General features: G+C 74.8%; 41 protein-coding genes and 1 pseudogene (1 of these 42 running past the window's edge). 30 read left to right on the forward strand and 12 right to left on the reverse strand.

Going from position 1 to position 57,671, the window contains the following annotated elements:
• Positions 1-258 precede the first annotated feature (258 nt).
• Positions 259-1,023, forward strand: coding sequence for a TetR family transcriptional regulator (locus tag ABTY15_RS24040; protein ID WP_350598516.1), 765 nt, complete (start codon positions 259-261; stop codon positions 1,021-1,023).
• A 75-nt stretch (positions 1,024-1,098) separates the two neighbouring features.
• Here the strand turns inward: ABTY15_RS24040 and ABTY15_RS24045 are convergent, their stop codons facing one another.
• The gene (locus ABTY15_RS24045; RefSeq protein ID WP_350598520.1) at positions 1,099-3,540 is read right to left on the reverse strand and encodes an ATP-binding cassette domain-containing protein; all 2,442 of its coding nucleotides are present in this window, start codon (positions 3,538-3,540) and stop codon (positions 1,099-1,101) included.
• Between the two features lie 201 nt (positions 3,541-3,741).
• On the opposite strand from ABTY15_RS24045, the gene ligA reads away from it, so the two are divergent.
• A complete protein-coding gene (ligA, locus tag ABTY15_RS24050; RefSeq protein WP_350598527.1) occupies positions 3,742-5,823 on the forward strand; it encodes an NAD-dependent DNA ligase LigA in 2,082 nt (693 codons plus the stop codon).
• Positions 5,824-6,082: 259 nt separating this feature from the next.
• Positions 6,083-6,868, forward strand: coding sequence for a putative protein N(5)-glutamine methyltransferase (locus ABTY15_RS24055; protein ID WP_350598535.1), 786 nt, complete (start codon positions 6,083-6,085; stop codon positions 6,866-6,868).
• A 38-nt stretch (positions 6,869-6,906) separates the two neighbouring features.
• Here the strand turns inward: ABTY15_RS24055 and ABTY15_RS24060 are convergent, their stop codons facing one another.
• Complete coding sequence (locus ABTY15_RS24060) at positions 6,907-7,734, reverse strand: class I SAM-dependent methyltransferase (RefSeq protein ID WP_350598542.1); 828 nt, start codon at positions 7,732-7,734, stop codon at positions 6,907-6,909.
• 111 nt (positions 7,735-7,845) lie between these two features.
• Between ABTY15_RS24060 and ABTY15_RS24065 the strand changes: the two genes are divergently transcribed.
• Positions 7,846-8,442 carry a TetR/AcrR family transcriptional regulator gene (locus tag ABTY15_RS24065; RefSeq protein ID WP_350598548.1) on the forward strand — a complete coding sequence of 199 codons (597 nt, stop codon included), beginning with the start codon at positions 7,846-7,848 and terminating at the stop codon, positions 8,440-8,442.
• A 55-nt stretch (positions 8,443-8,497) separates the two neighbouring features.
• Here ABTY15_RS24065 and ABTY15_RS24070 read toward each other — a convergent pair whose 3' ends face one another.
• The 3 genes from ABTY15_RS24070 to ABTY15_RS24080 all read right to left on the reverse strand — a co-directional run bounded on the left by ABTY15_RS24070 (position 8,498) and on the right by ABTY15_RS24080 (position 14,524).
• Entirely contained in the window at positions 8,498-11,389 is a 2,892-nt protein-coding gene (locus tag ABTY15_RS24070) for a poly(A) polymerase (RefSeq protein WP_350598553.1), read from the reverse strand.
• The gene (locus tag ABTY15_RS24075; RefSeq protein ID WP_350598557.1) at positions 11,389-13,116 is read right to left on the reverse strand and encodes an RNA ligase family protein; all 1,728 of its coding nucleotides are present in this window, start codon (positions 13,114-13,116) and stop codon (positions 11,389-11,391) included. Before ABTY15_RS24075 ends, ABTY15_RS24070 begins: the two co-directional genes overlap by 1 nt.
• 103 nt (positions 13,117-13,219) lie before the next feature.
• Entirely contained in the window at positions 13,220-14,524 is a 1,305-nt protein-coding gene (locus ABTY15_RS24080) for a COG1470 family protein (protein ID WP_350598560.1), read from the reverse strand.
• A 175-nt stretch (positions 14,525-14,699) separates the two neighbouring features.
• On the opposite strand from ABTY15_RS24080, the gene ABTY15_RS24085 reads away from it, so the two are divergent.
• The 4 genes from ABTY15_RS24085 (at position 14,700) to ABTY15_RS24100 (ending at position 22,263) form a co-directional block, all read left to right on the forward strand.
• Positions 14,700-15,434, forward strand: a complete 735-nt coding sequence (locus ABTY15_RS24085; protein ID WP_350598565.1) for a response regulator transcription factor — start codon at positions 14,700-14,702, stop codon at positions 15,432-15,434.
• Between the two features lie 268 nt (positions 15,435-15,702).
• Positions 15,703-19,356 carry a hypothetical protein gene (locus ABTY15_RS24090; RefSeq protein ID WP_350598573.1) on the forward strand — a complete coding sequence of 1,218 codons (3,654 nt, stop codon included), beginning with the start codon at positions 15,703-15,705 and terminating at the stop codon, positions 19,354-19,356.
• A 4-nt stretch (positions 19,357-19,360) separates the two neighbouring features.
• Positions 19,361-19,993 (forward strand): Pvc16 family protein, encoded by a 633-nt coding sequence (locus tag ABTY15_RS24095; RefSeq protein ID WP_350598579.1) that lies wholly within the window; start codon positions 19,361-19,363, stop codon positions 19,991-19,993.
• Positions 19,990-22,263 carry an AAA family ATPase gene (locus ABTY15_RS24100; RefSeq protein WP_350598588.1) on the forward strand — a complete coding sequence of 758 codons (2,274 nt, stop codon included), beginning with the start codon at positions 19,990-19,992 and terminating at the stop codon, positions 22,261-22,263. Before ABTY15_RS24095 ends, ABTY15_RS24100 begins: the two co-directional genes overlap by 4 nt.
• A 50-nt stretch (positions 22,264-22,313) precedes the next feature.
• Here the strand turns inward: ABTY15_RS24100 and ABTY15_RS24105 are convergent, their stop codons facing one another.
• From ABTY15_RS24105 to ABTY15_RS24115, 3 genes and pseudogenes are all read right to left on the reverse strand, one after another.
• Positions 22,314-22,451 carry a hypothetical protein gene (locus ABTY15_RS24105; protein WP_350598592.1) on the reverse strand — a complete coding sequence of 46 codons (138 nt, stop codon included), beginning with the start codon at positions 22,449-22,451 and terminating at the stop codon, positions 22,314-22,316.
• 28 nt (positions 22,452-22,479) lie between these two features.
• Positions 22,480-23,706, reverse strand: a complete 1,227-nt coding sequence (locus ABTY15_RS24110; protein ID WP_350598596.1) for an RNA-guided endonuclease InsQ/TnpB family protein — start codon at positions 23,704-23,706, stop codon at positions 22,480-22,482.
• Between the two features lie 118 nt (positions 23,707-23,824).
• A pseudogene (locus tag ABTY15_RS24115) lies at positions 23,825-24,007 on the reverse strand (hypothetical protein); the annotation flags it as partial.
• Positions 24,008-24,245: 238 nt separating this feature from the next.
• Here ABTY15_RS24115 and ABTY15_RS24120 point away from each other — a divergent pair.
• From ABTY15_RS24120 to ABTY15_RS24190, 15 genes are all read left to right on the forward strand, one after another.
• Positions 24,246-24,947 carry an eCIS core domain-containing protein gene (locus ABTY15_RS24120; RefSeq protein WP_350598604.1) on the forward strand — a complete coding sequence of 234 codons (702 nt, stop codon included), beginning with the start codon at positions 24,246-24,248 and terminating at the stop codon, positions 24,945-24,947.
• A complete protein-coding gene (locus ABTY15_RS24125; protein ID WP_350598607.1) occupies positions 24,944-29,149 on the forward strand; it encodes a hypothetical protein in 4,206 nt (1,401 codons plus the stop codon). Before ABTY15_RS24120 ends, ABTY15_RS24125 begins: the two co-directional genes overlap by 4 nt.
• Before the next feature lie 104 nt (positions 29,150-29,253).
• Positions 29,254-30,846, forward strand: a complete 1,593-nt coding sequence (locus tag ABTY15_RS24130) for a phage tail sheath family protein (protein ID WP_350598612.1) — start codon at positions 29,254-29,256, stop codon at positions 30,844-30,846.
• Between the two features lie 48 nt (positions 30,847-30,894).
• Positions 30,895-31,338, forward strand: coding sequence for a phage tail protein (locus tag ABTY15_RS24135; RefSeq protein ID WP_350598618.1), 444 nt, complete (start codon positions 30,895-30,897; stop codon positions 31,336-31,338).
• The gene (locus tag ABTY15_RS24140; protein ID WP_502893576.1) at positions 31,335-31,808 is read left to right on the forward strand and encodes a hypothetical protein; all 474 of its coding nucleotides are present in this window, start codon (positions 31,335-31,337) and stop codon (positions 31,806-31,808) included. The genes ABTY15_RS24135 and ABTY15_RS24140 overlap by 4 nt, the downstream gene beginning before the upstream one ends.
• Positions 31,805-31,960, forward strand: coding sequence for a DUF6760 family protein (locus ABTY15_RS24145; RefSeq protein ID WP_350598628.1), 156 nt, complete (start codon positions 31,805-31,807; stop codon positions 31,958-31,960). The genes ABTY15_RS24140 and ABTY15_RS24145 overlap by 4 nt, the downstream gene beginning before the upstream one ends.
• Before the next feature lie 1,306 nt (positions 31,961-33,266).
• Positions 33,267-34,511: a hypothetical protein gene (locus ABTY15_RS24150; RefSeq protein WP_350598633.1), complete on the forward strand. Its 1,245-nt coding sequence runs from the start codon at positions 33,267-33,269 to the stop codon at positions 34,509-34,511.
• A gap of 33 nt (positions 34,512-34,544) precedes the next feature.
• Positions 34,545-34,979, forward strand: coding sequence for a phage tail protein (locus tag ABTY15_RS24155; RefSeq protein WP_350598637.1), 435 nt, complete (start codon positions 34,545-34,547; stop codon positions 34,977-34,979).
• Positions 34,980-34,994: 15 nt separating this feature from the next.
• Positions 34,995-35,747 carry a CIS tube protein gene (locus tag ABTY15_RS24160; protein WP_350598643.1) on the forward strand — a complete coding sequence of 251 codons (753 nt, stop codon included), beginning with the start codon at positions 34,995-34,997 and terminating at the stop codon, positions 35,745-35,747.
• An 87-nt stretch (positions 35,748-35,834) separates the two neighbouring features.
• Positions 35,835-37,685 carry a VgrG-related protein gene (locus ABTY15_RS24165; RefSeq protein WP_350598647.1) on the forward strand — a complete coding sequence of 617 codons (1,851 nt, stop codon included), beginning with the start codon at positions 35,835-35,837 and terminating at the stop codon, positions 37,683-37,685.
• A gap of 58 nt (positions 37,686-37,743) precedes the next feature.
• On the forward strand, positions 37,744-38,025 hold the full coding sequence (locus ABTY15_RS24170) for a PAAR domain-containing protein (RefSeq protein WP_350598654.1): 282 nt from the start codon (positions 37,744-37,746) through the stop codon (positions 38,023-38,025).
• Positions 38,026-38,027: 2 nt separating this feature from the next.
• The gene (locus tag ABTY15_RS24175) at positions 38,028-38,465 is read left to right on the forward strand and encodes a GPW/gp25 family protein (RefSeq protein WP_350598782.1); all 438 of its coding nucleotides are present in this window, start codon (positions 38,028-38,030) and stop codon (positions 38,463-38,465) included.
• Positions 38,462-40,474, forward strand: a complete 2,013-nt coding sequence (locus ABTY15_RS24180) for a putative baseplate assembly protein (RefSeq protein WP_350598659.1) — start codon at positions 38,462-38,464, stop codon at positions 40,472-40,474. The genes ABTY15_RS24175 and ABTY15_RS24180 overlap by 4 nt, the downstream gene beginning before the upstream one ends.
• Positions 40,471-41,043 carry a phage tail protein gene (locus tag ABTY15_RS24185; protein ID WP_350598663.1) on the forward strand — a complete coding sequence of 191 codons (573 nt, stop codon included), beginning with the start codon at positions 40,471-40,473 and terminating at the stop codon, positions 41,041-41,043. The genes ABTY15_RS24180 and ABTY15_RS24185 overlap by 4 nt, the downstream gene beginning before the upstream one ends.
• A 335-nt stretch (positions 41,044-41,378) precedes the next feature.
• Positions 41,379-42,221, forward strand: coding sequence for an NADase-type glycan-binding domain-containing protein (locus tag ABTY15_RS24190; RefSeq protein WP_350598665.1), 843 nt, complete (start codon positions 41,379-41,381; stop codon positions 42,219-42,221).
• A gap of 11 nt (positions 42,222-42,232) precedes the next feature.
• Here the strand turns inward: ABTY15_RS24190 and ABTY15_RS24195 are convergent, their stop codons facing one another.
• Both ABTY15_RS24195 and ABTY15_RS24200 read right to left on the reverse strand, forming a co-directional pair.
• Complete coding sequence (locus ABTY15_RS24195; RefSeq protein ID WP_350598671.1) at positions 42,233-43,978, reverse strand: AfsR/SARP family transcriptional regulator; 1,746 nt, start codon at positions 43,976-43,978, stop codon at positions 42,233-42,235.
• Positions 43,979-44,261: 283 nt separating this feature from the next.
• Positions 44,262-45,011: a FadR/GntR family transcriptional regulator gene (locus ABTY15_RS24200; RefSeq protein ID WP_350598679.1), complete on the reverse strand. Its 750-nt coding sequence runs from the start codon at positions 45,009-45,011 to the stop codon at positions 44,262-44,264.
• A gap of 214 nt (positions 45,012-45,225) precedes the next feature.
• Between ABTY15_RS24200 and ABTY15_RS24205 the strand changes: the two genes are divergently transcribed.
• From ABTY15_RS24205 to ABTY15_RS24235, 7 genes are all read left to right on the forward strand, one after another.
• Positions 45,226-46,833 carry an amino acid permease gene (locus ABTY15_RS24205; protein WP_350598683.1) on the forward strand — a complete coding sequence of 536 codons (1,608 nt, stop codon included), beginning with the start codon at positions 45,226-45,228 and terminating at the stop codon, positions 46,831-46,833.
• Positions 46,830-48,188, forward strand: a complete 1,359-nt coding sequence (locus ABTY15_RS24210; RefSeq protein WP_350598687.1) for a glutamine synthetase family protein — start codon at positions 46,830-46,832, stop codon at positions 48,186-48,188. Before ABTY15_RS24205 ends, ABTY15_RS24210 begins: the two co-directional genes overlap by 4 nt.
• A gap of 10 nt (positions 48,189-48,198) precedes the next feature.
• Positions 48,199-48,927 carry a gamma-glutamyl-gamma-aminobutyrate hydrolase family protein gene (locus ABTY15_RS24215; protein WP_350598691.1) on the forward strand — a complete coding sequence of 243 codons (729 nt, stop codon included), beginning with the start codon at positions 48,199-48,201 and terminating at the stop codon, positions 48,925-48,927.
• On the forward strand, positions 48,924-50,297 hold the full coding sequence (locus tag ABTY15_RS24220; RefSeq protein WP_350598697.1) for an aldehyde dehydrogenase family protein: 1,374 nt from the start codon (positions 48,924-48,926) through the stop codon (positions 50,295-50,297). Before ABTY15_RS24215 ends, ABTY15_RS24220 begins: the two co-directional genes overlap by 4 nt.
• Positions 50,298-50,302: 5 nt before the next feature.
• A complete protein-coding gene (locus ABTY15_RS24225) occupies positions 50,303-51,070 on the forward strand; it encodes a 3-oxoacyl-ACP reductase (RefSeq protein ID WP_350598703.1) in 768 nt (255 codons plus the stop codon).
• Between the two features lie 31 nt (positions 51,071-51,101).
• Positions 51,102-51,728, forward strand: coding sequence for a hypothetical protein (locus ABTY15_RS24230; protein WP_350598709.1), 627 nt, complete (start codon positions 51,102-51,104; stop codon positions 51,726-51,728).
• Positions 51,729-52,118: 390 nt separating this feature from the next.
• The gene (locus ABTY15_RS24235) at positions 52,119-52,835 is read left to right on the forward strand and encodes a flavodoxin family protein (protein ID WP_350598714.1); all 717 of its coding nucleotides are present in this window, start codon (positions 52,119-52,121) and stop codon (positions 52,833-52,835) included.
• Positions 52,836-53,213: 378 nt separating this feature from the next.
• On the opposite strand, the gene ABTY15_RS24240 is transcribed toward ABTY15_RS24235, so the two are convergent.
• Together ABTY15_RS24240 and ABTY15_RS24245 are read right to left on the reverse strand one after the other, a co-directional pair.
• Positions 53,214-57,263 carry an AAA family ATPase gene (locus ABTY15_RS24240; RefSeq protein WP_350598721.1) on the reverse strand — a complete coding sequence of 1,350 codons (4,050 nt, stop codon included), beginning with the start codon at positions 57,261-57,263 and terminating at the stop codon, positions 53,214-53,216.
• Between the two features lie 153 nt (positions 57,264-57,416).
• Positions 57,417-57,671 carry the 3' end of a hypothetical protein gene (locus ABTY15_RS24245; RefSeq protein ID WP_350598724.1) on the reverse strand. It continues 477 nt past the right edge of the window, so only the last 255 of its 732 coding nucleotides appear in the window; its start codon lies beyond the right edge, outside the window — the gene reads right to left on this strand; the stop codon is at positions 57,417-57,419.

Genomic DNA, 57,671 nt, shown 5'->3' on the forward strand with positions numbered 1-57,671 from the left:
GGTTGCGGTCCACGCTGGTACGGGAGTTGGGCATGGAGCCGTCCGCCGGGCTGCGGCGGCTGCAACGCTCCATCCTGCTCGCCGGCCCCGAACGCCCGGAGCGGGAACCCGCCGGGGCCGGCGCGCCCGAGGGCGGCGCCGCCCGGTTCTCCCGGGTCGGCTGACGACACGAGCGACACGGGCACAACCCGGCGCCCGCCCGGGCGCCGGTCAGGTGTGGTGGGAACGTGCTTGCCGTCATGAGGGGTTGTGGGACAGGTGGCGCAGGAGAGGTCGGAACGGACGCGCGGGCGGCTGGTGGAGGCGGGGGCGGTGTTGTTCGACCGCTGCGGCTACGCCGGTGCCACCCTGGGCGAGATCGCGGGCGCCGCAGGCGTCACCAAGGGGGCGCTCTACTTCCACTTCACGTCGAAGGAGGAGCTGGCCGGAGCGGTGCTCCAGCAGGCCGAGCAAGCGCTGGGCACCGCGTGCAGCACACTGCGCACCGCGTCGTCCCCGCTCCAGGCGCTGATCGACGCGGGCTACTGGCTGGTCGAGGCTTTGGGCTCGGACGCGGTGATCCGGGCGGCGTTCCGGCTCGGCCGGGAGGGCGGCGGCCTGCCCGTCGGCGACTCCGCCGCCGGTCCGTCCGCCGGTCTGCCCGCCAATCCGTCCGCCGGTTCGTCCGCTGGTCAGTCCGTGGGCCGGTCCACAGGGCCGTCCGTAGCCCCGGCCGCGGTCCCGTCCGCCGGTGTGTTTCCGGGCCTGCCAGGCTTCCACGGTGTCTGGGCCGCCGTCGTCCGGGACCTGCTCGCGGGCGCCCGGCGGGCCGGTGAACTGCGCGACCGTGCGGGCGCCCTCGGGCCGGAGACCCTGGTCGTGACCGCCGCCTGCGGGTTGGAGGTGGTCTTCGGTGACGGCCGCCCCGACGAGGAGCGCGCCCGCCGGGTCGGCGCACTCTGGGAGTGGCTGCTGCCCTGTCTCGTCCCGCCGGGCCACGCGGGCGCGTACCGGACCAGGCCGCTGGCCCCGGTGCCGGCCTGACCGGGGCGGTGGGCGGCCCGTCGGTGACGAGCCGCCCACCCCGGTGCCGTCCCACCTGGTGCCGCCGCCCGTGGGTCAGGCGCCGACGTAGGCCGCGAGGTGTTCGCCGGTGAGCGTCGAGCGCGCGGCGACCAGGTCGGCGGGGGTGCCCTCGAAGACGATCCGGCCGCCGTCGTGGCCCGCGCCGGGCCCGAGGTCGATGATCCAGTCGGCGTGCGCCATCACCGCCTGGTGGTGCTCGATGACGATGACCGACTTGCCGGAGTCGACCAGCCGGTCGAGCAGCCCCAGCAGGTGCTCGACATCGGCGAGGTGCAGGCCGGTGGTCGGCTCGTCGAGGACGTAGACGCCGCCCTTCTCGCCCAGGTGGGTGGCCAGCTTGAGCCGCTGCCGCTCGCCGCCGGACAGCGTGGTGAGCGGCTGCCCGAGGGTGAGGTAGCCGAGCCCGACGTCCGCCAGCCGTACCAGGATGCGGTGCGCGGCCGGGTTGCGGGCCTCGCCGGAGCCGAAGAACGCCTCCGCCTCCGTCACCGACATCGCCAGCACCTCGGTGATGTCGTGCCCGCCGAGGTGGTACTCCAGCACCGAGGCGTCGAAGCGTCGCCCCTCGCACGCCTCGCAGGTGGTGGCGACCCCGGCCATCATCGCCAGGTCGGTGTAGATCACCCCGGCGCCGTTGCACTCCGGGCAGGCGCCCTCCGAGTTGGCGCTGAACAGCGCCGGCTTCACGCCGTTGGCCTTCGCGAAGGCCTTGCGGATCGGTTCGAGCAGTCCGCTGTACGTCGCCGGGTTGCTGCGCCGCGAGCCGCGGATCGGGCTCTGGTCGACCGCCACCACCCCCGCGTCGCCGCCGCCCGCGTCGCCGTCCGCCCCGCTCCCGTCCGCCCCGCCGCCGCCCGCGCCGTTGACCAGCGAGCCGTGCACGAGCGAGCTCTTGCCGGAGCCGGCCACGCCGGTCACGACGCACAGCACGCCGAGCGGGACGTCGACGTCCACGTCGCGCAGGTTGTGGGTGGACGCGCCGCGGATCGCCAGCGCGCCGGTCGGCTTGCGCACCGACTCCTTGAGCGCGGCCCGGTCGTCGAAGTGGCGGCCGGTGACGGTGCCGCTCGCCCGCAGCCCCTCGACGGTGCCCTCGAAGCAGACCGAGCCGCCCGCCGCGCCGGCGCCGGGGCCGAGGTCGACGACGTGGTCGGCGATCGCGATGGTCTCCGGCTTGTGCTCCACCACCAGCACCGTGTTGCCCTTGTCCCGCAGCTGCCGCAGCAGGTCGTTCATCCGCTGGATGTCGTGCGGGTGCAGGCCGCTGGTCGGCTCGTCGAACACGTAGGTGGTGTCGGTGAGGGCGGAGCCGAGGTGGCGGATCATCTTGACGCGCTGCGCCTCGCCGCCCGACAGGGTGCCCGCCGGCCGGTCGAGCGAGAGGTAGCCCAGCCCGATCTCCACGAAGGAGTCGAGGGTCTGCCCCAGGCTGGTCAGCAGCGGCGCCACCGAGGGCTCGTCGAGGCCCCGGACCCAGGCGGCGAGGTCGCTGATCTGCATCGCGCAGGCGTCCGCGATGTTGACCCCGCCGATCCGCGCGGACCGGGCGCCCTCGCTGAGCCGGGTGCCCCCGCAGTCGGGGCAGGTGGTGAAGGTGACCGCCCGGTCCACGAACGCCCGGATGTGCGGCTGCAACGCCTCCTTGTCCTTGGCCAGGTAGGACTTCTGGATCCGCGGGACCAGCCCCTCGTAGGTCATGTTGATGCCCGCGATCTTCATCCGGACCGGCTCGTGGTGGAGGAAGTCGTGCAGCTCCTTCTTGGTGTACTGACGGATCGGCTTGTCCGGGTCGACGAAGCCCGAGGCGCTGTAGAGCCGGTAGTTCCAGCCACCGGGCGTGTAGCCCGGGATGGTCAGCGCGCCCTCGGAGAGCGACTTGGAGTCGTCGAAGAGCTGGCCGAGGTCGATGTCGGTGACCGAGCCCCGGCCCTCGCAGCGCGCGCACATGCCGCCGTGGTAGATCGCCTTGCGGACCACGACCCGCTCGCCCTTGCCCTTGTCGACGTTCATCGCCCCACTGGCCGTGCGGCGCGGCACGTTGAAGGCGAACGCCGCGGGCGGGCCGACGTACGGCCGCCCCAGCCGGCTGAACAGGATGCGCAGCATCGCGTTGGCGTCGGTGGCGGTGCCGACCGTGGACCGGGGGTCGGCGCCCATCCGCTGCTGGTCGACGATGATCGCGGTGGTCAGCCCCTCCAGGACGTCCACCTCGGGCCGCGCCAGGGTGGGCATGAACCCCTGGACGAAGGCGCTGTAGGTCTCGTTGATCAGCCGCTGCGACTCGGCCGCGATGGTGTCGAAGACCAGCGAGCTCTTGCCCGAGCCGGAGACCCCGGTGAACACCGTCAGCCGGCGCTTGGGGATCTCGATGCTCACGTCCTTCAGGTTGTTCTCGCGCGCGCCGTGCACCCGGATCAGGTCGTGGCTGTCGGCGGCGTGCGGCGCCGGCGCGTGTGCGTCCCTGTTCGTGGTCATGCCCATCCTGTCTCCGTACCGTCCGGGGGCCGTCGACCCGACCCCCGGTGGCGGCGCCGTCGTCGGTCCGATTCGATCTAAGCAGCTCCCACTGACATCCCGATGGCGTTCCGGGACCGGAACCCGGGGGGCGGACGGGGCGGGAGGGGCGGCGGCGTCCGGCCGGGGTCGAATGTCAGTGCGGCTCGCCATGATGGCGGTATGAAGGACGCAGCCACCCAGGCCTCTCCCGCAGCCCTCGCCTCCCCGGAGGCCTACGCCGACGCCGTCGCCACCGCCGTCCGGGCGGCCGCGGCGTACTACGCCGACGGCTCCACCCCGCTCGGCGACGACGAGTACGACGCCCTGGTCCGGGCGATCGGGGCCTACGAGCACGCGCACCCGGCGGCGGTGCTCCCCGAGTCACCGACCGGCAAGGTGGCCGGCGGGGCGGCCGTCGGCGACGTGCCGCACAGCGCGCCGATGCTCTCGCTCGACAACGTCTTCTCCGCCGAGGAGCTGGAGTCGTGGGCCGCCGGCCTGGAGCGACGGCTCGGCCGCCCGGTCGCAGCCTGGTGCGTCGAGCCGAAGCTGGACGGCCTCGCGGTCGCCGCCCGCTACCGGGCCGGGCACCTCACCCAGGTGCTGACCAGGGGCGACGGCCTGGCGGGCGAGGACATCACGGCGGGCGCCGACGCCGTGCTCGGCCTGCCCGGGCGGCTCGCCGAGCCGGTCGACGTCGAGCTGCGCGGCGAGGTGCTGCTCACCCACGAGCAGTTCGAGCAGGCCAACGCCGTCCGCACCGCCCACGGCGCCACCCCCTTCGCCCACCCGCGCAGCGGCGCCGCCGGCACCCTGCGCGCCAAGGACCGCCCCTACCGCGTCGAGCTCACCTTCTTCGCCTACGACGCCCTCGGCCTGCCCGGCCTCGACCACGCCGAGCTGCTGGCCCGGCTCGCCGCGCTCGGCGCCAACACCGCCGCCAGCACCGATGCCGCGCCCCGCCGCTGCGCCACGCTGGCCGAGGCCCAGCAGCGGATCGACGAGATCGCCGGGCTGCGCGCCGCGCTGCCCTTCGGGATCGACGGCGTGGTGGTGAAGGCGGACGCGGTCGCCGACCAGGAGGAGGCCGGGGAGGGCTCGCGCGCCCCGCGCTGGGCGGTCGCCCGCAAGCTCCAGGCCCAGCACAAGGTCACCCGGCTGCTAGGGGTGGAGTGGAACGTCGGCCGGACGGGCATCATCGCGCCCCGTGCCGTCCTCGAACCGGTGGTGATCGACGGCGTCACCGTCACCTACGCGACGCTGCACAACCCGGCGGACATCGAACGCCGCGGCCTGATGATCGGCGACCAGGTGTTCGTCTACCGCGCGGGCGACGTGATCCCGCGCGTCGAGGCGCCGCTGGTCGACGAACGGACCGGGGCCGAGCAGCCGATCGCCTTCCCCGAGGTCTGCCCGCGCTGCGGCGACGCGATCGACACCTCCGAGCAGCGCTGGCGCTGCGTGCGCGGCCGGGCCTGCCAGGCCGTCGCCTCGGTGATCTACGCGGCCGGGCGCGACCAGCTCGACATCGAGGGCCTGGGCGGCACCCGGGCCGTCCAGCTGGTCGAGGCCGGGCTGGTCGCCGACCTCGCCGACCTGTTCACCCTCACCCGCGAGCAGCTGCTCACCCTGGAGCGGATGGGCGGGACGAGTGCCGACAACCTGCTCGCCGCCATCGAGACCGCCCGCACCCGCCCGCTGAACCGGGTGTTCTGCGCCCTCGGCATCCGCGGCACCGGGCGCACCATGTCCCGCCGGATCGCCGCCCACTTCGGCAGCATGGCCGCGATCCGGGCCGCCGACGCCGAGGCGCTGGCGGGTGTGGACGGCATCGGGGCCGAGAAGGCCGCCGTGATCGTCGCCGAACTCGTCGATGTGGCCGCGCTGTTGGACCGGCTCGCGGAGCAGGGCGTGGGGACGGCGGTGACGGAGCCCGCGGCCGCTGCGGTGGCCGGTACGGCCGGTGCGGCCGGTGCGACGGAGGCAGACGGAGCCCCGGCCGGGGCGGGCGGTCCGCTGGCCGGTCAGAGCGTGGTCGTCACCGGCAGCATGACCGGGGCGCTCGCGGAGCTGTCCCGGAACGCGATGAACGAGCTGATCGAACGAGCCGGGGGCAAGGCGTCCTCCTCCGTCTCCAAGCGCACCTCGCTGCTGGTGGCCGGGGAGAAGGCGGGCTCCAAGCGGGCCAAGGCCGAGGAGCTCGGGGTGCCGGTGATGGGCCCGGAGGAGTTCGCGGTGCTGGTCGCCGACCACCTGGGGTGAGCCCCGGCAGGGGGCGGGATCTCGGCGGCGATCACCCGGCGATCACCCGGGGGTGGCGTGCGGTAGGGTGGCCGACGCCGAGTATGACCGCGAATCAGGGAGGTGAGACCCATTACCGGTATGTCCGAGCGGGTGCTCCCGGAGCGCGGCCGTGCGGGCGCCTCGCGCGCGTAGCGCGGACGCGCCGGCACGCCACCGGCCCTGGCGGGAGCCCTGACGGAGTCCTTTCGTTCTCCTCCCGTCCCCCCAAGGGGTTCTCTTGTCGGTTTTCACCTCCGCCACCCTCCGTACCTCGGTGGTCTCCCGCCTGCGCGCCGCCGGGTGCGTGTTCGCCGAGGACGAGGCGCGGATCCTGCTCGCCGCGGCCGCGTCGACGGCCGATCTGGCGGTGATGGTCCGCGCCCGCGCCGAAGGCCGTCCGCTGGAACACGTCGTCGGCTGGGCCGAGTTCGCCGGACTGCGGATCGCCGTCGATCCCGGCGTCTTCGTCCCGCGCCGGCGCAGCGAGTTCCTGGTCACCACCGCGACCGCGCTGACCGGCCCGGACGCCGTGCTCGTCGACCTGTGCTGCGGCAGCGGGGCGCTCGGCGCCGCCGTGGCGGCCGCCGTCGGGCACCCGGTCGAGCTGTACGCGGCCGACGTCGACCCGGCGGCCGTCCGCTGCGCCCGCCGCAACCTGTCCGGGGCGCAGGTGTTCCGCGGCGACCTGTTCGCCGCACTGCCCGCCGCGCTGCGCGGCCGGGTGGACGTCCTGCTCGCCAACGTCCCGTACGTGCCGACCGCCGACATCGCGCTGCTGCCGCCCGAGGCCCGGCTGCACGAGGCCCGGCCGGCGCTCGACGGCGGCGCCGACGGACTGGACGTGCTGCGCCGGGTGGCGGCCGAGGCGCCGCAGTGGCTGGCCCCGGGCGGGGCGCTGCTGTTCGAGACCAGCGAGCGGCAGAGCGCCACCGCCCTGACCGTCGCCCGCGCGGCCGGCCTGTCCGCGGCCGCCACCTGGTGCGAGGACCTGGACGCCACGGTGGTCACCGCGACCCTGCGCTGACCGCTGGGGGCGGGCCTGGCGGGGTCGCTGAGGCGGGTTCAGGTGGTGTCGATTCGCTTCGCGGCGACCGCGAGGGTGGCGTAGTGCATGGTGAAGCCGCCTCCGGCCGCGTCGATCGCGGAGCCGATGCCCGCCAGCACCTGCGCCAGGTCGGCCGGCGGGAGCAGGGTGAAGGCGCCTTGAGTGGGGAGCTGGTCCAGCCACTCGTCCCGGGTGTAGGGCTGTTCCCAGTCGAAGCGCCACTGCTCGGGGTCGGTGAAGGCGCCCGCGGTCCGGATCCCGTCGGCTGCCCTGGTGCACAGCGCCGTGTAGCCGTCCACGGCGGACGCCGTCGTCGGACGGGCGGCGAGCGAGTCGGGCACCACCCGGCGGTAGACCTCGGCGAAGGCCTCCGCGAGCTCGGGCGAGGGCCGGCCCGCGTTCCAGAACACGGCCAGCAGGCCACCGGGGCGCAGGGCCCGTGCCGCCTTGGCGGCGCCGGCGACCGGGTCCACCCAGTGCCAGGCCTGTCCGGAGACGACGGTGTCGAACGTCCGGCCGGCCCGGTCCCAGTCCTCGAACGATGCCACCTCGACGTCGAGTCCGCGCAGCCGGGCCGGCTCGGCCATCCGGGCGTCGACGTCGACGCCCAGGACCCGGGCGCCGGCTGCGGCGAACTGCCGGGCCACGATGCCGGTGCCGCAGCCGACGTCGAGGACGTTCGGGCCGGGACTGGCGGCGACGATGCGGTCCACCAGGGCCTGCGGGTAGTGGGGCCGGGCACGGTCGTAGCGTGCGGCGTCCGAGCCGAACGACTCGGCCATCCGGCGGTGTTGATGGGTCGACTGTTCGGAGCGGCGGGCGCGCTCCGGCGGTAAAGTGGGCATGTGCCCACTATGAGTGGGCGCATGCCCACTCGTCAATCGAGCCGGGCCGGGCAGGAGACGAAGGGCCGGTCAGCAGATGAAGGACCGGTCAGCAGACGAAGGAGAAGCGCGGTGCCCACCGGAGTAGCCATCCGCGACGTGCGCGACCAACTGTTCGACGCCGCCGAGCGCGTCCTGCTCCGGGACGGAGCGAGCGCGCTGACCAGCCGGGCGGTCACCGCGGAGGCGGGCTGCGCCAAAGGCGTCCTGCACCGGCACTTCGCCGACTTCGACGCGTTCCTCGCCGAGCTCGTGCTGGACCGCGTCGCCCGGATCGAGGAGCAGGCCGACGCACTGCGCCGAGCCGCCGGCACCGGCACCGTCACCGACCACCTCACCCGGGCCCTGATCGACCTGTTCGGGCCGGTCGCGGTGTCGGTCGTCAGCCTCGTCACCTCCCGGGACGGCCTGCGCTCACGCCTGCGCGCGGCCAGGCCCACGGGCGTCCCGATCCTGACCGATGCGGCGACCGCGATCGCCTCCTACCTGACCGCCGAGCAGGCCCTCGGGCGCATCGCCGCGGACGCGGACGTCGACACCCTCGCCCCCACCCTGATCGGGGCCGCGCACCTGCTGTTCGCGGACCGGCAGGCCGCCCCGCCGGGGGCCGGAGCCGTCCGCAAGGTCGTCGGCGCCGTCATCGCGGGCGTCGAGCGGCCGGCGGCCTGACGACCGGAGGCCTGACACCTGGCCGGACGGGCCCTGAGTGTGACCGGCATCGGCCTCAGGCGAGCGTCGGCACCTCGCCGCCGTCGGTGCGGTCCAGCCGGACGCCCGGCAGACCGCGGCACCAGGTGGTCGCGATCCGGTCGAGCTCCTCGTGCTCCGGCGGGTTGGGGCCGAGGCCGATGGTGAAGCGGGCCAGGCCGGGGGCGGTGTCGAAGGGGCGCGGCCAGGCGTGCACGCCGGTGACCCCGGCCTCCTCCAGGGCGGTGAGCAGCGACCGGATCCGGCCCCGGGCAGCGCCCAGCAGGTCCTCGAACTCCCTTGCCCCCGGGGTGGCTTGGACGGTCACGACGGCCCAGGCCGCGTGCCGCCGGTGCAGTGGGGGCGGGGAGAGCAGCTCGGGCCATGGGTCCGTGCCGGCGCCCTCGGCCTCGGTGCTGAGCTCCCAGGCCCGGAACAGCTCCTCGGCGAGCTGGTCGCGGGCGTCGGGGCCGACCTGCGTCGTGCAGCTGCGGACCGGCGCGGACGGGGTGAAGACGGTGACCGGGTCGGCCGAGTGACGGTTGGTCGGGTGACGGTCGGTCGGATCGTCGAGCAGGGCGACCGGCTGCCGCCAGTCCCAGCCCGCCCAGGTCTCCAGGAACCGCCGGAACAGGGCCTCCTCGGCGACGCCGTCGGCCTCCCGGACGGTTCGCGCCGCCAGCACCGACCAGGCGAGCGAGGGCGGCTGACCGAAGGGCGCGGAGTCCAGACCGCGCGCCCGGGCCCAGGCCTTGACCTCCCGGGCCAGCCGGACGAACCGTTCGTGCCGGTCCGGGCCGACCGCCGCCAGGATCGCCTCGGCGTCCCCGACCGCGCTCAGGGCCAGCGCCGCCGCCTCGCCCAACTCCGTCCGGCGCCGGACGGCCTCGGCCGGGTCGACGGCCCCGGAGGAGACCACGACGAGGTCCACGTCCAGGCCTTCGGCCGCCAGCCGCAGCCCCGGCACCCGGGCGCCGCGCACCGCGCGCACCCGCTGGGCCGCCGGCAGGGCCGCCGTCACCCGGGCCCGGACCTCGGCGAGCTCGGCCGTGCCGGGCAGCACCACCACCAGGTCCAGGTCGGCGCCGTCCAGCTGGCAACCCAGGCGGCGCGATCCGACCTCGTGCAGCACGCCCTCGGGCAGCGCCTGCGCGATCCGCTCGGCGATCCGCCGGGCCGCCGCCGCCCGCCGCGGGTGTTCGGGTGCCGGGGCGGCCGTGACCGGCTCCTCCGGCAGCAGCCGCACCTCACCCGTCCCGAGGGCGATCACCGCGCGCGGCCGCATCGGCTCCTCGCCCCGCCGGGAGAGCACCACCAGCTCGCCGACCCGGGCCGACACCGGGTCGAGCCGGTCGGCGCAGTCGGCGGCGGCGCGCTGCGGGTCGGCGCTGCGCCCGAGCGTCAGGTGCGGGGTGTAGCCCTCGGCCCGGCCGTGGCAGCGCGGGAAGCGCCGCTCCAGCGCGTGCCGCAGCGCGGCCCAGGGCGCCGAGGAGTCGGCGGCCGGGTCCAGCCAGAGCGTGGCCTCCTCGCGGTGCCCGAAGGTGTGCACCCCCGCCAGCCGCGCGGTGAACGGCGCCACCTCGGCGGCGGCCGCGCCCAGCAGCGGGAGGGCCCGGTCGAGGTCGGCCTCGGGGACGAAGCCGAACAGCAGGTTGACGTGCGGCGGCCAGCGGTCCAGCTGCGGGTCGTGGGCGGCCCGCAGGCGCTGGATCGGTGGCCACAGCTCCGCCGGTGGGAGCCAGGCCACGGCGGTGCGGGCGGTCGGCCGGGCGTCGAGCACGTCGGGGGCGTCGGGCGCGCCGGAGCCGCCCAGGGTGAGGTCCACGGCCACGCCGTAGTGGTCGGAGGGGAAGAGCCCGTCGGCCGTCGGCCGGTCGCCGAGCAGGGCGGCGGCGGTGACCCGGGCGTGCTCACTGCGGTGCAGCACCCGGTCGAGCCGGGCGGCCCGGCCGCTGAGCGAGGAGACCGCGGCGAGCGGGTTGGCGACCGGGTCGAAGGTGGCCGTGTCGTCGGCCGGGCCGTACAACTGCGTCCAGGCGTCCCGCAGGCCGAGCGCGGCGGCCGGGCCCTGTGCGCCGGAGCGGCCGTCGTTGAAGTCCCCGAGCAGCAGCACGTCTCCCTCGACGCCCGCCAACCCCTCGGCCAGCCGGGCGAGTTCGGACTGCCGGCGGTCGGCGCCGTCCGCCGAGTGGTCGCTGCTGAGGTGCACCGCGGCGACCGTCAGCGGTGCGCCGGCGGTCTGCACAGCCAGGGCGGTGACGGCCTTGTGCGGGCCCAGCGTGTGGCGGGCCGCCTCCAGCACCGGCAGCCGGCTGAGCAGCAGCAGCCCGTACGCGTCGACGTCCGGCCCGAGCGGGTCGGTGGAGAGGGTGTAGCCGGCGCGGACCCAGGGCTCGGCCAGCAGCAGGGCGACCAGGGCCGGTTCGACCTCCTGGAGCGCGATGACGTCCGCGTCGGCGGTGGCCAGCTCGGCGAGCAGCAGCGGACGGCGGCGGTCGGTGGCGATCCGGTCGGCGTCGTAGCGGTCCCACAGGGTGTTCCAGGTGACCACCCGCAGCTCGGTGCCCGCGGCGGGACCGGAACGGCGGACGGGTGCACCGGCCGGCACAGGCCGCCAGCCGGCGTCCGGCTGCCAGGCGTACGGCGTCACGGCGGTGAAGAACGGCGCGCGCAGCCGGCGCGGGTCGGTGCGCCGGCCGGCCTCGGTGCTGTCCAGCAGGTCCGTGCCCGAGGCGCGGTCCCACACCACCACCCCGTCGGCCTCGACGAAGCGGACCCGGTGCCACGGGATGTCGCCCGAGGCCGCGAAGGCCTCCAGCGGCACCAGCTTGGTGCGGTCGTCGCGCTGCCGGACCCCGACCGTGAACCGGGCCGGATCGAAGCGGGCGTCCCAGCGGATGCGCTGGCAGACCTGTTCGATGGGGCGCATCAGTCCTCCTCTCCGTCGAGCGTGCCCGCCGTGGACTCCACCCTGCCACCCGGGCCGAGGTACCAGGTGCGGTGCGCCTGGCCGGGGTAGGGCGGGCTGAACCGGTGCAGCTGGGCGGCGAGCACCGCGGGCGGTACGGGGTGCGGCCTTATGGCGTTGCGGCGCAGCAGCTCGGCCTCGTCGACCAGCAGCACCGCCTGGGTGATCAGGGCGTCGTGGCGCTGCGCGACGCCGTGCACCAGCGCGCGCTGGTGCCGGTTGAGCGAGGTGGCGTCCCAGACCACCGTGCCGCCCCCGGCGAGGGCGGCGTCCAGCCGGTCCAGGCCCTCCCGCAGCACCTCGGCGTTGTCCCGCTGGTCCGCCCGGGAGCCGCGGGCCGCGCGCAGGTCGTCCAGCGAGATCCGGGTGTCGACCCCGTCGAGGGTGGCGGCGAAGGTGCTCTTGCCGCTGCCGGACGGCCCGGTCAGGTGGACCAGCCGGGGGAACCGGCCGTCCCGCCAGCGCCAGGCCGCCGCCACCGCCTCCTCGACGGTGGTGATCCGGCCGCGCGCGTACGCCTCGCGGGCCTGCGCCCAGCAGCGGTCGGCGGCCTCGGGTTCGAGCCCGGCCAGCGCCTCGCGCAGGCCCGTGCGCAGCCACCCCAGCGGGGCCTCGACCAGCAGCCCGGCGTCCTCGGCGTGCAGCGCCGACCACGCCACCTGCTCCCGCTCCTGCGGCCCGGCCGCGGTGGCCGCGGCGACCGCGTGCAGCACCCCGAGGTCGGCGGCCTCGGCGAGCCTGACCAGCCCGGTGCGGCGTTCCTCGTCCGGGTACGGGCGGTGCAGACCGGGGTGCAGGCCCACCAGGTCGGCGACCCGGCGGGCCGACGGCAGGCCGAGCGGCCCGAGCAGCCGGGGCGCCAGCCACGGCCGCGGATTGCCGCGCAGCGCGACCGCGAGCACCCCGGCCAGCCGCGCGTCCCCGCCCCGCCCCGACTCGTCGAGCCGCGCCGAAACCTCGGCCAACTCCTCGTCGGTGGCGGTGAACTGGTCCTCGGTCAGATCCAGGGCGGCCGCCAGCGCGGCGCGTTCGGGCTGCGCGCCGGAGCGCACCGCCCAGAGCGCGGCGCCCGGCCCGAGGCCGTTCTCCACGACGGCGGCGTGCATCCAGTGCGTGTCGGTGCGGACGTGGTGCGGGCGCACCCACTTGGCGACCCGCCGCCCGAACTCGCCCCGGGCGAAGCCCTCGACCGTCCGGACGACGTACCCCTCCTGCCGCTCGGTGTCCAACCGCAGCGCCCGCAGCGCCCGTTCGTCGTACCGGCCGCGCCAGAGCACCCGGGGTGCGGGCACGCCGAGCCGGCGCAGGAAGCGGACGGTGTCGTCCCAGTCGAGGCATCGGTCCTGGTCGGTCCAGACCGAGAAGCCCTGGAACCAGCCGTCCAGATCGGTGTACGGGATCGAGTGCCGGGCGAACAGGTTCTCCCCGCAGATCCGCCAGCCGGCCGGGATCCGGGTGCCGATCCGGCTCTGCAGGCCCTTCACCCAGGCCCGCGAGGGGTGGTGCGCCGAGTCCAGCGAGCGGGCGTGCAGGCCGTCCTGGTAGAGCGTGGTGTTCTCGCCGTCCAGCTTCTCCGTGACGACGACCTCCTCGCCCGCCAGCGCGGACAGGTCACCGGCCCGTACGTCGTCCGCCGTCGCCCCCGGTGACCAGGGCAGGTGCGGCGTCCGGGGGTAGTGCACTCGCATGTCCGGCTCCCGAGAACGTCCTTGATCGGCGTTCACTGTAGGAGCGGTCCCGGTGGCCCGGCCACCGATTAATGCCCGCTGGTCAGTGACCCTTTGCTGCTGGTCACTCCAGGGAGCCGCTGATCAGCGCGGCCGACGCGCAGGTGGTCGGCGTGGGTCCGGAGGCGGGGTGGCCGACCTGGCGGCAGTCCACGGTGACCGTCACCTTCTGGTTGGCGGTGATGACGATCGGCGAGGCCCAGTGGAAGTCCTGCTCGCGGAAGTTTTCCAGGGCGGGGGCCAGCAGCGCGTTGCCGTCCACCGCGATGGTGACGGTGCCGGAGTCGCCCTGCGGGTTCTCCAGCACGAGGTCGGTGAGCCGCAGCGTCCGGCCCTCGGGCACGGCGTAGGTGGCGCTGCCCTGGGCCCCCGCCGCCGCGGTCGCCCGCAGCCGGGAGGAGAACAGCGTGGCACCCGGGCCCGGGGCCGGGCCGGCGCCCGGCGTCGCGGGCGTGGCGGTGGGGGAGGAGGACGGGGCGGGGGTGGGCGACTGCCCGGCGGCCTTCTGCGCCGCGGCCGCCGCGCTCTCCGCGCCGGCCGCCTTCTGCTTCGCCTCCGCGGCCTGCGACTGGGCGGTCTCCACCGGCCCGGCCACCGCGCCCTTGGCGGCGTCCTTGGCCACCCCGCGGACGGCCGGCCGCAACAGCCCGAACCAGATCCCGGCCAGCACCGCCGCCAGCGCGACCGCCGCGATCACCGCCTTCAACAGCCCCTTGGGCAGCACGGGTTGCTGCACGAAGGTGCCGTCGAGGGCGATCGGCGCACCCCGGTCCGGGGTGACCACCAGCTGGAAGGCGTGCGGCACCGGCTGCCCGCGCCAGATCCGCTTGCGCGGCCTGATCCGGCCGGGGACGAACGAGGCCAGCCCCGGCCCGGTCACCGTCGGCCCGGCGGGCAGGGTGAAGGTCAGCTGCTCGCCCCGGTCGCTGCCGGAGAACGTGCTCGACACCGGCAGGTTGCCCCGGTTGTCCACGGCGATCCGGATCCGGCCCGACCCCCGGCCCTGCGACAGCTGCGGGGCCAGCTCGGCCGACAGGGCGTCGACCGGCAGGAGTTCGACCACGCCCTCCGGCACCGTGGCGTGCTGCGGCTGCTCCTGCGGCTGCACCCGGACCGCGAACGGCACCGGCCCGGCCGGCAGGGCCACGTCCCGCGGCGGGCGCAGCAGCAAGGTCACCTGGCCGGCCGTCCCCGGGTACAGCGAGAGCGCGGCCGGTTCCACACTGCTCCAGGCCGCGGCCGCGCCGAGCACCTCGAAGTGGTACGCCTCCACGATGTCGCCGGAGTTGCGCAGTTCCAGGACGACCCGGGCTTCTTCACCCGGCAGCACGGACGTCGCGGTCGGCTCCAGGTGCGCGGATGTGGTCATGGGCCCGAGGGTACGGACGGCGCGCGACGCGGACAGGTGCCCCGGGGCCACACTTACGGGCATTCGTGCTGCCCGTTGAGTCCTTGTTAAGTGCCTGATGACTCCGGTGCGGTTCACTTTCGGTCGGTTTCCGTTGGAATCGAGGCGCGCGGTGGCGCGGGAGCTCGGTGGGCGTATGCGGTATCACGGAGGCAACGGCAGGGAACGGGTCCGGGTCGTGCTGCGGGCCCAGGACCCCATCTCGTACGCGGGGCTGGCCGCACAGCTGCGGCCCTGCCCCGAACTGCGCCTGCTCGGCGAGGACGAGCAGGCGACGGCGGAGCAGGTGGAAGCGGGGCGGACGACCCCGGGGCAGGCGGCCGCGCGGCAGGCGGCGGCGTGGACGACCGCGGATCCGGTGGAGCCGCCGGTGGTGGTGACCGCCATCGACCGGGTGGGCGAGGACGAGCTTCAGATGCTCCGCCAGCTGCAACGGACGGCGGGCGGCCGGATCGTCCTGGTCGGCACCGAACTCGACGACGCCGGGCTGGTGGCCGCCGTCGAGTGCGGGGTGGTCGGGGTGGTGCGACGCACCGAGGCGACGGCGGCGCGGCTGGTCCAGGCGATCACGGCCGCCGCGCGGGGCGAGGGGACGGTGCCGGCCGACCTGCTCGGGCGGCTGCTGGAACAGGTCGGCCGGCTCCAACGGCAGGTGCTGGACCCGCGCGGGCTGGCGTTCACCGGGCTGTCCGCGCGGGAGATCGAGGTGCTGCGGCTGGTGGCGGCGGGGGACGACACGGCCGAGATCGCCGAGAAGCTGTCCTTCTCGGAGCGGACGGTCAAGAACGTCCTGCACGAGGTCACCACGCGGCTGCAACTGCGCAACCGCTCCCACGCGGTGGCGTACGCGCTGCGGGAGGGGTTCATCTAGGGCGGCACCGAACGACGGGTGCTGGTCCGGTGGCACGACGGGCCGGTTCGGGCGGGGCCGGGCGCCCGATGGGGCAGCCCGGGCTTCCCGGGGTGTTGCCCCGGGCTCGGCTGCCCGGCGGGGCCGGGTGGGCCAGGGTAGCGGTGAGGAGGGACAACCGGATGCCGTCGGCCCGCCCGGGGGTGCGCGGGGACACCGTCCGGGAGACGCGGTGCGACGAGGTGTGCTGAGGGCCGGACCCCGCCGGGGTCGGCCCGGGCGGCTGCTGATGGTGGTGCTCTCGACGGCGCTGGTCGCGGCCGTCCTGGTCGCGGTGGCCGCCGTCCGTCGCGCGCCCGCACCCGGCCTCGAACCGGCCGCCGCCGAGCCTGCCCCCGGCCGGCTGGCGTACGTCAACTCCCTGACCCACCGCGCCCTGGTGCTCGCCACCGGCCCGCGGCCGGCCGTCACGCCGCTGTTCGGCGTCGGCGTCGCGGGCAACGACTGCCAGCCCTCGGTGCGCGGCGACACGGTGGTGTGGGTCAGCGACCGCAGCGGCACCGGCGAGCAGCTGATGAAGCGTCAGGGTGCTGGTCCAGCCGTGCCGTTCTATGCGAGGAACGGCTGGCGGCTGATGAACCCGGCGCTCTCCCCGGACGGCCGGACGGTCGCCTTCACCTCCTGGCAGCAGGCGAGCGACGGGGACGACTGGTGCCGCCAGGGGCAGCGCTCGGCGGACCCGACCGTCGCCGCCGCTTCCTCGTCCGATGCCTCGGCCACGCCCTCCAGCGCCTCGCCCACCCCCTCCGGGGCGACGCCCACCGTCTGGGTCGTCGGCGTCGACGGCGGCGAGCCGCGCCCGGTCAGCGACGGGAGGACCGCGGCCGACTGGGCCACCTGGTCGCCGGACGGCACCGCGCTGGCGTACGAGCAGGACGGCCGGCTCTACCGCGCCCCCGCCCAGGGCGGCACGCCGCAACTCGTGGCCACCGGCGGGAAGGAGGCGCACCGGCCCTCCTGGGAACCGACCGCCGGGACCGGCCACGACCGGCTCGCCTTCCTCACCCCGGGCAACGAGACCCTGACCGTCAACGCCGTACCCGCCCGGCACGATGGCCCGGTCGAGGTCCTCGCGTCCTCCAGCACCGGATCCACCGACGGCGCGGTGGCGTGGTCCCCGGACGGGTCCGCGCTGGCCCTCGTCGTCGGGTCGCGCGCCTACCGGGTCGCGCCGGTCCGCCCCTGCGACGCCTGCACCGGCGAGGAGATCGCCACCAACTCGGAGGGCTTCGACTCGGTCGCCTGGTACACCCCGCCGGGTGGCAGCCCGACCGTGCTGCTGACCCGGCCCGACCCGTACTACGGCCACCTGGAGAGCATGCTGCCGCGGCCGCCCCTGGACCGGCTCGACCTGCTGCCCGGCGACCTCGCCTCGGCGACCGACTACCGCGATCCGGCGTACTCGCCGGACGGGCGGCGGCTCGCCTTCGTCAGCGTCGAGTACTACGGCGACGGCGCGGCCCGCAGCCGGATCATGGTCGGCGACCCGGACGACCTGGCCCACGCGGTCGCGCTGCCCACCGCGCTCGTCGACCCCGGGATGGACTACACACGGCCCGCCTGGTCGCCGGACGGCACCGAACTGGCCTTCGGTCAGGCGGACCGGAACACGGCCGGGGTGACGGCGGACGCGGCCGCACCCAACCCGGGGCGGGTCGTCGTCGTCTCGCTCGGCGCCGACCCGGCGACGGCGTCCCTGCGGTACGCCGTCCCCCGGCTGTCCCGCAACGGGTACCGCTGCCAGTCGCTGGAACGGGACCCGACCTGGTCCGCCGACGGCAGCCGGATCGCGTTCTCGCGGCAGGGCTCCTGTGTGCCGATCGTCAACGTGCGGGCGGCGACGGGTGGTTCGAGCTCGGGACCGGCGCCGACCTCGGCCGGCACCGCCGGACCGCCGCCCGCCGCGCTGGCCGCGCCCGTCAACGGCACCCGTCACGTCTGGAGCGTCGACGCCCGCGACGGCGGCGACCAGCGCGACCTCACCGCCGCCCAGTGCGGCGAGGACTGCCCGGTCTCCGACGAACGGCCCGCGTACGCGCCGGCCGGCGACCGCCTCGCCGTCAGCCGGGTTCTGCTCACGGCCGAGAACACCGGCACCCCCACCCCGGGCGCACCCCCACCCGCTGCCGGCTACCGGGTGCTGGTGACCATGGCCGGCAACGGCCAGGGCTGCCGCACCGTGGTGCCGTGGACCGGCGCCTGCCCGACCGTCAGCCCGCGCGTGCCGCCGGACACCGCCTCGCCGTTCCGGACCCCGATCGAACCCGCCTGGTCACCCGACGGCACCCGGCTGGCCTTCCGCTCGCACGGCAAGCGGATCGGCATCGCCGACGCGACCACCGGACAGGGCCAGGAACTCCCCGACCGGTACAGCTCCCAGCAGTCCGCCCCGACCTGGCAGGCCACCGCCGACCTCGACGTCGCCCTCACCGCCGACCAGCCCCAGCTCACCGAGGGCGCCACCGGCGACCTCACGCTGACCGTCACCAACCTCGGCCCGGCCCCCGCCACCGCCCCGACCGGCGGCGAACTCACCCTGCCGCCCGGCCTCCAGGGCGTCGGCGCACCCCGGCCCTCCCAGGGCAGCTGCTCCGCGACCGCCCCGTACAGCTGCGCCTTCGGGACGCTCGCCGGCGGTGCCTCCGCGACCGTCCACCTGACCGTCCGGGCGACCGCCCTCGGCAGCCAGCAGGTCACCGGCCAGGCCACCACCCGGCTGACCGACCCCCGGCCGGAGAACAACCGCGCCCAGGTCACCGTCACCGTGGTCGCGCCGAAACTGCCCGACCCCGCCGTCACCGCCACCGTCACGCCCGCCACCGTGCGGACCGGCGAGCCCGCCACCATCGAGTTCACCGTGCGTAACCGGGGCGACGCCACGGCCTACGCCGTCACCCTCACCCCGACCGTCCCACCCGGACTGACGGTCACCGGCTCGACCCCGGCCTGCCCGGCCACCGGGTGCGTGCTCGGCACCCTGGCGGCCGGCGAGGAGAAGCGGGTCAGCCTGGTCGTCACCGCGGCGACGCCGCTCACCGCCACCGTGCTGGGCACCGTCAGCAGCGAGGGCCGGGACTCCGACCCGGGCAACAACACCGTCACCGTCACACTCACCGTCACCGACCGCGCGACGCCGCCGCCGACCTCCCCGCCCCCGTCGTCGCCCACGGTGACACCGACGGCCACGCCCACGACCACGCCCGCCCCGCCGCCCCCGGCACCGCGCGCCGACCCGGCCGTCGGCCTCACCGTCGACCCGGCCACCGCCTACGTCGGCGGCACCGTCACCGCCCGGGTGACCGTCCGCGACCTCGGCGCCGCCCCGGCGACCGGCGCCACCCTCGTCACCGCACTGCCCCCGGGCGCCACCCTGCTCTCCGCGCCGCCCGGCTGCACCCCCGCCGCCTGCCCGATCGGCGACCTCGCGCCCGGCGCCGAAACCGTCGTCACCTTCACCCTCACCCCGACCGCCCCCTCCACCGGCACCGTCACCGCCACCCTGACCACCACCGGCGACGACCTGACGGCCGCCAACGACACCGCCACCGCCGCCCTGACCGTCCGCCGGCCCACCGTCACGCTCAGCCCGCCGGTCGGGCCGCCCGGCGTCGTCACCCTCGCGTACGGCGCGGACTTCCCGCCCGGCACCGAGGTCACCCTGCGGTGGAGCGCGGGCGTCACCGCCGCCGCCGCGCCCGTCCGGGTCGGCGCGGACGGCACCTTCACCGCGCCGGTACTGGTGCTCGTCCAGGACACCCTCGGCCCGCGCGAACTGGTGACGACCCCCGCCGCCGCCGGACCGCCCGCGTTCGGCGAGGTCCGCACCGGCTTCACCGTGGTCCCCGGCGTGCTCCAGCCCCGGCCCTACGAGTGGCGGCGGTGACCCGGTGATCCACGAGGTCGACGAGGCGCTGCGCGCCCTCATCCGGGCCGAGGTGCTCGACGGCACCGAGGTCGAACTGGTCCTCGACGCGCCCACCCGGGAGTGGGCCGCCCGCCGCAACGCCCCGACCGTCAACCTCTACCTCTACGACATCCGCGAGGACCTGCAACGCCGCTCCCGCGGCCGGCAGAACGTCTACGACGAGCAGGGGACCGTCGTCGCGCGCACCCTCCCGCCCCGGTACTTCAAGCTGTCCTACCTGGTCAGCGCCTGGACCCAACGCCCCGAGGACGAACACCGGCTGCTCTCCGGGCTGCTCGGCTGCTTCCTCCGGCACACCGCCCTGCCCGCCGCCGGCCTCGGCCCCGCCCTCGCCGCCACCGGCCTGCCCGTCCCGCTCGGCATCGCCCTGCCCCCGCCCGAGGACCGGGCCTTCGCCGACGTCTGGTCCGCGCTCGGCGGCGAACTCAAACCCTCCCTGGACCTCGTCGTCAGCGCCCCGACCGCGCTCGCGCCGGTCTACCCGGCGGGGCCGCCGGTCGAGGACGGCCTGGACCTGCGCAGCAGCGAACTCCCACCCCCTCCCGCGGAGCCGTCGCCGCCGCCGCCCGCCGCCCGCCGCCGGAACCGCGGATGACCCACCTCCTCGACCGGCTCGCACTCGTCGAACAGCGGGTCCGGCGCGCCGTCACCGCCCGGCGCAGCACCGACCCGGAGCCGGACGACCCGTTCCGGGGCCTCTACCTCTCCGACGAGGCGGTCCGGCGCATCCTCGACGAGCCGTGGACCGTCCCCGCGCCCGACGCGGTCGACGCGCAGCGGCTCGCCGCCGTGGAGGTCGCCGCCGGTGACTCCCGACTGCGCACCCTGGCACGGGACTTCGGCCTGCAAGCGCTCGACGTCGAACTGCTGCTGATCGCCCTCGCCCCCGACCTCGACAGCCGCTTCGAACCGCTCTACGGCTACCTCAACGACGACGTCACCCGCCGCCGCCCCACCGTCGGGCTGGCCCTGGCGCTGTGCGGTGCACCCGCCGCCTCGCCCGGCGCCCGCGGCCGACTCGCGGCGAGCGCACCGCTGCCCGGCCGCGGCCTGCTGCTGGTCGAGGAACCCGACCGCCCCTTCCTCAGCCGCTCGCTCCGCGTCCCCGACCGGGTCACCGCCCACCTCCTCGGCGACGACACCCCGGACCCGCGGCTCGCCGACCTCCTCACCCCGCTGCCCACGCCGCTCGGGGCGCAGCCGGACCCGATGCCCGGGCCCGTGGTCCGCACCGCGCCGTGCACGGGCGGACTCCACCCACCCGTGCGCGATGAGCCGCCCGGCGCGGGTGTCGGCAGCGGACCGGACCTCCCCGGCGGCAGCACCGCGCAGCGTCCGCGGGAGGCCTCGGCGACCGGCGCCCCGGGCGCGGTCGCGCGGGCCGGTGGGTCGGCCCCGGCTGCCGCTCGGCCGACTGCGAGCGCGGACCGTTCGCCAGCCCGCCGGCTCGGTGCGGCGGTGGCCGCCGGGATCACCCTGGCCCATCTGCGGGAGCCGCCCGGCGCCTCGGCCCGGGGGACCGCCGCGGCGGCCCTGCGCTGCGCGGGCCGGACGGCGTGGTGGCTGGACCTCGCGCAGCTGGCCGGCGATCCCGCACCGGCCGAGGCGGTGCGGGCGGCCGGGCGGGAGGCCGGGCTGCGGGGCGCGGGCCTGGTGGCCGGCCCGGTGGAGGCCGTCAGCGGGCGGCCGGAGCTGATCCGGGCGCTCACCGGGCTCCCGGTGCCGGTGCTGCTCTACGGCCGGGCCACCTGGGACCCGGCCTGGTCAGCCGCCGTACCCCTGCTGGTGGACGTCGACCGCACCGGCGCGGCCGACCGCACCGCCCTCTGGCAGGCTGCACTGGCGGCCGGGGGAGTGGGCGGCGACGCACCGGCCACCACCACCGCCGACCCGACCGCCGCCGCGTCCTTCCTGTTGACGCCGGACCAGGTCGCCCGGGCGGCCCGCACCGCCCGGCAGCAGGCCGTCCTCTCCGGCGGCCCGCTCACCGACGCCCACCTGCTGCACGGCGCCCGCGCCCAGAACAGCTCCGGCCTGGAACGGCTCGCCCGCCGCATCGAACCCACCGTCGGCTGGGACGACCTGGTCCTGCCGCCCGCCGTCCTCGGTCAGTTGCGCGAGCTGGCCGCCCGGGCCCGCCACCGTGACCAGGTGCTCGGCGACTGGGCGATGCGGCCCGGCGGCGGCCGCGGACGCGGCGTCATGGCGCTGTTCGCCGGCGACTCCGGAACCGGGAAGACCCTCTCCGCCGAGGTCATCGCCGACGCCCTCGGCCTCGACCTCTACACCGTCGACCTCGCCACCGTCGTCGACAAGTACGTCGGCGAGACCGAGAAGAACCTGGAGCGGATCTTCACCGAGGCCGCCGGGGTCAACGCGGTGCTGCTCTTCGACGAGGCGGACGCCGTCTTCGGCAAGCGCTCCGAGGTCAAGGACGCCCACGACCGCTACGCCAACGTGGAAAGCGCCTACCTGCTCCAGCGGATGGAGTCCTTCGACGGCCTCGCCGTCCTCGCCACCAACCTGCGGGCCAACCTCGACGAGGCCTTCACCCGCCGGCTCGACCTGGTCGTCGACTTCCCGCTCCCCGACGCCGACCACCGCACCGCCCTCTGGGAACGCTGCCTCGGCGCCGCCCTCCCCCGGGCCGCCGACCTCGACCTCGCCTTCTGCGGCCGCTCCTTCGAACTCGCCGGCGGCGACATCCGCTCCGCCGCCGTCACCGCCGCCTACCTGGCCGCCGAAGCCGCCCGCCCGGTCACCATGGCCGACTTGGTCCGCGCCGTCGCCCGCGAGTACCGCAAACTCGGCCGCCTCTGCCTGGAGAGCGAGTTCGGCCCCTACCTGCCGCTGACCCGACCGTGAGGGCCGAGGTGTCCGGCGGGCGGGGCCGCGCCTAGCCTGACGGCGGGGGGTCACGGGTCGGTGCGCGGCCGTGTCGGCGGGTGCTGTGCGGTGACGGTCGCGAGGACGGCGTCGGCCAGGGCGGTGACGGGGCGGCCGTGGCCGGTGTCGAGGCTGTCGAAGCCCAGCCGTCGGACGGCGTCCAGCATCAGGGTCTGTTGACTTCCGCTCCCCGGCCTAACGGCCGGGGATTCCTACCACGGTCGACTGACCGTCTCGGCGGGTTCCTGCTTCTTCACGCTGTGCCGGAACAGGTTCCGGTCTTACCCGCGCTCGACAGGCTGATACCGCCAGTCCGGCGGCCTTGGCGACGTTGACCGCCGCGTTGATGTTCCGGTCCAGGACGGCCCCGCACGCCCCGCACGTCCACTCGCGGAGGTGGAGGGGCTTGGGGCCGTCCTGGACACCGCAGTTCGAGCAGACCTGTGAGGTCGGTTCGAAGCGGCCTATCCGGTGGAAGGCGCGCCCGTACCGGGCGGCCTTGTACTCCAGCATGGTCACAAACTGCGACCATTCGGCATCGTGCACGGACTTGGCCATGCGGGTGCGGGCGAGTCCCTTGACCGCCAGGTCCTCCACGGCGACCGCTTGATTCTCGCGGATCACCTTCGTGGACAGCTGGTGGTGGAACTCGCGCCGCGCATCCGCCACACGCCCATGAGCGCGGGCGACCTTGACACGGGCCTTCTCCCGGTTCTTCGACCCCTTCGCCTTACGACTCAAGGCCCGCTGCGCCTTCTTCAACCGCTTCTCGGCACGGCGCAGGAAACGCGGGGAGTCGATCTTCCGCCCATCGGACAGGACGGCGAAGTGGGTCAGCCCCAGGTCGATGCCGACCACGGCATCCGTCTCCGGCATCCGGGCCAGGTCGGCGCCCGGGTCGGTCTCCACCACGAACGAGCAGAAGTACCGTCCGGCGGCATCCTTGACCACGGTCACCGAGGACGGCACCGACGGCAGACTCCGGGACCACTTCACCCGCATGTCACCGATCTTCGGCAGTGAGAGGTCGCCGCCCATGGTGATCGACCAGCGGGCGTTCGCGGTGAACCGGATCGCCTGCCGGTTGTCCTTCCGCGACTTGAAGCGGGGGGCGCCCATGCGCGGGCGCTTGCCCTTCAACCCGTCGAAGAAGTTCCGGTAGGCGGTGTCCAGATCGCGGAGGGACTGTTGCAGCACCACCGCCGACACCTCGCCGAGCCATGCTCGCTCGGGGGTCTTCTTCGCCTCCGTCAGCGCCTTCGACAGCACGGCCGACGGGACAAACGGCAGACCGGCCGCGCGGGCTTCCTCACGAGCACTCAGACCGTCGTTGTACACGACGCGGGCACACCCGAACGCCCTTGCCAGCGCAGCACGCTGAGGCCCGTTCGGATACAGGCGGAAGCTGTACCTGAGCTGCACATCGATCAACCTATCCGGCGCCACTGACAACAGCACGGGAGAGTGCAAACCTGCACGTCAGAGCAGGGTTCAGAATCGCCTCACGACCGGGCTGAAGCCCGGTGCACTGCGACTAGACCTGGTAACGGACGGAGCGGGCCAGGAACTTGTCCATCAGGTGCCGCTCCCGCGCCGTCGCCGTGTCGTAGTGGCCGCCCGTGTGCACGCGGCTCCGCAGGACGGTCTCGTCCGCGTGGAGCCACACCGCGGCCGTGTGCGGCGTGGTGAGCTTCGCGACGCTGGTCGGCCAGAGCGCCGATCCCAGGCCCAGGAGGCTCAGAGTCTGGTCTCCGGTGGCCAGGGCGAGCAGCAGTTCGGAGGGCAACTGGCGGGGGAGGGAGGGTCGGTGGGACGGGGTGTGCCGGAGGTCGGGGCCGCCGGTGCCCGAACGGGCAGGAGGGGGTGCCCGGATGGGGTCGTGCACGGATCTGGACGGCCCGGGGGCCGGGTCGGGATGCTGCCAACGGACCACTGGCCGGGCCTGGTTGGGGGAGATGGCGATGCGCGGGCACGAGGTGGAGGAGGGCGGCCCGGGCGGGGAGCGGCCGGCGACGGTGCGGGAGGCGGACGCGCTGGGCGGGGCCGCGCTCCGGGCGGCCGCCCAGGGCAGGGCGGACCTCCTGGACGCGCGCGGGCTGCTGCGCTTGCAGCGGACGGTCGGCAATGCGGCGGTCGGCGCGGTGCTGGCGGAGGGGCGTTCGCCCGTCGACGAGGTGCTGTCCTCGGGTGGCCGCCCGCTCGACCCGGAGGTGCGCGAGGACATGGAGGCCCGGTTCGGCGCGGACTTCGGCGACGTCCGCATCCATACCGACGGCGCGGCCCACGACTCGGCCCGAGCGGTCGGCGCGCACGCCTACACGGCCGGGACGCACGTGGTGTTCCAGCACGACGCCTACGATCCCGGCTCGCCCGCCGGCCGCACCACGCTCGCGCACGAGCTGACGCACGTCGTCCAGCAGCGGTCCGGGCCGGTGGACGGCACCGGGACCGAGGCCGGGGTGCGGGTCAGCGACCCGGACGACCGGTTCGAACGTGCCGCCGTCGCGAACGCCGAGCGGGTGCTGGCGGCGGAGCCGGCGCGGGCGGCGCAGCCCGTTCAGCCGGTGGCGGGCCCTGCGGGACCGGAGGCCGCCGTCCAGCGGGAGGCGGTGCCGGCGGACGAGGCGGCGGAGGAGACCGAGGAAGCGGTCCCGGCGGGATGAAGGCCGAGCCGCCGCTCCGGCAGGACGGGGCCGAGGCGCCCCGGGAGGCGCGCCGACCCGAACCGGTGGCCGGGCCGGCCACCGGGGGCACCACCGGGGCCACCGGTCGGACGGGCCCGGCGCACCTGGTCGCGCTCCAACGCCTGGTCGGCAACCGCGCGGTGAGCCGGTTCGTCGAACGGGGCGGGGCGGCCCCGGCGGACCCGGCGGCCGTCGGCGGGGCCACGGCACGGGCGGGCGACGGGGTGACCGCTCCGGATACCGCCACCGCTCCTCGCCCGGCCGAGGCCGCACCAGAGGCCGCGCCCGAGGCCGCGCACGCCGCCGCGCCCGGGCCGGAGCATGCCGACGGGGCCGCGCAGCAGCGCCCCGCGGCCGGGGCGCACGACACCAGGACGCACGACACCGGGACGCACGACACCGGGACCCACGACACGCCGTCCGCGGAGCCGCCGCCCGCCGATGCCGCGCACCGGGAGGCACCCGCGCCGCACCAGGGCGACGGCCCGCCGCAGCACCGCGCCGCCCCGGCCCGGCCGCACGCCGCGCCCTCCCGGGCGGCGGGGCAGCGGCGCCCGCCTGCCCCACGCGCGCACCCGCCGGCCCCCGCCGCGCCGGCGCACCACGCCCCGGCGCCGGACACCACCGCGCACGGGCTCGGCGAGTTGCCCTCCGCCGCGGCCGCCGTCCCCCGGAGCGGCGGGGTGGAGGCCCCGGCCGGGGGCGGGCAGGCGGTCATCGCCGCGGCGCTCGACGCCGCCGCCTCCGCCGCGCAGGCCCGGCTGGCGGCGGACGTGGACAGTGGGATCGCCGCCGTGGACGCGGAGGTCCGCGCCCAGCAGGCGGGCGTCGACGCGCTCGCGATCGGTGAATCCGGGCGCGTGGCGGCGGCGTTGGCGGCGGCCCGGGCGCAGGTCGAACAGTCCGTCGGGGCGGCCGCGGCGGCCCTGGACCAGGCGGCGGCCAATGAGCACGCCCGGCTGGAGGCCGGCCACCTGGCCGCCGAGCAGCACGCGGAGCAGGGGTTCGCCGCCGGGCAGGAGCACATCCGCGCGCTCGGCGCGGCGAAGGGCAACGACGCGGTGGCCGCCGCCGACGCCGCCGCGACCGAGGCCGGGAGCAGCATCAACGGCCTCGCGCAGCAGGCCCGGACGGCCGGCGCCGCGAAGGCGGCGGCCGCGACCGGCGACCGGCAGGAGGTCGTCACCGCCAAGCGGCAGGCGGCCACCCAGGTCGCGGGGAACACGGCGGAGGAGATCACCCGTTCGCTCGCCGACACCACCGGGCAGCTGCGCGGCATGGGCCCGGAGAGCCGGCCCCAGTTCGTCGCCCAGGCCGACGAGATCGCCACCCATCTGGGCGAGCAACTACCATCCGTACTCGGCAGATTGACTGAGAATCAGCAACGCGCGGGCGGCTCGATCGACCGTGCGGCGAGCGGCGGTTCGGCTGCCCTGCACGAGCTCGGCGGCTCGCTCACCGCCTCCCTGGTCTCGCTGGAGGCCGCGCTGCGCCAGGCCGTCGCCGCCCAGGCCGCGGCGACCAAACAGTCGCTGGCCGCCGCCGGGCGGTCGGCGGTCGGCGCCGCCACCCAGCAGCACGCCTCGGCCGCGCAGGCCGGTGCCGCCCTGGTCGGCACGATCCTCGGCTCGGTCGGCAACCGCCGGATGCGCCGGGCGACGGCGCAGCGCCTCGGGCAGCAGCTCGCCGGGCAGGTGACGGAGGGTTTCGGCGGGGTCGAGCAGCAGGCCCGGCAGGCGCTCGCCGAGATCGCCGGGTCCTTCGCGGCCGCCGCCGAGGAGGCCCGGCAGGCGCTGGTCGCCACCGCCGCCACCGGGGTCGGCCAGGCGGACCAGCTGGCGGCCCAGGGCCGAACTCGGATCGACACCCAACAGGGCCAGCTGATCCAGCAGTTGGCGCAGCTGATCGACGCGGCCACGGCCGGCGCGGACGGCCTGGTGGACGGCGCGGTCCGCTCGCTCGACAGCACCACCGAGGACCTGTCCCGACGGTTCGAGCAGGCCGTCGGCGACCTGCGGAACACCCTGCGCCAGCGCACCGACGAAGCCGTCGGCCACGCCCGCGAACCGCTCGGCACGCTCGACAACCGCATGGAGGAGGGGATGCGCCGCGCCGAGCGGCGCCTCAACCAGAGCTGGCTGGAGAACCAGCTCGACGACCTCGCCGACAGCATCAACTGGGGCTTCGTCGCGGGCCTGGTGGTCGGGCTGCTGGTCACCATCGCGGTGGTCGCCCTGCTCGGCACCGGGATCGGCGCGCTGATCCTGGCCGGCGCCCTGGCCGGGGCGCTGTCCGCGGCCGCCTCCACCCTCACCGAGGACGCGCTGCACCACCGGGACACCGACTGGGGCCGGCTCGGCCACGACATGCTGCTGGGTGCGGTGTTCGGCGCGATCGGCGGGGCCGTCGGCGGCGGGATCGGTGGGGCGCTGGAGGGGGCGGTCGCCCGCGAGCTGATCACCGAGGCGACGCAGGTCGCGCTCGGCAAGGCCAGCAACGTGGTCGTGGGCGTGGTGATGGGCGTGGTGCAGAACGTCGCCACGGGCCAGCCCTGGGACCGCAACCTGCTGATGAACGCCGCCGTCGCCGTCGGCATGTCGTACGGGCCGGGGGCGGACGCCATCCACGAGATGACCCAGGGGGCCCGCGAGGCGGCGGTGGACAGCGGCCACGCCTTCAACGTGACGCCGGGGGAGGCGGCCGCTTCGGCGGTGCGGCTGGAGGGTCCGGGCGGGGGCGAGCCCGCGGCACCCGCCGCGGAACCCGCCCCAACCCCTGCCGCCCCCGAGCGACCGACCGGCGTGCCCCTGGAGAAGGAGCCCGGCCCGGCCGCGAGCCCGCGCAGCGCCGCCGCACCGGAGGAGGCCGCGCCGCGCGCCCCCGGCGAGCGCCCCGCCCCCGGCGAACACCCGGCGCCCGGCGAACACCCCGCTCCCGGCCCGGACTTCGCCCTGGACGAGGAGCCGACCGGCCAGTACGAGCGGCCGCCCGACACCGAACCGGAGCTGACCGAGCTCCCCGAGGACACCGTCATCTCCGGCGGCGGCGCCGGCCCGATGGACCGGGCCGGCGCCCGCGAGGCGTACGAGAACTGCCGCGCGGAGTCCCCGCACCGCGAGGTGGCGATCCTGGAGAACCCGGAGACCGGCGAGTGCGTCGTGGTCCAGGGCACGGGCGACATGGTCGAGATCCGCCCGGGGGAGAACCGGGCGTTCCAGGAGTTCCTGGCCGAGCACGGCGGCAACTGGGAGCTGCTGGACCACTCCCACCCGGTGAACCCCGAGACCGGCGTGACACCGCCCGACGGCCGCTTCCCGAGCAGCGGGGGAGGCGACTTCGACGTCATCCGGGACCAGGCCGAGCGGAGCGGCCAGCCGGTCGAGCGGACCATCGACATCGTCACCGAACGCGGCAACGAGCAGGTCCAGTACGGTTACGACCCCGCCGAGGCCCGCCCCTACAGCGTCACCTACCCCGACGAGCACGGCGTCCCCACCACCGAGCGGTTCCGTTCCCTGGACTCCTACAACGAGTGGTACGAGCGGCAGTTCGGCCACACCCCGGGTGAGGGTGAGCCCGTGGTCGGTTCGTCGGGCGAGCCCGGCGGACCGGCCGCACCGGCCGCCCCGAACCGGGGCGGCGCGGGCGACGGCGTGATCGGCCCGGAGCGCCAGCTGCCGGCCGGGCCGGAGCCGCCCGGCCCGGACCGCCTCCTGGGCGCGGGCAACCCGACCACCAACACGTACAAGGAGGTCCTCAGGATGGACTTCCCCGAGCGCTGGCAGGCCATGGAGCAGTACTGGAACGAGGTCTACGGCGCGGAGCCCCAGGTGCACACCCCGGTGGAGACCGATCCGACCAGCAACTTCCCGGTGGAGCGGCCGGGCGGGCGGTTCACCGACGGGATGGCCCAGCACGGGGAGGGCCGGCTGGCGCTGGAGGTGAAGACCTACGGCCGTTGGCGGACCGTCGACGGGGTGGCCCGGGAGATGACCGTCCCGCTGAGCGACACCATCATGGAGCAGATCAACAAGGACGTGCAGATCCGCGCCGCGGACCCGTCCTTCGACCCGCGCTGGATCTTCGCCGACGCCCCGCCCAGCCCGGCGCTCGCGGCCTACCTGCGCAACGCGGGGATCGACTTCGTCTCCGTCAACCCGCCGTCCCGGGTTGCCCGATGAGGCAGTGCGGGTTTCCCGGGCGGCCGTACGGACGGCCATGACCTTGGTGGGCCGGGGACGGGAGTCTGACGGGTGGCCGGATGGGGTCCGAAGGGGGTCGAGGGATGCCGCAGTACCTGTCGCCGGGCGTGTACGTGGAAGAGGTCGAGGCCGGGTCACGCCCGATCGAGGGGGTGGGCACGGCGGTCGCCGCGTTCGTGGGGCTGGCCGCACAGGGACCGTTCAACACCCCCACGCTGGTGACCAACTGGAGCCAGTACACGCGGGAGTTCGGCGACTTCGTCGACGGCGCGTACCTCGCGCACGCGGTGTACGGGTACTTCCTGAACGGCGGTGGCGCCGCCTACGTGGTGCGGATCGGCACGCCCGACGGACCGGACGCACCGCCGCCCCGGCAGCAGGCGCCGGCGCGGCGGGCCGGCAGGGCGGCGGCGGTGGCGGCCGGCCCCCGGGTGGCCCTGGACGGCTTCCAGGTGGCCGCGCTGGAGGGCGCCGGCGAGGGCCTGAGCGTCGAAGTGGCCGACGCGGGCGGCGAGTCGCCGGCCGAGGACGCCTTCACCCTGCGGGTCAAACGCGGCGAGCAGGTGGAGGAGAGCTTCGAGGTCTCGGCCAAGCGCAGCCAGCGCACGTACGTGGTGACGGTGGTCCGCGAGCGCTCCCGGCTGATCGTGCTGGAGGAGCCGGCCGGCGCCGGGGGCCGCCCGGGCAACCAGACCGTGGCCGTCCCGCCCGCCCCGGCTCCGGCCGTCGGCCCGGTGGCTCCGGCGCCGGCGAGCACCCCGGGCGGCATCGGCCCGGCCGAGTACGTCGGGAACGCCGACGAGCGCACCGGGTTCGCGGGCCTGGAGGCCGTGGACGAGGTCACCATGCTCGCCGTGCCGGACCTGATGAGCGCCTACCAGCAGGGCGCGCTGGACGCGGAGCAGGTCAAGGCCGTGCAGCTGGCGATGATCGCGCACTGCGAGCTGATGGGCAACCGGGTCGCCATCATCGACCCGCTGCCGGATCTCAGTCCCCAGCAGGTCAAGGACTGGCGGATGGTCGGCGCCGGCTACGACTCCAAGTACGCGGCCCTGTACTACCCGTGGATCAAGGTGGCCGACCCGGCCACCGGCCAGAACCGCTTCGTGCCGCCGAGCGGCGCGATGGCCGGCGTGTGGGCCCGCAACGACGACACCCGGGGCGTGCACAAGGCCCCCGCCAACGAGGTGGTTCGCGGCGCGGTCGACCTCGCGGTCCGGCTGACCAAGGCGGAGAACGACCTGCTCAACCCGATCGGCGTCAACTGCATCCGCGCCTTCCCCGGCCGGGGCATCCGGGTCTGGGGCGCGCGGACGCTCTCCTCCGACCCGAGCTGGCGCTACCTCAACGTCCGGCGGCTCTTCAACTACCTGGAGGAGTCGATCCTGATCGGCACCCAGTGGGTGGTCTTCGAGCCCAACGACGACGCGCTGTGGGCCAGGATCCGCCGCACGATCGCGGCCTTCCTGGTGAACGAGTGGCGCCGGGGCGCGCTGTTCGGGCTGACGCCCGACGAGGCGTTCTACGTCAAGTGCGACCGGGAGACCAACCCGGCCGAGGCGATCGACGCCGGCCAGGTGGTCTGCGAGATCGGCATCGCGCCGGTGAAGCCCGCCGAGTTCGTGGTGTTCCGGCTGGCGCAGTTCTCCGGCGGCACCAGCCTTGTCAACGAGTAAGTGCGTATTCAGGTAATCGCGGAAGCCTGGAAGGGCGGGTAGCAGAGCATGGCACTTCCCGACTTGGACGCCTCGGTCGGCCACTCCTTCGGGCTGGAGTTCGACGGTGTGGTGATCAAGCAGATCAACGAGGTCACCGGCCTCAAGATGGAGCAGGACGTCATCGAGCTGAAGCAGAACACCGCCGACGGCAAGTACGTCATCAAGAAGCTCCCCGGCCGCCCGAAGGCCGGCGAGGTCACCCTCACCCGGGGCCTCACCTCCGACAACAGCTTCGAGAAGTGGGTGAAGGACTCCCGCTTCGGCAAGATGGGATCCGTCCGCAAGGGCGGGGCGATCATCGTCTTCGACTACGAGGGCCGCCCGATCAAGCGCTACACCCTGGTCAACGCCTGGCCGAAGAGCCTGGAGATCGGTTCGCTCAAGGCCGGCGACACCAGCGTCCTCACCGAGAAGATCGTCATCACGTACGAGCAGATGGATGTCGCGTGAGGCGGCAGATCAGCGCGACGGCGGAGGAGCGGGCGCCGGGGCCGGCGCCCGCGCCACCGTCGTCGCCATCAGCGTCGTCAACGTCGCGGCCGGTGGAGCGGATGCGCACGGAGTTCCCGTTCGAGCTGCCGCGCGGGTACGTCGACGACGCCGGGCAGGTGCACCGCGCCGGGGTGATGCGGCTGGCCACGGCCCGGGACGAACTCGTCCCGCTGCGCGACGACCGGGTGCGGGAGAACCCGGCGTACCTGTCCGTGGTGCTGCTCGGCCGGGTGGTGACCAGGATCGGCGGGGTCACCGACGTGCACGCCGGGGTGATCGAGGACCTGTTCGCCTCCGACCTGGCGTTCCTCCAGGACTTCTACCGCCGGATCAACGCCGAGGGCCACGCCCGGGCCCAGGTCACCTGCCCGTCCTGCGCCTGCGACTTCGCGGTCGACCTCTCCGGCGGCCGCCTGGGGGAATCGTGACGTACGCGGCCGACCGGCTGTACGAGGAGGTCGCGTACGTCGCCTACCACTTCCACTGGTCACGGGACGACATCCTCGACCTGGAACACCCCGAGCGGCTCCGGTTCGTCGCGCAGATCGCCCGGCTGAACAGCCTCGCCTCGGGGCGGTGAGGTCGCGGTGGGGCTGTGGAGCCGGCTGACCGGCCGGGGAGCGGGGCGGGGTGACGGCGGACCGGTGGCGGAGCCGCCCCCGGCGCCCGCCGTCGAGCGTGCGGCGCCGTCCGAGCCGGGCTGGCGCGACCTGCCGGCGCGACGGCTCGCCACCTTCGACCGGCCCGCGCTGGTCGCGGACCCGGACGGCTTCCGCAACGGCCTGGCGGCGTGGCGGGACCCGTCCTTCCTGGCGCCGCTCGGACACCTGGTCAGCGCCGAGGCCCCGGGCGGCACCGCGTACGGCGTCGCGGCCCCGGTGGCGGGGACGGTCGTGCGGTACGCGGCCCCGGGGGCGGTCCAGCCGTTGGCCGGGGTGGGGGCGGACCCGGTTGCGGATCCGGGGGCGGGAGAGCCGGTCCCGGCGGTTGATCCGCAGCGGCAGGGGCAGGGGCCGCCCGCAGAGCTGCCGGTCGCTGGGGAACCTGAGCCGGAGGGCGCGGCGGAACCGGCAACGGCAGAACTGCCCGTAGTGCAGCCACGGCCGCCCGCCGGTGCGCAGGCACCGGTGGTGCAGCGCGATGTCCTCGCGCCGGGGACGGCCAGCCCGTTGCCGTTGCCGTCGGCTGAGTCGGCTGGGCAGGTGGCACCGCTGGTGGGCGAGTCGGTGGCGTGGTTGCAGCCGCCTCCCGAGCAGGCTCCGGCGCGGGTGGACACGCAGCCGGGGTCCGTAGCTCCGCCGGTGGAAGGGCAGCCATTGCCCGCAGCGGCGCACCAGCGTGCCGGAGGACCGGGCAGCCCTGAGCGCAGCCTGCCGGTAGTGGTGGCACGGCGGGCGGCCGTTGACGTTCAGCGGTCGGTGCCCGACGGGAGCCCTGGCGCGCCGGTCAGGTTGATACAACCACAAAAGACAGAACGGGAGTTGACGGTAGCGCGGGCTGAGGAACTACCGGTCCTGCCGATGCGCAGGCTGGCCGTGGAGCGCCCCGCCGAGGTGCCCGGGCCGTTGAGCGAGAAGTCGGCGGATCCGACTTCTCGGTCCGAGGAGCGTACGGCGACCGGCCCGCTGCCGTTGCTCGGCGACCGTCCGATCGATCCGGCGATCCAACGGACCGACCTGTTGGACGCCGAGCCACAGAGCCCGTTGCCGCCCCCGGACCACCCCCACGCGTCCGATCCCGCCCCGGTGACTGAACCGCGTACGACGTTTCCGCCGCTGCCGCCAGCTGAACGCCAGGTGGGTGCTGAGCCGCTCGTACAGCGCGGTGAGGAGCCTGGGACACCGCCGGCGATGCCGGTTGTGCCGCTGGTTGGTGACCGTCCGGTGGTGCAGCGGGTTGCGGAGGCGCCCGGGCGGGACCCTGGGGAGCCGGTCCGGTCGCCCGAGGAGGCCGTTGCGCCGCTGCTCGGTGACCGTCCGGCCGTCCACCGGGTCCAGCCCGTCGAGTCGCCGGAAGCGGGCGTCCCGGAGGCACGCTCCGAGGCGACGCCGCCGGCCGTGCTGCCGCCGGCCGTGCTGCCGTCGGCTGTGCCGGAGTCGGCCGTGCCGTCGTCGCGGCCGCACCGGTTGGGGCTGGGGGCGCCGCTGACCGGCCTGCCGCCGTCGGTGCAGCGGAGCAGTGCACCGCCGCCGGTGGAGCGACCGGCCGTCCGGGTGAGGGTCGGGGAGCCGCTGCCGCAGGTGCCGAGCCCTCCCGTCGAGCCGTCCGGCGTACCCGTTCCGGGGCCCGTCGTCCCGGTACCCGCTGCTCAGGCGTCGGCTACTCCGGCACCCGTCGTCCCGGCGCGGGAGCCGGCCCCCGCGCCCGCGCCGCTTCCGCTCGTCCCCTTGCAGCGCCTGGTGCTCCCCGACCCGCCGCCGTACGAGGCCGCGCCGGGCGGGGGCCGCCTGACCGGCCTGGTCGGTGAACGCGGGCTGGAGCTGAGCTCGGCACCAACGCCCGGACACCCGACGGAAAGCGTGGACGCGCCGCACCCGCAGCCACAGCCGACCCCTGCACCGGTGCCCGTCGCCTGGAGCGCCCCGTCCGAGCAGCCAGCCCGCCGCCAGGCCGTACCACTGCCGGCCGCGACCTCCCGGACCGTCCAGCGGCAGGTCGAATCCCGGCCCGCCGTCCCGGCCGTGACCTTTCGGACCGTCCAGCGGGAGGCCGAATCCCGGCCCGCCGCCCCGGCCGCGCTGCTGCCGGTACGCCCGTGGGACCGTCCGGAGGACCCCGGTTCGGTCGCGGTGGCGGCCGGTATCGCCCAGCGCATGCCGGACGGTTCGGTGCGGTTCGAGCCGCCCCGGGAGCCGCAGCCCACCCAGCCGCCATCGCCCGTCCCGCTCCAGCGCACCGCCGGGGCCCCTGCGCCGGAAGCACCGCCAGCATCGGCAACGTCGGAAACGCCGCCCGTACAGCCGACACCCCCGCCCACCGCAACCACCCCGCCCCCGCCACCCGCACCCCCACCCGAGTCCACCGACGACCTGGTCCGCCGCCTGATCGACCCGCTGAGCCGGCTGCTCAGGGCCGAACTGCGCCTGGACCGTGAGCGCGCCGGCCGCCGGCTGGACGACCCCCGCAGGTAACCGACAACGCACGTACGGAAGGAGACCCCGCAGATGGCCGAGGACGACCCGGCGGTGAGCGTGTGCTTCATCGTCAAGATCGACGACTTCAGCCTCGGGGCGTTCAACAGCTGCGAGGGCCTCGGCTGCGAGGTGGTGATGGAGCAGCGCGAGGAGGGCGGCAACAACGGCTACGTGTGGCAACTCCCCTCCCGCATCAAGTACTCGAACATCAAGCTGAGCCGCCCGGTCACCAAGGACACCGAGAAGGTGACCCGGTGGATCGCCGGCATGGTGTCCGGCGTGACCCGCAAGACCGGGCAGATCAGCGCGATGACGGCGGACGGCCGGGTGGTCGCGCGCTGGAGCCTGCTGGACGTGGTGCCGGTCCGCTGGCAGGGGCCCTCGCTCAGCCCGGAGACCGCCAAGGTGGCGACCGAGACGCTGGAGATCGCCCACCACGGCTTCCTCGACACCGGCCACCCGTAAGGAGACGCGGAGCCCATGCCCTCGTCCCCCGTGGCGTTCAGCGCGGCCGCCCAGCCGAAGGCCGGCGGACGGCCGAAGCTGGAACGCGCCTACCTCGAACTCCGCCATCCGCCCTCGGACGGCGCCGCGAGCACGCCCGGCCCGCACCTGGACAAGATCGAGTTCCAGTTCAACCCCAAGGAGCTGAGCCTCGCCAAGTCGGCGAAGTGGGAGCGGAAGACGGCCCGTGGGGCGAAGACGGCGGGGCCCGCCGAGTTCAAGGGGCCCGAGCCGAGCAAGCTGACCCTGGAGATGTTCTTCGACGCGACGGACCGCCAGGACAACCGCGTGGTCAAGGCGGTGGAGCAGCTGTTCTCCTGCTGCGTGCCGACGGACCGGACGCACAGCAAGCAGCAGGGCGTCCCGCCGTGGGTGATCTTCCACTGGGGCGGGCTGACCGGGTTCGTCGCGTACGTCAGCCAGGTGCAGGCGAAGTACACGCTGTTCACGGCGGGCGGTCTGCCGATCCGCGCGGTCTGCCAGGTGACGCTGGAGGAGCTCAGCGGCGAGCTCGGCGGGCAGAACCCGACCTCGGGCGCCCTGGCCGCCCGCCGGGTGCACCGGGTGGTGGCGGGCGACACGCTCGCGCTGCTGGCCTGGCGCGAGTACGGCGATCCGACCGCCTGGCGGGCGATCGCCGAGGCGAACGGGATCGACGATCCGATGCGGCTGCGCCCGGGCAGCGAACTGCTGCTCCCGGCCGCCGAGGAGCTGCCCGAGCGGACCTGAGCCAGCTCCGACCCCGATCCGACCCCGATCCGCCCCGATCCGAAGCGGATCCGAAAGCGGTAGCCCGGACGAACGAAGGAGGACGTCATGGCCGGCGAGACCTTCGCCAACTCCCTGGCCGTCGAGGTGGACGGTCAGCCGCTGCCCGCCCAGGTGGCCGAACTGCTGGTCTCGGCCTACGTGGACGACAGCCGCCGCCTGCCCGACCTCTTCGTGCTGCGCTTCCGTGATCCGCACCGCCTGGTGCTGCGCAAGGCGTCGATCACCGTCGGCACGTCGGTGCGGATGTACGCCCGGGCCGGGGACGATCCGGAGCGGCGGCTGCTGGTCTCCGGCGAGGTGACGGCCCTGGAGATCGACCTCGACTCGACCGGCACCTTCACCGTCGTCCGGGGGCTGGACCACTCCCACCGGCTGTTCCGGGGGCGCCGGGTGGCCGGGTACCGGCAGATGACGGCCTCGGACGTCGCGACGGCGGTCGCCCGCCGGGCCGGGCTGCCGCTCGGCACGGTGGACGCCACCACCGCCGTCCACGAGTACCTCACCCAACCGGGCGTCACCGACTGGGAGTTCCTGCACCGGCTGGCCGCCGCCGCCGGTCGCGAACTCGCGGTGCTGGACGGGCAGCTGGAGTTCCGCCGGCCCACCGAGGCGAACCGCGCGCCGAGCACCGTGACGCCCGTCCGCGCCAGCCCCTTCGTCCTCCAGCTGGGCCGCAACCTGCTGCGCTGCCAGTCCGTGGTGACCTCCGCCGACCAGGTCCGCACGGTCGAGACCCGGGGCTGGGACGTCGCGGCCAAGCGCGCGGTGGTCGGCCACGCCCCGGCGGGCGAGACCGACCGGCTCGATCTTGGTCTGACGTCCCGTCAACTTTCCGACCCCTTCGGGGATTCGGTGCTGCTCGCCGCCGACGTGCCGTACCGGAGCCAGGCCGAGGCCGATCAGGCGGCGAAGGCCCTGGCGGCCGATGTCGCCTCTTCCTTCGCCGAGTTGGAGGCGGTGGCGATGGGGATCCCCCGGCTGCGGGCCGGTGCGGCGGTGGTGCTCTCCAACGTGGGTGCGCCCTTCGAGGGCAAGTACACGGTGACGTCCACCCGGCACGTCTTCGATCCGGAGGTCGGCTATCAGACCTGGATCACGGTGAGCGGCCGCGCCGACCGTTCGCTGTTCGGGCTCGCCGCCGGGGAGCCGGCGGGGCGCGGCGAGCGCGTCGCCGGCCTGGTCAACGCCACCGTGACGGACACCCGCGACCCGCTCGGCCAGGGCCGGGTCAAGCTCGCGTTCCCCTGGCTGTCCGGGGAGTACGTCAGCGACTGGGCCCGCACGGTGCAGCTGGGCGGCAAGGGCGGCGGGGGAGTGGTGAGCCCCGAGGTGGGGGACGAGGTGCTGGTCGGCTTCGCCCAGGGGCTGGTCGACCACCCGTACGTGATCGGCGGCCTGTACAACGGCGAGGACAAACCGTCCGCGCACGAGGGGGAGCTGGTCGACTCGACGAGCGGTGCCGTCAACCGGCGCTCCCTGGTGTCGCGCGGCGGGCAGCGGCTCGAACTGCTGGACGCCGCCGCCGGGCCGACCGGGGTCCGACTCGCCAGCGGCGACGGCAAGTTGACGATCACCCTGGACCAGAAGGCGACCGCCGTCACCATCCACAGCGACGGCACCGTCACGGTGGAGGCCAAGGACAAGGTGGTCATCCGGGCCGATCAGGGCGTCAGCGTGGACGCGGGCAGCGGACAGCTCGAACTGGCCGGCCGGTCGGTGCGGGTGACGGCCCGATCGGGCGTCCAAGTTGACGGCGGAAGCGGCGCGTTGACCCTGCAGACCCAGGGGCAGGTGGACGTCCAGGGCACCACCGTCGGGGTGAACGGCCGGGCCAGTACGGAGATCAAGGGCGGCGCCACCTGCTCGATCAGCGCCGCCCTCGTGAAGATCAACTGAGCGCCACCGGGTGCCACTCGGCGCCACTGAGCACGACGGACGAGAAGGAGTACCAGCCATGCCTCCTGCCGCCAGGGTCGGGGACCCCACCGGACACCCGGGCGTCATCGGGCCGCCCGGGGTGCCCACCGTGCTGATCGGCGGCCTGCCCGCCGCCGTCGTCGGAACCCCGCACCTCTGCTCCTTCCCGCCCCCCGCCGTCCACCCGCCGAGCGCCATCGCCCCGCCCGGCTGCCCGACCGTGCTGATCGGCGGCCTGCCCGCCGCCCGGCTCGGTGACCTGGCGGCCTGCGGCGCGCCGGTCGTCCTGGGCTGCCCGACCGTCCTGATCGGCGGGTGACGATGGGCGAGCAGTTCACCGGCGCCGGCTGGGCCTTCCCGGTGCGCACCGACCCGACCGGCTCGATCGCCCTGGTCACCCGCGAGCGCGAGATCGAGGAGAGCATCCGGCTGATCCTCGGCACCGCGCCGGGCGAGCGGCCGATGCGGCCGATGTTCGGCTGCGCCATCCACGACCACGTCTTCGCCCCGGCCGACGCCGCCACCGCCGGCCTGCTGGCGTACGAGGTCAGGCTCTCCCTGGAGCGCTGGGAGCCGCGCATCGACCTGATCGACGTCACCGTGGCCTTCGACGCCGTCGACTCCGGCACGCTCTACCTGGACGTCCGCTACGCGCTGCGCGGCACCAACGACCCGCGCAACCTGGTGTTCCCGTTCTACGTCATCCCCGCCCACGGGGACGGCACCGGCGTGGGCGCCGACGGGGGTGGGGCGGGATGAGCCTGCCGCAGCCCAACCTGGACGACCGCCGGTTCCAGGACCTGGTGGACGAGGCCAAGCGGATGGTCCAGCAGCGGTGCCCGGAGTGGACCGACCACAACGTCTCCGATCCCGGGGTGACGTTGATCGAGACCTTCGCCCACATGGTCGACCAGCTGATCTACCGGCTCAACCGGGTGCCCGACAAGAACCACCTGGCCTTCCTCGACCTGATCGGCGTCCGGCTCTTCCCGCCGGCCGCCGCCCGGACCGAACTGACCTTCTGGCTCTCCGCGCCCCAGCCGCAGCCGGTGCAGATCCGCGCCGGGGTGGAGGTGGCCACGCTGCGCACCGAGACCGAGGAGGCGGTGGTCTTCTCCACAGACCGCCAACTCGACATCGTCAACTGCGAGTTGGCGCACCTGGCGGTGGTCTCCGCAGGCCTGGCCACCGATCGGGACGCCGAACTCGCCGAGGGGCGCGGCACCCCCTGCTTCTCCGCCGTCCCGCAGCCCGGCGATGCCCTGCTCTTCGGCCTGTCCCGGCCCGTCCCGCACTGCGCGGTGGCCCTTCGGCTCGACGTGCCCGTCCAGGGGCACGGCATCAACCCCGACCACCCGCCGCTGGCCTGGGAGGCCTGGACGGACGGCGGCTGGGCGCCCTGCGAGGTCGAGCGGGACACCACCGGCGGGTTCAACCGCCCGGGGGACGTCATCCTGCACGTCCCGGGCGGCCACACCGCCTCCGCCGAGGCCCGCCACCGGGCGGCCTGGCTGCGCTGCCGGATCGCCGAGCCGACGGCGGGCCGGCGGCCCTACTCCTCCACCCCGGTGCTGATCTCCGCCACCGCCTTCACGGTCGGCGGCACCACCACCGCCGTGCACGCCGAACTCGTCCGTCAGGAGCTCCTCGGGCACTCGGAGGGCGTGCCCGGGCAGACCTTCACCCTGGCCCGCCCCCCGGTGGTCGCCGGTGGCGAACCGGTCGTGATCGAGATCGATGCCCCAGGCGGCCGAGGTGCCCCAGGTGTCCCGGGTGGCCGAGGCGGGCCTAGCGGACCCGACCGCCCCGACCGCCCGGACGGCCCGCAGGAGTGGCACACCGTGGACGGCTTCGGCGAATCCGCCGCGCAGGACCGGCACGTCCACCTCGACCGCGCCACCGGGGAGCTCTCCTTCGGCCCCGCCATCCGCCAACCCGACGGCACCCTCAGGGAGTTCGGCGCCGTACCGGCCAAGGGCGCGGCGATCCGGGTGCGCGCCTACCGGACCGGCGGCGGCCGGATCGGCAACGTCGCCCGCGGGGCCCTCACCGTGCTGCGCAGCTCGATCCCGTACGTCGCCCGGGTGGAGAACCGGCAGCCCGCCGCCGGCGGGGTGGACGGCGAGGACGTGGCCAACGCCCGGCTCCGCGGCGGGCTCGAACTGCGCACCCGGGGGCGGGCGGTGACGGCCGAGGACTACGAGGCGCTGGCCCGCGAGGCCGCCCCCGAACTCGCCCGGGTGCGCTGTGTGGCCACCGAGACCGGGCCGGACGCCGGCGGGGTGCGGGTGCTGCTCGTCCCGAACGCCCCGGACGACGGGCGCGGGCGGCTCGACTTCGCCCGCCTCGCCTGCACCGACGAGCTGTACGCGCGGGTCGTCGGCCACCTCGACGCACGCCGGATGCTCGGCACCCGGCTGCTCGTCGAACCGCCGTACTACCAGGGCGTCACCGTGGTCGCCGAGCTGCGGCCGCGGCCGCCGCACTCCCGGGTGGAGCTGCAACAGGAGGCGCTCACCGCGCTGTACCGGTACTTCAACCCGCTGACCGGCGGGCCGGACGGCACCGGCTGGCCGTTCGGCCGACCGGTGCAGTCGGGCGAGGTGTACGCCGTGCTGCAACGCCTGCCCGGCGTCGAACTCGTCGAGCGGGTACGGCTGTTCCCCGCCGACCCGCGCACCGGTCAGCGTGGCGAGGCGGTCGACCGGATCCAACTCGCGGCCCACGCCCTGGTCTTCTCCTACGAGCACCAGGTGCGGGTGGCATGAGCGAACGCGCGCTGCTGCCCGGGCTCGCCACCCGCCACCCGATCGGGTCCCAACTCCCCGGCCTCTACGCCGAGGACGAGTTCACCCAGCGGTTCACGGCGGGCCTGGACGAGGTGCTCGCCCCGATCCTGTGCACCCTGGACAACCTGGCCGGCTACTTCGCCCCGCCCCTGGCTCCCGCGGACTTCCTGGCCCTCCTGGCGCACTGGACCGGCGCGCCGGTGGCCCGGCCGGAGGCGGTCGCGGCGGCGGTCCGGCTGCACGCGGTGCGCGGCACCCGGGCGGGGCTGGCCGCCGTGGTGCGGCAGGTGTACGGGGTCGAGCCGGAGATCGAGGAGAACGGCGGCGCGGCCTGGTCGGCGGTGTCGGGCGCGGCCCTGCCCGGCGCGGCGGCACCGGCCCTGCTGGTGCGGCTGCGGGTGGCCGATCCGCGCGCCGTGGACCAGGCCGCGCTCGCCGCCCTGGTGGCGGCCAACTGCCCGGCACACCTGCCGGTGCGGGTCGAGGTGACGGCGTCGGCGGCCGCGGGGCCGGGTCCGACGGCCGGGACGGAGGGAGAGTCATGGTGACCTGCGAGTCGTGCGGGCGGCCCTGCACCCGGGAGGAGGACTTCTGCGGGGCCTGCGGCGCCTACTTGTCCTGGGACGCGCCCGCCGCGACCCCGCAGCGCCCTCCGGTCACACCGGTCACGCCGGTCACACCCACTACGCCCGCTCCGCCCGTTGCCCCGCCCGGGGCCCGTCCGTCCCCACGGCGGCCGCGGGCCGAGCGGGCCGAGCGGGCCGGACGTTCCGGGCCCCCGCCCACCACGCCGCCGAAGCCCACCGAGCCACCGCACGTCCCGTCCCCCTCCGCCGCAACCACCCCGCTCGGCCCGCTCGACCCGACCGGCCCGGGAGCGCCGGTGCAGCCGAACGCGGTCCTGCCCGGGGAGGCCGTCGAGCAGCCACGGCCCGAGACCGGCCGCCCACCCGCCCCGGAACGTCCGCCCGCACCGGGGGAGTTGATCTGCGGGCAGTGCGGCGCCGGCAACGTGCCCAGCCGCCGCTTCTGCCGCCGCTGCGGCAGCTCCCTCGCGGATGCCCCGGTCGCCGCCCGCCCGCCGTGGTGGCGCCGGCTGTTCGGCCGGCCGTTCACCCGGCGCAGGCGCCCCGCCCCGGTGGCGGGGGAGCGGCCCCGGCAGCCGCGGGAGCGTCGCCGGTCGCGCCTGCTGGTCCCGCTCGTCCTGCTGCTCCTGCTCGCCGGGGCGGGTTACACCTTCCGCGCCGAACTGGGCGAGGCGTCCGAGGCCGTCCGGGACCGGATCAGCACTCCGGAGGCGATCCACGTGACCGCCCTCCACGCCTCCAGCGAGGATCCGGCGCACCCGGCCGCGGCGGCGGTCGACGGCACCACCGACCGCTACTGGGCCCCGGCCCGGCCCGGGCCCGGTCAGGGCGAGTACCTGGAGGCCGAGTTCGCCGGCCCGTTCCGGCTGCTGGACGTGCTGATCCGCCCCGGCAGCTCGCCCAACGCCGAACAGTTCCTGACCCAGGCCCGCCCGCAGACCGTCACCCTCACCATCACCCGCTCCGACAGCCGGATCAGTACCCGGACGGTCCACCTGGCCGACGCCCCCGGCGAGCAGCGCTTCCACTTCGGCGTGAGCGACGTGGTCCGCATCCGGCTCACCGTCGACGCCGCCTACGGCACCGGAGCCGGGCGTCAACTCGCCCTGGCCGAGGTCGAGTTCTTCAAACGGCCATGACCCGGGCAGCCTCAGCGGTGCCGCCGCCCACGGACCGCCGTGACCTCGTCGGATCCTGGTGTGCCCTTGGCCCCCGGCCCGGCCGGCAGCCCGAGCGAGAGCAGCATCCGCGCCCGCCCCAGCCGGCTGCGCTCGGCCGCCGCCGGGTCCCCGCACCGCTCCTGCGCCGTGATCAGGGTCCGCCAGGCCTCCTCGCGGAACGGGTCGATCTCCACGCTGCGCGCACCCGCGCCGGCAGCCGCGTGCGGCCGGCCACGCGCGAGCTCGATCCCGGCCAGCGTCAGCGCGGCCCCGGCGGCCTCGCTCCGGTAGTGCTCCCGCCGGCCCACCACCCATTCGGCCGGCCCGTCCTCCGGCAGCAGCTCCCCGGTGTACGCGTCGAGGGCGGTGCGCAGCGCGTGCGCGGCCGCGTCCCGGCGCCCGGCCGCCCGGGCCCGCAGTGCCTCGGCCAGCGCCGACTCGAAGCGCTGGAGGTCGCCGCCGCCCGGTGCGGGCACGCGGAACAGGTACGCCTCGCCGGTGCGCAGCAGCAGCCGGGCCTCCCCCCGGCCGGCCCCGGGCTCCAGGAAGGTGCGCAGGGCCGAGACGGCGACCTGGAGCGAGCGGGCGGCGGTGTCCGGCGGCAGGTGCGGCCAGAGCGCCTCCATCAGCAGTTCGCGGTGGACCGGACGCCCGGGGTGGATGGCCAGCAGCCGCAGCAGCGCCCGGGCCCGGGGGCGCACCAGTCGCCAGTCCAGGGTGCGGCCGCCGAGCGCGAGCTCGAACCCGCCGAAGCAGCGCAGCTCCACCCGCCCGGCCCGGCCCGGCGGAGAGGTGGCCGCCGGGGGTGTGGCCGCCGCCCGGGGCACGGGCGGTGCCCGGCGGGTCGTCGAGCGTTCGATCAGCCGGTCGCGCAGCAGCGGGATCCACTGGTACGTGCCGGCCACCGGTCCGTGCTCCAACAGCCCGTAGTCGTCGGCGAGTTCGCCGAGCAGCCGGCCGCTGTCCGGATCGCCGGCCAGCTCCTCGCAGCGGACCGGGGAGAGCAGCGACACCGGGCTGACCCGCTCCAGCAGCCGCACCAGCCGGGCCGGCAGCGGGTCCAGCACCTCCCGGTCCAGGTAGCCGCGGGCCAATGCGGCCAGCAGCTCGGTGGGCTCCGGCCGCGCTCCGCCGCCCGGCTCGGGCTGCGGCTGCGGTCCCGGCGGTCGGGCCAGGGCCGGTCGCAGCAGCCGGAGGACGGCCGGCCAGCCCAGGGTGAGCGTGCCGAGTGCGGTGGCGAGGCCGGGGGCCAGCCGGGCGTCCAGGAAGGGTTCGATCTCCTCCGTGCGCAGCCGCAGCGCGGCCGGGCCCAGCACCGTGGTGTCGGCCAGCTCCCGCCGGGCCAGGTTGACCAGGGGGCGGCGCCGCCCGGCCGCCACCACCCGCAGGTTCGGCGGGGCGAGCAGCAGCAACTCCTCGACGGCCGCCTCGGCGGGCGTCCCGTGGACGAGGTGCAGGTCGTCGATCGCCAGCAGCACCGGCTCGTCCTGCCGTTCGATGACCAGCGCCAGGGCCTCCACCGAGACCCGGGGCAGCGGCAGCGGCGCCCGCAACCGCCGCGCGATCCCCTCCAGCACCTCGCCCACCTCGGCGGTGCCCCGGCCCGGCCGCCACCGGATCGTCTGCCCGCGGTGGCGCGCCAGGTGCTGCGCCAGCACGGTGGTCTTGCCGTGCCCGGCCGGCCCGACCAGCAGGGTCAGCGGACTGAGGGTCGGCCGGGCGAGCTCGGCGAGCACCCGCGCCCGGACCAGCTCCGGACCGCACCGGTCGGGATCGCGCCCGTGAGGATCACACCTGTCGGGATCATGCCGGTCAGGATCACGCCCGTCGGGATCGTGCCGGTCAGGATCAAGACGCATATCCGCTGTGCCCCCGCCAGTCCCGTGCGATGACGTCAGACGCCGCTCAGCTCAAGAGCATCGATCACTGTAAGTGATCCACTGATGACGGGCCAGTGGAATTCGGTCACCGTGACCAAGGCGTGCCCGAAACCGGGGCGTGAAACCGGGGTGTCAGGCCCTAAGCCAGGAACCCCCGCAGCAGCGCCGCCGTCGCCGCGAGGTGCTCCTCGGTGGCGCGGCGGGCGGCGTCGCCGTCGCCGTCCAGGATCGCCCGGACCATCGCCCGGTGCTGGTCGGCGGCGTGCTCGATGTTCCGCTCCAGCATCGGGATGGCGTTGAGCAGGTCGTTGAGCCGCATCCTGGCCTCGGCGATGGCCGCGGCCAGGGTGGGGGAGCCGGTGAGCTCGCCGATGGCGAGGTGGAAGCGGGAGTCCAGCTGGCGGTACTGCGCCGGCGCGGCGCCCTCCAGGTCGGCCAGCCGGTCCTCCAGGTGGGCCCGCTGGCCGGGGGTGAGGGTGCGCCGGGCGGCCGCCTCGGCCGCGCCGGTCTCCAGCACCTGGCGGTAGGTCAGCGCGTCCTCCAGGGTGCCGCCGAGGTCGCGGGCCGCCCGGCGCAGGTCGGCGACGTCCGGCGCGGGCATCGTGTAGGTGACGAAGGTGCCGCCGTAGCGGCCGCGGCGCGGTTCGACGCAGCCGGCCTGCTGGAGGGTGCGGAGCGCTTCGCGCAGGGTCTCCCGGCTGATCCCGAGCCGGGCGGCCAGGTCGCGTTCGGCGGGGAGCCGGTCGCCGAAACCGAAGACGCCGAGCTTGATCGCCTGGAAGAGTCTCTCAACGGTCTCCTCGAAGGCGTTGCCGGTCCGGACCGGGCGGAAGATCGCCCCGGTCTGCCAGTCCAGCCGCGCCTGCTCGCGGGTTTCGTCCACGTCCACGCCGGAATCGTACCTACGAGCGGGTTCTGGGACTCGTTCCCATCTCAGCTCTTGACGCCGCCCGGGCGAGCCGGAACGATGCTGCTCACCCACCCCAATGGTCTGGTTCCAGACCATTGAAGAGCCGTCCGACCGTCGAACCCGTCGGGGTCACCGCGCCACGCCGTCGTGGCCCGCATGCTCCCCGGCACACCCTCAACCCCCAGGGGTGCCCATGACCGACGCACGCTCACCCGACGACCCTGCCCGCCCCGTGTTTCCGCAGGACACCGCGGACGTTTCCACCGAGGTCCTCACCGGAGCCGTCCCCACCGAAGCCGTCCCCACCGACGAACAGCGGCTCCGCGAACTCGGCTACACCCAGGAGCTGGCCCGCTCCATGTCGGGCTTCTCCAACTTCGCCGTCTCCTTCTCCATCGTCTCGATCCTCTCCGGCTGCCTGACCCTGTACGGGACCGGCATGAGGACCGGGGGCCCGGCCCTGATCATCTGGGGCTGGCCGCTGGTCGGCCTGCTCACGCTCTGCGTCGGGCTGGCGATGGCCGAGATCTGTTCCAGCTACCCGACCGCCGGCGGGCTCTACTACTGGTCCGCCAAGCTGACCCGCAGCGGCGGTCCGGCCTGGAGCTGGTTCACCGGCTGGTTCAACTTCCTCGGCCAGGTGGCGGTCACCGCGAGCGTCGACTACGGCGCCGCGTTCTTCGTCAACGCCTTCCTCACCCTCAGGTACGGCTTCGAGGCCAGCCCCGCGCACACCGTGGAGATCTTCGCCGTCATCCTGCTGCTGCACGGCCTGCTCAACATCTTCGGGGTGCGGCTGGTGGCCGTGCTCAACAGCGTGTCCGTCTGGTGGCACCTGGTCGGCGTCGCGGTCATCGTCGGCGCGCTCGTCGTGGTCCCGGAGCGGCACGCCTCCGCCTCTTTCGTGTTCACCGAGTTCGTGAACCAGACCGGTTTCCAGAACCAGTTCTACGTCGCGCTGCTCGGCCTGCTGATGGCCCAGTACACCCTCACCGGCTACGACGCCTCCGCGCACATGACCGAGGAGACCCACGACGCCGCCCGCTCCGGCCCGCGCGGCATCGTCAACGCCATCACCGTCTCCATCGTGGCCGGCTGGATCCTGCTGCTCGGCATGACCTTCGCGATCACCGACTACGACGGCGCGCTCAACAGCGACACCGGGGTCCCGCCCGCGCAGATCTTCCTCGACGCGATCGGCGACGGCGGCGCCCAGATCCTGCTGCTCATCGTCATCGGCGCCCAGTTCTTCTGCGGCATGGCCTCCGTCACCGCCAACTCCCGCATGATCTACGCCTTCTCCCGGGACGGCGCGCTGCCCGGCTCCCGGCTCTGGCACCAGATCGACCCGCGCACCCAGACCCCCACCAACGCGGTCTGGCTGGCGACCGGCGGCGCCCTGCTGCTCGGCCTGCCCGCCCTCTGGAACGCCACCGCCTACACCGCCGTGACCTCCATCTCGGTCATCGGCCTGTACATCTCCTACGTCATCCCGGTGTACCTGCGGCTGCGCCAGGGCGCGGACTTCCCGCGCGGCCCCTGGCACCTGGGCCGCTGGAGCGGGCTCATCGGCACCATCGCGGTCGGCTGGACGGCCGTGATCACCGTCCTGTTCATGCTCCCCACCGGGAGCCCGATCACCGCCGACAGCTTCAACTACACACCCGTCGCGGTGGCCGTCGTCCTCGGCTTCGCCGGTCTGTGGTGGCTCGTCTCCGCCCGGCACTGGTTCACCGGCCCCCACGTCCACGCCCTGCCGCCCGAGTCCGACGCCCAGGACACCGAACTGGAGGTCCGATGACCACCCCCCGACTCACCCTCGACGAGCTGCGCGCCCGCGTCGCCGACGGGTCCGTCGACACCGTCGTCCTCGCCATGACCGACATGCAGGGACGCCTCCAGGGCAAGCGCGTCGCCGCCGACTACTTCCTCACCGACGTGGTGCCCGGCGCCGCGGAGGGCTGCGGCTACCTGCTCGCCGTCGACGTCGACATGAACACCGTCGACGGCTACCGGATCTCCTCCTGGGAGAGCGGCTACGGTGACCTGACACTGCGCCCCGACCTCAGCACCCTGCGGGCCGTGCCCTGGCACCCCGCCACCGCCATGGTCCAGTGCGACGTCACCCACCACGACGGCACCCCCGTCGCCGAGTCCCCGCGCCAGATCCTGCAACGCCAACTGGACCGGCTGGCCGGCTACGGCTGGCAGGCCCAGGCCGCCACCGAGCTGGAGTTCATCGTCTTCCGGGACAGCTACGAGCAGGCCTGGGACAAGGACTACACCCGGCTCACCCCGGCCAACCAGTACAACGTCGACTACTCCATCCTCGGCACCAGCCGGATCGAACCCCTGCTGCGCCGGCTCCGCAACGACATGGCCGGCGCCGGCCTCACCGTCGAGTCCGCCAAGGGCGAGTGCAACCTCGGGCAGCACGAGATCGCCTTCAAGTACGCCGACGCCCTCACCACCTGCGACAACCACGCCGTCTACAAGACCGGCGCCAAGGAGATCGCCGCCCAGGAGGGCTGCAGCCTCACGTTCATGGCGAAGTACGACGAACGCGAGGGCAACTCCTGCCACATCCACCTCAGCCTGCGCGACCAGCAGGGCGCACCGGTGTTCGCCGGCGACCGCCCGCACGGCTTCTCCCGCACCATGGAGCACTTCCTGGCCGGCCAACTCGCCTGCCTGGCCGACTTCGCCCTGCTGCTCGCGCCCACCGTCAACTCCTACAAGCGCTACGTGCCCGGCAGCTTCGCCCCCACCGCCATCGCCTGGGGCCGCGACAACCGCACCTGCGCCCTGCGGGTGATCGGCCACGGCCCGTCGCTGCGCTTCGAGAACCGCGTCCCCGGCGGCGACGTCAACCCGTACCTCGCGGTCGCCGCCCTGATCGCCGCCGGCCTGCACGGCGTCGAGCAACAGCTGGAACTCGAACCGGAGTTCACCGGCAACGCGTACGCCTCCGACGCACCCCGGGTGCCCGCCACCCTGCGCGACGCGGTCGACGCCTTCGAACGCAGCGCCGCCGCCACCGAGGCCTTCGGCAAGGACGTCGTCCGCCACTACACCCACGCCGGACGCACCGAACTCGCGGCCTACGAACGGGCGGTGACCGACTGGGAGCGGCGCCGCGGATTCGAGCGGCTGTGATGTGCCGGTGATGCACCACGACGACCGCCGCCGACCGCTGATCGGCATCACCAGTTACCAGGACGAGGCCGCCTGGGCCGTCTGGCACCAGCGCGCCTCGCTCGTCCCGCAGACCTACGTCGACGCCGTCGTCCACGCGGGCGGCACCCCGGTGCTGCTGCCACCGCAGCCCGACGGCGGGGCCGGCCACCTGCTCGACGCCCTGGACGGGCTCGTCCTCGCCGGCGGACCGGACATCGACCCGGCCCGCTACGCGGCCACCCCCGACCCGCGCACCGGCCCGCCGCACCGGCCGCGGGACGACTGGGAGAGCGGCCTGCTGCACGCCGCCCTCGCCCGCGACCTGCCGCTGCTCGGCATCTGCCGCGGCATGCAGCTGCTCAACGTCGAGCTCGGCGGCACCCTCCTCCAGCACCTGCCCGACGGGAGCCACCAGACCGTCCCCGCCCGCTTCGTGCGCCACCGGGTCGACGTGACGGACGGCAGCCGGCTCGCCGCCGTCCTCGGGCCCGCCACCGAGGTCTCCTGCTACCACCACCAGGCCGTCGACCGGCTCGGCGCCGGACTGGCGGTGACCGCCCGGAGCGCGGACGGGACCGTCGAGGCACTCGAACTGCCCGACCACCGCTTCGCGTTGGGCGTCCAGTGGCACCCCGAGACCGACCCCGACGACCAGCGACTGTTCCGCGCGCTCGTCACCGCGAGCCAGCCCGCCACCCACAGGGAGACCGCCCGATGACCGAACCGGACCTCTACGAGGTCGTCAATCCCGCCACCGAGGAGGTGATCGCCACCGTCGAACTGGCCGGTCTCGCCGAGACCGACGCCGCCGTCGCCCGCGCCCGTGCCGCCTTCGACACCTGGCGCCGGGTCGCCCCCGCCGACCGGGCCCGGCTGCTGCGCGCTTTCGCCGCCGCCGTCGACGCCGACCGCGACCACCTCGCCGCCCTGGAGGTCGCCAACGCCGGCCACACCATCGGCAACGCCCGCTGGGAGGCGGGCAACGCGCGCGACGTCATCGAGTACTACGCCGCCGCCCCCGAGCGGCTGTTCGGCCGGCAGATCCCGGTCGCCGGCGGCATCGACGTCACCTTCCAGGAACCGATCGGCGTGGTCGGCGTCATCGTGCCGTGGAACTTCCCGATGCCGATCGCCGCCTGGGCGCTGGCCCCGGCCCTCGCCGCCGGCAACACCGTCATCGTCAAACCCGCCGAACTCACCCCGCTCACCGCCCTGCGCCTGGGCGAACTCGCCCTCCAGGCCGGGATCCCGGAGGGCGTGCTACAGATCCTGCCCGGGCGCGGCCCGGTGGTCGGACAGCGCTTCGTCACCCACCCCGACGTGCGCAAGGTGGTGTTCACCGGCTCGACCCGGGTCGGCAAGGAGATCATGGCGGGCTGCGCCGCCCAGGTGAAGCCCGTCACCCTCGAACTCGGCGGCAAGAGCGCCAACATCGTGTTCGCCGACGCCGACCTCGCCAAGGCCGCCGCCACCGCGCCGTACGCCGTCTTCGACAACGCCGGGCAGGACTGCTGCGCCCGCTCCCGGATCCTGGTCGAGGCGTCCGTGTTCGAGGACTTCCTGGCGCTCCTGGAACCGGCCGTCCGCGGCGTGCGGGTCGGCGACCCGTCCGACGAGAAGACCGAGATGGGCCCGCTGATCTCCGCCGCCCACCGGGCGCGGGTCGCCTCCTACGTCCCGGACGGGACGCCCGTCGCCTTCCGCGGCACCGCCCCCGAGGGGCCCGGCTTCTGGTATCCGCCGACCGTGCTCGCGCCCGTGCGGCACGACGACCGCGCCTTCACCGAGGAGATCTTCGGCCCGGTCGTCACCGTCGTCCCGTTCCGCGACGAGCAGGACGCGCTGCGCATCGCCAACGCCACCGAGTACGGCCTGTCCGGCTCGATCTGGACCAGGGACGTCGGCCGCGCGCTGCGGGTCTCCCGCGGCGTCGAGGCCGGCAACCTCTCCGTCAACTCGCACTCCTCGGTGCGCTACACCACCCCCTTCGGCGGCTTCAAGCAGTCCGGCCTCGGCCGCGAGCTCGGCCCGGACGCCCTCGACGCCTTCACCCAGACCAAGAACGTCTTCATCTCCACGGAGGATTGATCAGCATGACCCAGCGACTCGACGGCCGGGTGGCCGTCATCACCGGCGCGGGCAGCGGCATCGGCCTGGCGACCGCCCGCCGGTTCGCCGCCGAGGGAGCGAAGGTCGTCTGCGTCGACCTCGACCCGGAGACCGGCGCCAAGGCCGCCAACGAGGTCGGCGGCCTGTTCATCCAGGCCGACGTCACCGACGAGCAGGCCGTCCGCGACCTCTTCCAGCGGGCCGTCGACGAGTACGGACGGCTCGACATCACCTTCAACAACGCGGGCATCTCCCCGCCGGACGACGACTCCATCCTGGTCACCGGCCTGGACGCCTGGAAGCGCGTCCAGGAGGTCAACCTGACCAGCGTCTACCTGTGCTGCAAGTACGCGATCCCGCACATGCAGCGCCAGGGCAAGGGCTCGATCATCAACACCGCGTCCTTCGTCGCGGTGATGGGCGCCGCCACCTCGCAGATCTCCTACAGCGCCTCCAAGGGCGGCGTCCTGGCCATGTCCCGCGAGCTGGGCGTGCAGTTCGCCCGCGAGGGCATCCGGGTCAACGCGCTCTGCCCCGGCCCGGTGAACACCCCGCTCCTCCAGGAACTCTTCGCCAAGGACCCCGAGCGGGCGGCCCGCCGCCTGGTCCACATCCCGCTCGGCCGGTTCGCCGAGCCCGAGGAGATCGCCGCCGCGGTGGCCTTCCTCGCCTCCGACGACTCCTCCTTCATGACCGCCAACACCTTCCTGGTCGACGGCGGCATCTCCGGCGCCTACGTCACCCCGCAGTAGCCCCGGCCCGGGCGCGCCGGTTCCTGCTCAGGTGCACCAGAGCAGGAACCGGGTGCAGCTCGGGGTGGCGGTCGGGGTGGTCGGGTGCTGCGTGGCGGAGGGCGGCGGGCTGGGATCGGTGGTCGGCTTGGCCGCGCTCGGGGAGGGCTTCGCGGGCGGCTCCGCCGGAAGCGGGGCGGCCGGGGACGCGGGCGGGTCCGAGGGCGACGCCGAAGTCGAGGCGGTGCTGCTGGACGGCTTGGGCCGGGTGGTGGTGGCCGACGGCTGCGGGCGGGCCGTGACCGTGGTAGTGGTGGCGGCCGGTGCCGGTGCCCGTGAGGCCGGGGTTCCGGGGGTGGCCGCGGAGTTCTGCGAGGGTGACCCGGCGCCGGCGGAGTCCGGGGTCACCGCACCGTCCGAGTTGCCGCCGGCCAGCAGGACGGTGGCCAGCCCACAGACCACCAGCCCGGCCGCCGACACGGCCACGACCGCGCCCCGCGGCCGGCCGCCCCGCCGCCGAGCCGACCGCCCTGCGGACCGTCCTGCCGACCGGGGTGGCGGTGCGGACGCCGTGGCCGGGACCTCACTCGGCTGCGTGGGCGGCTGGTGCGCGGCCTCCCCGGTCGTGGCCTCGGCGGTCCGGCCGCAGCCGGGGCAGGAGAGCGCACCGTTGAGGTGACGTTGGCAGGGCGTGCAGTAACTCATGGGATCTTTTCCGTAGGTGCGGCATGACCGGGATCCCGGCGGTGACTTCCACGCCGCCCGCATGCCGAGCCGGATCGGATGCGAGCGTACGCATAGCGGACCGGCTCGCGACACCCGGCCGGCGCGAGACTTCTGGGTGGATCGGGTGCGGTTCGTGTGACGGCGCGTGATGGCCGCCCGCACGCGGCCACCTGGGTGATCGGGCGACCGGCTCGGTCACCTCGCGTGCTGCATTCGACCCTTTCGGCCGACGAGGCGAGACAGTGGACGGGATCTCGGCCGGACCGGCCCGGAGCCACCTCGACACCGGCAGCCGGGCGCATTCCGCCGCCCGACCACGCACCCGCCCGAAGGGGACGCCCCGATGACCGACACCGCCCCGTCCTACCGTGATCTCCGCGCCCTGGTGATCAACTGCACCCTCAAGCGCTCCCCGGAGCGCAGCCACACCCAGGGCCTGATCGACGTCAGCACCGGCATCCTGGAGCGCCAGGGCGTCCAGGTCGAGGTCCTGCGCGCGGTGGACATCGACATCGCGACCGGCGTGTGGCCGGACATGACCGAGCACGGGTGGGAGACCGACGAGTGGCCGGTCATCTACTCGCAGGTGATGGCGGCCGACATCCTGACGCTCGCCGGGCCCGTGTGGCTGGGAGACAACTCCTCCGTGATGAAGAAGGTCATCGAGCGCCTCTACGCCTGCTCCTCCATCCTCAACTCGGCGGGCCAGTACGCCTACTACGGCCGCGTCGGCGGCTGCCTGATCACCGGCAACGAGGACGGCGCCAAGCACTGCGCGATGAACGTCCTCTACAGCCTCCAGCACCTCGGCTACACCGTCCCCCCGCAGGCCGACGCCGGCTGGGTCGGCGAGGCAGGGCCCGGCCCGTCCTACCTCGACCCCGGTTCCGGCGGCCCGGACAACGACTTCACCAACCGCAACGCCACCTTCATGACCTGGAACCAGCTCCACCTCGCCCGCATGCTCAAGGACGCCGGCGGCATCCCGGCCCACGGCAACCAGCGCTCCGAGTGGGACGCCGGCTGCCGCTTCGACTTCGAGAACCCCGAACACCGCTGACCTGCCCGAACGGAGGCGCAAGCCTCTCGTACGCGGCCATGGCAGGACATGCGACAGGAGCCTCTGCCCCCGCATCCGGATGTTCATGGCGGCGAGTCGCGATTCACCTGGCGTGGGCGACCGCTTGGACCGGTCGGGGAGGCTCGGTTTGGTCAGGATCCGGGAGACGTGGGTCAGTGCAACAGCAACACCTCGTTCGCCAAGTGACCCTGTTGCTGTAGCGGACACATGAACGTGTGCCCCCCGCCTCGCGCAACTCGGTGCCCCCGGACAAGCGCACGAGGCGGCTCCGCCGCCGGTAGAGGTCGCGAACGGATCATCCGAGGAGGACGAGTGCCCGATGGCGGAACCCCGCCGTCGGGCACTCGTGCCGGTCGCTCAGTCGCTCGGTCGCTCGGTGCCGGTCGCGGACGAGCTTCCCGGGCCCTGCCAGCCGGTGGCCGAGGGCCAGACGACGGAGACGTCGAGGACCCGTTCGACGAGGTCGGGGATCCACGGCTCGTCGGGCGGCGAGGTGAGGACGACGTGGAGCCGCTCGGGAGTCCCGCCCGTCATCTGTCCGATCTCCCGCACGCGGACGGCGCCGGCCCGCACGGCGTGGTACGAGGTGTGGCCGGCCGGAAGGACCTCGCAGACGATCGGACCCCGGTCTCCGGGCCGGACGACGTCGACGATCGACGAGTCCTGCGGCTTGTGGCCCGCCCCGAAGAGGGTCGCCATGAGCTGGTGGCGCACCGCCTCGTGCCGGAGGCACGTCCGGTCGGCCTCGGCCGCGGCCGCGAGCTCGGCCGTCAGGACGTCGGCCAGCGCGGCCGCGGCGGACACCTCGGAGGACTTCTCGCCCGTGAGCTTCGCCAGGGCGGCGACCGCCCGGTCCCGCCAGCCGCTGCTCTGCAGGACCTCGCCGAGCCGCTCCAACTCGGCCGCGTCCGCTGACCGTACGGCCTCCGGGAGGCTGCGGGAGAGGTCCCGCAGCACCGTCAGGTCGGGGGAGGACGGGGATCCCAGGAGTCGCCAGACGGAGAGCCAGTCGGCCTGGTCGCGGCGGAGGCAGCCGCCGACCAGAGCGTCGAGTTCCAGGAGTCCGGTCTCGGACAGTTCGGCCGGACCGTCGTCACCGATTGCGGTCAGGACCGCCAGCGCGCTCCTGTAGCGCTCGGTCGAGCGCTCGGAGATCCCGTGGCGCCCGAAGTCGTTCGCCGACACGACGTACACGCCGGAGCGGCGTTGCACGACCCAGACGTCCAGTTCCTGCCCGGCCTCGGGCGCCCGGTCAGTGGGCCTCAGCTTCAGGAGGTACCGCCGGTGCCGGTCCTCCGGCACCGGGGTGACCCTCCAGTGGAGCTGGTCACCGTGGGCGAGGGCGCGTACCCGCAGTTCGGTACCGGGTGTGAGTTCGTCCGCCGCTCCCAGGCCGGCGGCCGCCAGGATCTCCGCGTCCAACGGGGTGGGCCTGCGGACGAAGAGCACCGAACCGCCGTCCGGCGAGAGGTTCCAGGTACGCGATGAACCGAGGACGAGGTGATTGCCCCGCGGCTGGGTCTCGATGTGGCCGCCGGACAGGTCCGCCGCCAGCGCGTTGCGGAGCCGGCTCAGGAAGGCGTCCGACTGATCCGACCGGTCCGAGGCGAGGTCGGCGTACGCGGTCCGGGCCTCGGCGCTCACCTGGATCTGCTCGACCGTCAGGGCGCGTACCGCAGCCGTGTCCTGGAGAGCCGGGCCGCGGTCGGCGGCGAGCCCGGAGACCCGGTACCGGGACGGGACCCCGGCCAGGTACTGCGCAGGACTCCGTTCGCCGTGCACGCTCCGGTAGCCGGTCAGCGCCGTCCCGTCGTGGCTCAGGACGAACCGGTAGCCGCTGAGGTCGACGAGCCGGTAGCCGTCCGTCTGCTGCGCCTGGCGCCCGTTGGTGAGGAACGTGGCGATCACGCCACGGATCTCGGCTTCGGCCTCCTGGTCACTGCCACCGTGCGCGGTCACGAAGGCCCGGACGGCGGCCCTGGTCACCCGGAGCCTGCCGAGGAACGCTTCCGACGCCTCCAATCCGGTCCCGAGGTCGGCGTCGGCGGGCACCCTGGGCAGGTTGCGAGGTGTCGGCCGCTCCGGCACCGAACTCGTTCGGAAGCCGCCGCAGGAGCTGTCACGGCACCAGCCGTCGGCGTTCTGCGTGGTCAGCTCGCAGCGCTGCCCGTCCAGGTGGAAGCGTGAGCAGACGCGACCCTGCGCCGGGCCGGACGCAGGCTCCGGTGCGGGATCGTCCGGTCCGGCGGAGGGCGACGGGCCGGCGGCGGGCAGCATGACCGCAGGCAGGGGTGAGGTGTGCAGCACCGTCAGCGTCTGGGTGCTCCGGGTCAGGGCCACGTACAGCTGCCGCGGGCCCTCGGCACCGCGGGCGGTGATAGTCGCGGGCTCCAGGACGAGGACGTGGTCGAACTCCATGCCCTTCGCCTCGCCGGCGGTCAGGACGGTCACCGCCTCCCGGACCTCGTCGGTCATCGCCTCCGCGGCGTCGACCAGGAGCCGGACCTGCTCGAGCCAGTCCGAATCGTCGGGGACGACCAGGGCGATCGAGCGCTGGGTTCGACCGTCCGATCCGGCCAGCCGTGCCGCGTGCCCGACCGCCTCGGCGAGGAGCTGCCAAGGCGTCGTCTCCACGATCCGCACCGGCTCCCCGTCCGCCTCCTTCACCGCGGCCGGGAAGGGAACGGACGGGGCCACCGCCCGGGCGAGCGGAGCGACGAACTCCATGATCTGCGCCGGCACCCGGTAGCTGGTGGTGAGCTCCTCGAGGTGCCAGCCGCCCTCGCCCGCCAGGATCCGGCCGATCCGCTCCCAACTCGGGTAGTCGTGCGGTCCGGTGGCCTGCGCGAGGTCGCCGAGCACGGTCATCGACCCCCTCGGATTGCGCCGCCGTAGTGACCGGGCCTGCATGGGAGTCAGGTCCTGCGCCTCGTCCACGACGATGTGCGGGTAACGCTGCGGCATCTCACCCGAGATGAGGGTCCGTAGCTCTTCGAGGCACACCAGGTCGTCCAGGGTCCACGGCTCGTCCTCGGCACGCTCGGCGGCCGGGCGCGACAGCAGCGCCTGCTCGGCCGCGTCGAACACCTCGGCGGCGCACTCGGCCAGCCTGCCCGGCGAGTTCAGCAGGCTCCGCAGGGCCTCCTCGGGGCTGAGGGGAGGCCACGCCCGTTCGACGAGCGCGGCCACCTGGCGATGACGCTCGACGCTCTGCCGGACGGCCCGGTCACGAGCGCGCTGCGGGAAGCCCTGCCGCAGCGCGGCCAGCAGGAGGTCGACCAGCACGTCGCGGAAGCGGTCCCGGCGGGCCCGGTAGTGGCCCGGCCCGGTGCGGGCGGCCTCGAAGACGCGGCGGACCTCGGACGCCGGAACCCTCAGGGGCGAGCTGCCCAGGACGATGGTGAACATCGGCTCGCCGTGCTCGTCCGTGGGGGCGGTGACGGCGGCATCGACGGCGGCCGGTCGGCAGTTGCCCTCGACCCGGCGCCGCAGCACTTCGGCCATGCGCTCGTCCGACTTGATCCGGCGCACGGACGGGGCGTCCTCGGCTCGCAGGCTCCCCGTCCAGAGGAAGGGGAGCTCGACTGCGGTGACGTTGCGCGTGCCCAGGGTGGGCAGGACCCGGCCGACGTACTCCAGGAACCTCCGGTGCGGGCCGACCACGAGGATGTCCTGAGCCTGGAAGCGCTTGTTGTCGACGAGCCAGGTCACCCGGTGGAGGCCGACTGCCGACTTCCCGGTGCCGGGACCGCCCTGGACGACCAGGACACCCGTGGACGGGCCGGCCACCAGCGCCATCTGGTCGGGCTGGATGGTTTCGACGATGTCGCGCATGCGGCTGCGGCGGGCGCGGTCGAGGTCCCGGAGGAGCAGGTCGTCCACCGCCGGTTGCCGGGCCCCGGAGTCGGGGCCGAAGACGTCCCCGGGGGACGGCACACCCGCCCCCTCTCCGGTGGCGGCCGGGACCGGCGGGGCTATCTCGTCGCGGTAGTCCCGGACCGTCCGTTGGTCGCAGTCCAGACGTCGCCGCAACCGGACCTCACCTGGAGCGTCCGGCGTGGCCAGGCGCCACGCGGTGGCGAGCTCGTTCGTCCAGGAGATGACGACGGTGTCGCGGGTCTCGGCGTCGTGCACCGTCCGCCGCCCGACGTAGAAGACCTCCGGTTCGCCCGTCTCGTCCGACCGGGTGTCCACCCGCATCGTGACGAGGTTCTCGCCCTCCAGACGGAACACCTCCGCCCTGGCCGCGGACTCCGCCCGGGCCGCGATGCCGTCCTTCCTGCTGGCTGCCGCCTGGGCCGACGCGTCGCCGGACAGTTCGGCGAGCTTGGCTTCGTAACAGGCGTACGCGCGGTCGACCGCCCGCTGTTCGGTGGCGATGACGGCCGACCTCGATGACGTGCTCATGTGCTTCCCCTCCCGCGGGCGCCGCACTGCGCGGCCGCCCGCCTACAGCCGCCACTTGCGTACCAGAGCGTGCGCGTACGTCGGGTGCGGAATGCCGCATTCGTTGCGGAAGCGTAGGGTTCCGGCCGCGCGGGAGATGCCTTGGGCGGGACGTCAGCGTGCTGCTCGTCCTTCGTCTCCGGTGCGCAGAATCGATGTGCTTGAGCCTGCCCGTCGACTCAGCTGGTCGGCTAGGGTGCCGGAGTCTTCCGCCGATCTGGGTTGGAGGTAACACTCTGGCATCTGGGGCGGGATGATGGACGTCAGTCGGTCCCGCCGGCCCTCGATGACGGCCTCATGGTGGCACTCGGCGCGCAGGGCCCGGACCATCAGGGCGGTGTCCCACACCTCGCTGACCAGGAACCGCCA

Source organism: Kitasatospora sp. NPDC097643, from assembly GCF_040302625.1.
In the GTDB taxonomy this organism is placed as follows: domain Bacteria; phylum Actinomycetota; class Actinomycetes; order Streptomycetales; family Streptomycetaceae; genus Kitasatospora.

Bases quoted from the DNA above. Each gene is read 5' to 3' on its own strand.
- ABTY15_RS24045 (WP_350598520.1), bottom strand. From the start codon at position 3,540: ATGACCACGAACAGGGACGCACACGCGCCGGCGCCGCACGCCGCCGAC.
- ligA (WP_350598527.1), top strand. From the start codon at position 3,742: ATGAAGGACGCAGCCACCCAGGCCTCTCCCGCAGCCCTCGCCTCCCCG.
- ABTY15_RS24060 (WP_350598542.1), bottom strand. From the start codon at position 7,734: ATGCCCACTTTACCGCCGGAGCGCGCCCGCCGCTCCGAACAGTCGACC.
- ABTY15_RS24070 (WP_350598553.1), bottom strand. From the start codon at position 11,389: ATGCGCCCCATCGAACAGGTCTGCCAGCGCATCCGCTGGGACGCCCGC.
- ABTY15_RS24075 (WP_350598557.1), bottom strand. From the start codon at position 13,116: ATGCGAGTGCACTACCCCCGGACGCCGCACCTGCCCTGGTCACCGGGG.
- ABTY15_RS24080 (WP_350598560.1), bottom strand. From the start codon at position 14,524: ATGACCACATCCGCGCACCTGGAGCCGACCGCGACGTCCGTGCTGCCG.
- ABTY15_RS24085 (WP_350598565.1), top strand. From the start codon at position 14,700: ATGCGGTATCACGGAGGCAACGGCAGGGAACGGGTCCGGGTCGTGCTG.
- ABTY15_RS24090 (WP_350598573.1), top strand. From the start codon at position 15,703: ATGGTGGTGCTCTCGACGGCGCTGGTCGCGGCCGTCCTGGTCGCGGTG.
- ABTY15_RS24100 (WP_350598588.1), top strand. From the start codon at position 19,990: ATGACCCACCTCCTCGACCGGCTCGCACTCGTCGAACAGCGGGTCCGG.
- ABTY15_RS24105 (WP_350598592.1), bottom strand. From the start codon at position 22,451: ATGCTGGACGCCGTCCGACGGCTGGGCTTCGACAGCCTCGACACCGGC.
- ABTY15_RS24120 (WP_350598604.1), top strand. From the start codon at position 24,246: ATGCGCGGGCACGAGGTGGAGGAGGGCGGCCCGGGCGGGGAGCGGCCG.
- ABTY15_RS24125 (WP_350598607.1), top strand. From the start codon at position 24,944: ATGAAGGCCGAGCCGCCGCTCCGGCAGGACGGGGCCGAGGCGCCCCGG.
- ABTY15_RS24130 (WP_350598612.1), top strand. From the start codon at position 29,254: ATGCCGCAGTACCTGTCGCCGGGCGTGTACGTGGAAGAGGTCGAGGCC.
- ABTY15_RS24135 (WP_350598618.1), top strand. From the start codon at position 30,895: ATGGCACTTCCCGACTTGGACGCCTCGGTCGGCCACTCCTTCGGGCTG.
- ABTY15_RS24155 (WP_350598637.1), top strand. From the start codon at position 34,545: ATGGCCGAGGACGACCCGGCGGTGAGCGTGTGCTTCATCGTCAAGATC.
- ABTY15_RS24160 (WP_350598643.1), top strand. From the start codon at position 34,995: ATGCCCTCGTCCCCCGTGGCGTTCAGCGCGGCCGCCCAGCCGAAGGCC.
- ABTY15_RS24165 (WP_350598647.1), top strand. From the start codon at position 35,835: ATGGCCGGCGAGACCTTCGCCAACTCCCTGGCCGTCGAGGTGGACGGT.
- ABTY15_RS24170 (WP_350598654.1), top strand. From the start codon at position 37,744: ATGCCTCCTGCCGCCAGGGTCGGGGACCCCACCGGACACCCGGGCGTC.
- ABTY15_RS24175 (WP_350598782.1), top strand. From the start codon at position 38,028: ATGGGCGAGCAGTTCACCGGCGCCGGCTGGGCCTTCCCGGTGCGCACC.
- ABTY15_RS24180 (WP_350598659.1), top strand. From the start codon at position 38,462: ATGAGCCTGCCGCAGCCCAACCTGGACGACCGCCGGTTCCAGGACCTG.
- ABTY15_RS24185 (WP_350598663.1), top strand. From the start codon at position 40,471: ATGAGCGAACGCGCGCTGCTGCCCGGGCTCGCCACCCGCCACCCGATC.
- ABTY15_RS24205 (WP_350598683.1), top strand. From the start codon at position 45,226: ATGACCGACGCACGCTCACCCGACGACCCTGCCCGCCCCGTGTTTCCG.
- ABTY15_RS24210 (WP_350598687.1), top strand. From the start codon at position 46,830: ATGACCACCCCCCGACTCACCCTCGACGAGCTGCGCGCCCGCGTCGCC.
- ABTY15_RS24215 (WP_350598691.1), top strand. From the start codon at position 48,199: ATGCACCACGACGACCGCCGCCGACCGCTGATCGGCATCACCAGTTAC.
- ABTY15_RS24220 (WP_350598697.1), top strand. From the start codon at position 48,924: ATGACCGAACCGGACCTCTACGAGGTCGTCAATCCCGCCACCGAGGAG.
- ABTY15_RS24225 (WP_350598703.1), top strand. From the start codon at position 50,303: ATGACCCAGCGACTCGACGGCCGGGTGGCCGTCATCACCGGCGCGGGC.
- ABTY15_RS24235 (WP_350598714.1), top strand. From the start codon at position 52,119: ATGACCGACACCGCCCCGTCCTACCGTGATCTCCGCGCCCTGGTGATC.
- ABTY15_RS24240 (WP_350598721.1), bottom strand. From the start codon at position 57,263: ATGAGCACGTCATCGAGGTCGGCCGTCATCGCCACCGAACAGCGGGCG.